Below are 57,671 nucleotides of genomic sequence, written 5' to 3' on the forward strand. Positions count from 1 at the left end.
AATAAATTTAGAGCAATAATAAAGCTAAAATTTAATATAATCCCACGAAAAAAGGAGAGCTTATGAAAATTTTTAATGCATTTTTTACTGGCATTATATTTGTTCTTGCTCCTATTTTTACGCTATTTGTTGGAATTTACAACAACTACTTTTCGTTTTATGGCATAAATGAGTATTTCAATGTGATTTTTGTGGATAACGTGCCTTTTTTGTGGCTTTTACCTGTGTTTTTTATATTTGGATATTGTTTCTTTTACGCGCCATTTAGGAAAATTTTTAGAGCCTTTTATCTGCTCTTACTTGTGCTTTGCGCACTCAGTTGGTATCCTGATTTTGGACGAAGCTTGGGCGAGGCATATTTTATGAGTAAGCCACTTGAGATGGATCTATCTTCAAATTTGCAAAGCGAGCAAAAAACAAGCGGTAAAGTCCTTTATGACGGACGAAGAGAAATTTATTTTCTAAGAAGTGACAATGATAAAGTCGTTAAAATTTCAAAGTAAAGTTTTACCTTTATTTAGTTACAATGGCATAAAAATTTAAAGGTTTAAAATGCGTATAAAACTTCCACACGTACCTTATGTCTCACATAAAATAGCAATAGATCTTTTAAACTGTGGTTTTGTAAAGTTAAACAAAGGTATTGAGCCAATCGTAGCAAAAGCAAGTGAAATTTTAACTACTGATGTTCAAAAAGAAAGAGCGCTGGACGAGCGAGTAAATGAGCTTTTAGAGAAAAACGAGGACGAGATGCAAACTATGCAAATCGACCGCAAAAATATGTTTTGGCTCGTTAAAAAGAAACTTGCTGGCGAATTTGACGTCATTTTAACTCATGAAGATAGATTTAGCAATGTCGCCCACAAGATACTTGAAGCTATCTGGAAGAGCGATTTGGTCGAGTACAACGTATCAGAAAACCGCGTGAAAAATGTCATTTATAGCTCAATAGATGAGTATCTAAAAAGTTATGAGAAGATAGAAGATAGCGTCTATGAGATGATGCAAAACTACAAACGCAAACTTATCCCTGGAACTGACGAATACGACCTGATTTTCGAGCGTTTGTATCAAGATGAGCTTAAAAAAAGAGGAATGCTTTAATGAAAGCTTATATTTACATTGAAAACGGCGTTTTTTTAGAGGCAAAAGCCTTTGGTGCTCACGGCGAGTGCGCAGGCGAGCTCGTTTTTAATACCTCTATGACTGGCTATGAAGAGATCATGAGCGATCCAAGCTATGCTGGTCAGTTTATCGTCTTTACTATGCCAGAGATCGGTATCGTTGGCATAAATGAAGATGATATGGAGAGCCTTAGAATTCATGCAAGTGGCGTCATAATGAGAAACTACAATGAAATTCCTTCAAACTACCGCTCGCAAAAATCTTTAGGCAAATTTTTCGAAGAGCAGGGTAAATTTGGCGTTTATGATGTTGATACTAGATATTTGACAAAGATGCTACGTGATGAAGGCGCTTTGATGGCCTATATCTCAACGCAGATAAGCGATAAAGACGAGCTAAAACGCAGGCTTGAGAGTAGCGGACGCATAGAAAATATAAACTACGTAAAAACAGTTAGCGCAATGGATGAGTATGAGCATAAAAAAGGCGCTTGGGATAGAAATTTAAAGTCATATAAACCGCTAAAAAGTATCGGCAAAAAGATAGCTGTTTTTGACTTTGGCGTAAAGAGAAATATCCTAAATGAGCTATGCGAAACTGGCCTTGAGGTCATCGTCGTACCACACGATACTAAGGCTGAAGTTTTGATAGATAAATTTAAAAATGGCGAGATAAACGGGGTATTTTTGTCAAATGGCCCAGGCGAGCCAAAGAATTTAAAGGCCGAAATCGCTGAGATCAAAAAGATGATAGAGGCAAAAATCCCGATATTTGGCATATGCCTTGGACATCAGCTGCTTTCAAATGCCTTTGGATACGAGACATATAAACTTAAATTTGGCCAGCACGGAGCAAACCATCCAGTCTTAAATTTAGAGACAAAAGCGATCGAGATAACAACGCAAAATCACAACTACAACGTGCCAGAGAGCATCGCTGAAGTAGCGGTTGTGACACATAGAAATTTATTTGACAATACGATTGAAGGTGTAAGGTACAAAGAATATCCGATCTTTTCAGTCCAGCACCACCCAGAAGCAAGCAGCGGTCCAAACGAGAGCAAATATATATTTAAGCAGTTTTTAGAAATTTTATAATATGCAAAACATAAGCCTTTACATGATTATCTCAGTTGCGCTTTTGAGCAGCTTTAGTCATTGTGTTGGCATGTGTAGCGGGTTTTTGAGCTTGCAGGCTCTATTTTTTAAAGGCAAAAGCAAGAGAGAAATTTTAATGCTAAGCACGCTTTATAACCTAGCTAGAATTTTTGCCTATGTGGCTTTGGGGGCTTTGTTTGGCGCTTTTGGAGCGGCTATTAGTTTTGGTATGCAAGCAAGGGGCGTGATATTTTTCATAGTTGGCTTAGTGATCGCATTTATCGGTATCGCCTTGCTTTTTAGAGGCGAGCTTTTAAAATTTATAGAGAGCGAAAAAGCACTTAAATTTATAGTAAAAATGGCAAAAACAAGCGTGCAAAAGAGAAATTTGGCAAATTTTTTACTGCTTGGCTTTTTAAATGGGCTTTTGCCTTGTGGCGTGGTCTAGCGCTTGGAGTTTTAAGTGCAAATGCAGTCGATGCGTCGCTCATAATGCTTATTTTTGGGCTTTGCACCTTACCAGCGATGTTACTAGCTAGCTTTGTTTTTGGCTTACTAAGAGAGAAATTTAAAGAGATCATGTTTAAGCTCTCAGCTTGCATAATGATCTTAAACGGACTTTATCTATCATTTTTAGGATATAGAGTAAATGTCTAGTTTAAATTTGGATGAAAATTTTCTATCAAGTAGCGAGGGTATGAGGATTGCTAAGCTTGCGATGATGGGCGAGATGATGGCAAATATAACTCACCAGTGGAAGCAGCCGCTAAATGAGCTAAGCTTAGTTTTATACAAGATGAAAAAGCTTGCAGGCAGCGAAGATGGCGAATTTATTGGCTCTTATGAGAGAGCTATGCAGATCATAAAGTATATGTCAGAAACCACTGATGAGTTTAGCTCGTTTTTAAACCCAAACACACTTTCGCAAGAATTTAGCCTAGCAGACGCAGCTAGAGCATCGATACAGATCGTAAAAGGCGTGATGAAAAAAGATGGCATTCGTATAGAGCTTGAAGTGCTAGGTGATTCTAAAATTTATGGTCATAAAAACAGGCTCATGCAAGTCATCATAAATTTACTAAATAACGCAAAAGACGCACTAAATTTACAAAAGATAGAAGAAAAAAATATAAAAATAAAGATTGATAGCGATGAAAAATTTGCTTACCTAAGCGTAGAAGATAATGGCGGTGGCATAGATAAAAATGTGATAGATGAGATATTTAAGCCATATTTTACCACCAAAGAAGACACCAAAGGTACTGGCTTAGGACTTTATATGTCAAAGCAAATAATCAATCAATTTAACGCAGAAATAACAGCGGGCAACAGCGACAATGGGGCCTATTTTTTAATAAAGTTACCACACAAAGGAGAGATAGATGAATAAAATTTTAAAGAACCTAACAGTTTTGCTTGTCGAAGATGATAGCGATAGCAAAAAGATCATGCACGATGTGCTAAGTGACAATTTTGAGAAAGTTTTTACTGCTCAAAATGGCGATGAAGGTTTGAAAAAATTTAAAAAATATAATCCGAACATGGTAATTACAGACGCTTTTATGCCAATTAGCGATGGGCTTGATATGACAAGACATATCAAGGAAATTTCTAAAGACACACCTGTCATCGTCCTAAGTGCGCATAGTGAAAAAGAGACTTTACTAAAGGCGATCGATGTTGGCGTTGATAAGTATCTTATAAAACCTATCATGGCAGACGATCTTTTAAATACATTAGAAAATGTTGCAAAAAATAAAATAGAAACATCAAATATCATCCAAGTGGCAAATGGATATAGCTTTAACAAAATTAAACGCGTGCTTATCAGAGATGGTGTTGAAATTTCGCTTACTAAAAAAGAGCTTGCTTTTATTTCACTTTTGATAAAAAGACTTGGTACGCTTGTGCTTCACGATGAGATCAAAAGCGTCGTTTGGGTTGGTGAGAGCGTTACTGAGGCAGCTATTAGGACTTTTGTTAAGCGTGTTAGAGACAAAGTTGGTAATAGCTTTATAAAAAATGTTCCTGGACTTGGTTACAAAATAGACAGAAGAATTTCTTAGTATTAAATAATTTATATTAATTAAGTTTTTTTATAGATTTCTTATCTTAGAATAACAATTCGTTAATATAAATTTAACTAGGAGGAGAATTGATGCAACCATCTCAGCTGCTACACTATGATTATAGTGTAGCAAAGCTATTTATGTTTGCCACGATACTTTTTGGTATCATAGGCATGGTTATTGGTGTAGTTATAGCCTTTCAAATGGCCTGTCCAGAGCTTAACTACATAGCTGGCGAGTATTCTATATTTGGAAGACTGCGTCCTCTTCATACTAATGGCATCATCTTTGGCTTTATGCTATCTGGCATATTTGCCACTTGGTACTACATCGGACAGCGTGTTTTAAAGGTCTCGATGAGCGAGTCGCCATTTTTGATGTTTATCGGCAAGCTTCATTTTTGGCTATATATGCTTGTTATGGTTTTGGCTGTTGTTACGCTTTTTATGGGCGAGAGCACAGCTAAGGAGTACGCTGAGCTTGAGTGGCCACTAGACATCGCAGTAGTCGTTATTTGGGTGCTTTGGGGCGTTAGTATATTTGGTCTCATCGGTATCCGCCGCGAAAAGACGCTTTATATCTCAGTTTGGTACTACATCGCTACATTTTTAGGTGTTGCGATGCTATATCTCTTTAATAATATGGAAGTTCCAACAAGACTTGTTACAGGATATGGCTCATGGCTACACTCTGTATCTATGTACGCTGGCTCAAACGACGCTTTGGTTCAGTGGTGGTACGGCCACAACGCAGTTGCGTTCGTCTTTACAGTGGCTATCATCGCTCAAATTTATTATTTCTTACCAAAAGAGAGCGGCCAGCCGATATTTTCATATAAATTATCTCTATTTTCATTCTGGGGCCTGATGTTTATCTACCTTTGGGCTGGCGGACACCACCTCATATACTCTGCTACGCCTGATTGGATGCAGACTATGGGCTCAGTCTTTTCTATCGTTTTGATCCTGCCTTCATGGGGTTCAGCGATAAACATACTTCTTACGATGAAGGGCGAGTGGGCGCAGCTTAGAGAGAGTCCGCTTATTAAATTTATGGTTCTTGCTTCGACATTTTATATGTTCTCGACACTTGAAGGACCGATACTTTCTATCAAGTCTGTAAATGCCCTGGCACACTTTACCGACTGGGTACCAGGACACGTTCACGACGGCGCTCTTGGCTGGGTTGGCTTTATGATCATGGCAGCACTTTATCATATGACGCCGCGTGTGTTTAAGCGTGAAATTTATTCAAAGTCGCTAATGGAAGCCCAGTTTTGGATACAAACAACAGGTATCGTTTTATACTTTGCATCTATGTGGATCGCTGGTATCACACAAGGTATGATGTGGAGAGCGACTGATAGCTACGGAAATTTACTCTACTCGTTTATCGATACGGTAGTTGTGCTTATCCCATACTACTATATAAGGGCTATTGGCGGACTTCTTTATCTAGTTGGCTTCTTGATGTTTGCTTATAACATCTACAAATCAACTTCTGCTAAAGCTATCTTAGCAGAGCCAAAAAGCGCTTCGCCAATGGGTGGCGGAGCAAAAGCTAGTGCGGAGGTGATGTGATGTTTGCTTGGTTAGAAAAAAATCCATTCTTTTTTGCGGTTTGTGTATTTGTCGTTATCGCTTACGCTGGCATAGTTGAAATTTTGCCAGACTTTGCAAACAGAGCTAGACCGCTTGAGGGCACAAAGCCTTACACCGTCTTAGAGCTAGCTGGTAAAAACATCTATATGCAAAATGGCTGCAATACTTGCCACTCACAGCAGATCCGTCCGTTTAAGGCAGAGACTGATAGATACGGCATGTACTCGCTAAGTGGCGAATTTGCATATGATCGTCCGCACCTTTGGGGCTCAAAAAGAACAGGCCCTGATCTTATGCGTGTGGGTAACTATAGAACGACTGACTGGCATGAAAATCATATGCTAAACCCAGCCTCAGTAGTGCCAGGCTCGATCATGCCAGCATATCCATTTTTATTTAAGAAAAATGCTGATATCGAGACTGCTTACGCTGAAGCGCTAACGGTTAAAAAGGTCTTTAATACGCCTTATGACGAAAAAGATATGCCAGCACTTGGCACGTTAGAGCAGACAAATGCTAACGTCAAGGCCGAGGCTGCAGCTATCGTTGAAAATATGAAAGATGAGCAGGTAAAAAGTGCTTTTGCAAAAGGTGAAATTCGCCAGATCGTAGCGCTGATCGCTTATCTAAATAGCCTAAAGTAGGAGCGTAAGATGGAAAACATTAGAGAGTTTCAAGCTTATGGCTATTTTTTCTTGACAGCATTTTTGGCGATCACTTTGTATGCCTACTTTTTTCATCTTTATAAGAGCGAAAAAACTGGCAGAAAAAACTACGAGAAGTACTCAAAACTAGCGCTTAACGATGAGATCGGTGGCGAAATTTTAGAGCGTAAGGCTACAAAGGAGAGCGTATGCAATGGCTAAATTTAGAAGATAATGTAAATTTACTAGCTCTTATAGGAGCGGCTCTAATCATCGTGCTTACCATCGTTGTGGCTGGCAGGTACGTGGGGCAGATGAAGGTTAAAAAAGATGAGAGTGTTGAGCTTAGCGAGCACAACTGGGACGGCATAGGTGAGTACAAAAACCCTGTCCCACTTGGCTGGGCGGTCGTCTTTTTGCTAGCGCTAGTTTGGGCGGTTTGGTACTATTTGCTAGGCTATCCTTTAAATTCTTACTCACAAATCGGCGAGTATAACAAAGAGGTCAAAGAAGCAAATGCCAAATTTGAAAAAGAGTATGCAAATCCAAGCAAAGAGACGCTTCACGCTATGGGCGAGAGCATATATCTCGTGCAGTGCTCAGCATGTCACGGCATCACAGGCGATGGAATAGGCGGCAAGGCTGCAAATTTACAAATTTGGGGCAGCGAAAAAGGCATAGTTGAGACTATACTTAATGGCTCAAAAGGGCTTGACTATCCTATGGGCGAGATGCCAGCAGGCTTAGCCGACGCTGATGGTGCAAAGGCGATCGCAGCATACGTAGCTAAAGAGATAAGCGCTATAAAAAGCACTAAAAATGAAAATTTAGTAGCAACTGGCAAAGAGCTTTACGCTGCATGTGCGTCGTGTCACGGCGAAGATGGCAAGGGTATGGATGGCATGTCAGTTGATCTTAGCAAATATGGCTCGGCTAGCTTTGTGGCTGATGTGCTAAATCGCGGCAAAAAAGGAGCGATCGGCACTATGCCTAAATTTAATGATGGCAGGCTAAACGAGATCCAGCAAAGCGCAGTTGGCGAGTACGTCATATCGCTATCAAAGGGCGAATAATGGAAAATAAAAATAGAAACATCTTTGCCTTAAACGGCATTAGCGGGTTTTTAATAGCGGTGGTGCTTTTGCTCTCTATCCTAGCGGTGCTTACATACGTTGGCATCGGCCTGCAAAAAGAGGTCGCAACCAAGCCTTACTCACTAAAAGATGCAGCTAGCATCGAGATGAAGAGCGTTGATAACGCTAAACATGTCATTGTAAAGGAGAAGTGATGCTAGGCATAATAGAAAAAGCCATTATTCTGCTAATAATCGTCGCAGGCGCCATTTGTGCCTGGTCAGTACTTACGCCAAATCACCTATTTGTAGGCTAAGTTTGAAGAAATTTGCACTCATTTTTATCATTTTGCTCTGGCAAAATTTGGCTTGGGGTGCAAATTTCGTTATCAATGATGATGGAATTTTAAGCCAAAAAGTGAGCCAAAAACTAAATGAGATAGGAGACGAGCTTTATCAAAAAAGCGGTATAAATTTAGTGGTTGGCGTATATAAAGATGGCGAGCTGGACGCGCTTTTTAAAGAGCAAAATTTAAGCTCGCCTTTTGTCTTCTTAGCGCTCATAAAAGATAAGCAAAAGGTTGAAATTTTTAGTGGTACAAACACTTCAAAGCTCTTTAACAAGGAGCAAATTTTAAGCGTAAGTCCAGAATCAGGCACAATCATCCCCATTTTAGTCTCAAAAAATGGCAAAGACGTCTATAATGCCGCCATCTTAAACGGCTACGCAGATATCGCCGAGCAGATCGCTGAGAGCTTAAATTTAAGCCTAGAAAGCAGTATTGGCAGCTCAAACAAAACGACCTTAAATTTCTTGCGAATTTTCATCTACGGCTTGATCGCATTTTTCGTTCTCATTATCTTTTATAAAAAGGTAAAAAATGGCTAAAAAGAGCTTTTGGCCTTACGGCATCGTGCTTAGTATAGTGGCTATCATCTTAGCTTGCGTCGCAACCATCGTTGTTGCGATCAACAACCCAGTCGAGATGGATAGTGCTTATATGCAAAGTCACCAAAGCGTCGATGAAAACATCACTTTTATAAAAGAGAGTGAGGCTAGATTTGATGAAAAATTTGAGCTTAAATTTGAGCCAGAATTTAAAGGCTTGCAGGGCAAATTTAAATTTCTTTTAACGCCAAAAAACGGCGAAATTTTAAGTCTTAGCTATGAAATTTTACTAACCCGCCCGCAAACAAATAAAGATAACAAAACATTAAACGCCTCATGGCAAGAAAATGATCTCGTAAGTGAGAGCGTTGGCCTAAAAGAGGGCAGGTGGCAGCTACTTTTAAGGCTTAGCGACAAGCAAGATACGAGATATTATAAATTTGATTTTAACGCTACAAAATAGACTAAATTTGTACCCAAAAGTTTTTTAGCCAAAGTCAAAACCAAATAAATTTACCCGCAAATTCGCTAAATGCCAGCTCAGAGCTCTTTAAAGCCAAAATTTAAGCCCAAACGCTTGCCAGTTTTAACGTATTCTTTAAATTTATAGATAAGAGGCGAGTATTTTTTAGTATCTAGCTTTTCGTCTTTTAACAAATTTTCATCCACAAAGATGCCAACTATCTTGCAAGTGACGATGCAAAACCACCCCTTTATCTCGCACTTTTCTACGATCGTTTTTATCTGTATCTAGCACTCTTTTATGCGCGCGCTTTGGTTTTTGGCGCTAAATTTAAGCAATATAAACCCCGCGGCACCCGAAACTACCGAACCTAGCAAGATAGCGAGCTTGTCGGTGTAGGCAAAGGCGTCCGTGTCGTTGTAGGCTAGGCCGTTAACGAAAAGGCTCATCGTAAATCCTATGCCGCAAAGCACGGCGATGCCGTAAAGCTGGATGAAATTTGACCCCTCGGGCAGCTTGGCTAGCTTAAATTTGATCGCTAAAAAGCTAAATCCAAATACTCCGATTTGCTTGCCGACGAAAAGCCCCAGCGCCGTGCCTAGCGCGACTGGAGACAAAATCTCGTCCAGCCCGACGCCTCGCAGCGAGATGCCTGCGTTTACGAAGGCAAATATCGGCAGCACGCCAAACGCCACCCAGCCGTGCAGGTCGTGCTCGATACTTTTTAGCATAGATTTGCCAGGCTCGTCTTTAAAGCTAAGCGGTATGAAAAAGGCCGCCACGACGCCCGCAAGCGTGGCGTGAACGCCTGATTTTAGCACCGCTACCCACATCACCGCGCCTACGATTAGATAGGCCGCCTTGCTCTTTACGCCGAGTCTGTTTAGTGCGAAAAGCGCGGCTAGGCAAACGCTCGCTACCGCAAGCATTTGGGCACTAAGCTCGCTCGTGTAAAATAGCGCGATAATCACGATCGCGCAAAGGTCGTCGACGATCGCTAGCGTCATGAGGAAAATTTTTAAACTAGTCGGTACGCGAGGCCCAAGTAGGCTCAAAATCCCAAGAGCAAACGCGATATCCGTCGCCGTCGGTATCGCCCAGCCGCCAAGCGCGAAGGAGTCATGTTTCGTAAAAAGATAGAAGATAACCGCTGGCACTATCAGGCCGCCTGCCGCGCCGATGGCAGGCAGCGCGATTTGCGACGGATTTTTTAGCTCGCCCTCCAAAACCTCGCGCTTTAGCTCAAGTCCGATGAGAAAGAAAAATACCGCCATCAATCCGTCGTTTACCCACAAAATCAGGGGTTTGCTTAGTCCGTATTCGCCGAAGCTTACGGTAAATTTGGTCTTTAAAAATTCGTTGTAAAAATCGCTCAAAAACGTGTTTTGACACAGTAGCGCCGCGATCGTAGCGACCATCAGCAAAATCCCGCCGCTGGCTTCGTGTTTTAAAAACTCTTTTATTCCGCCCATTTTGCTTCCTTTTTATAAATCTTGGCGATTATAGCGTATTTTTACGCTCGCATAAAATTCGGGCGAATTTGGCTATAATCAAGTCAAATTTAAAGGTAAATTTAGTAGACGCATCTCTAAAATTTGCCGTGCCGCGCTTGCGGGAGCGGGACGCTTGCGCACGGTTTTTATAGATTAAGGAGCGAAAATGAATGAAATTTTAGATATATGTAAGCGTGCAAAGGCTGTTTGCGGCGAGCTTTTGAGACTTGATAGCAGGGCTAAATTTGCATCCAAAAGTTTTTAGCCAAGGTCAAAACCAAATAAATTTACCCGTAAATTTTACTTTCTAGCCAGCCAAAACTCCAGCTCAAACCTCTTTAAAGCCAAAATTTAAGCCCAAACGCTTGCTAGTCGTGACGTATTCTTTAAATTTATAGATGAGCGGCGACCAATTTTTAGTATCTAGCTTTTCATCTTTTAACAAATTTTCATCTACAAATATGCCAACTATCTTGCAAGTAACGATGCAAAACCACTCTTTTATCTCGCACTTTTCTACGATCGTTTCTATCTGTATCTTGCACTCTTTTATGCGCACGCTTTTTGCATTTACGCCTGGCTCTTTGTGCAAATTTGCTACCTTAAATTTATCACTTTCGTAGCTGTATCCAAGGGCTCTTTTCTCCTCTGGCACATCCTCGTCGCCTGTTAGTTTTTCTATCTTTTTTATAGCTTCAAGCAAGCTCTCATCACATAAATTTAGCGTGATGTCTGAGCCATTTTGGATATTTTTATAGCCTTTGTTATCAACTCCGATGCCAAGCACCACGCTATCTCCTAGCGTCCAAGAGGATGAAAGCACGGTGATATCATCTCGCCCTTTTTGATCTTTTGTGGTGGCAAGTAGGACAGGAAAGCCGTAGTAAAAGCCAGATCTGTTTAACTCTTTATGCATTTTTGCTCCTTTTTATATTCTATCCCCCAGCACTTTAAGGCTTAAATTTTTAATGAATTTAGAAAAATTTTCAAAGCTTAGCTTAAGTGAGAAAAAGCGCTATTTTATCAGCTTTTGGCTATCATTTTTAAAAATTTAAGAGAGAAAAATGCACAATCTAAATCAACTTTTCGTCTTTACAAACTCGCGTAAGATCAGGGAATTTAACGCTGGTTTTAACGACGAGCTAATCCCAAAAAGTCTAAGCATTGCTGAGTTTTATAAAAAGGCCGTTTTTGTAAATGGCCGCTTTGAGTGCGATAGCACCTACGCTTTGGTGCTTATGAACAGAGCCTGTGCCAGCGTCAAAGAGGCAAACTCGGTGCTTAAAATCCCAACTGAGTTTTTTGAGTTTTTGAAAAACAACGACTATCTTTTTTCATTTTTTAAAGAGCTAGCTATTAGCAAAAAGAGCATTGCTGAGATAAAATTTAACGACATTTACGCTGATTTTGAGGAGCATTTAAGCATACTTGAAGCGGTTTTAAAAGAGTATGAGAGCTTGCTTGATAAAGAGGATCTTTATGATGATATAACCTTGCCAAAAATTTACTCCATAAATGAAGCCTACATCAAAAGTTTTAGTGAAATTTCACTGCACATTGATGGCATTTTAAGCGAGTTTGAGTGGGAAATTTTAGAGAAAATTTCAAAACTAACCACGCTAAAGATAATCTTTCAAACTAGCGTTTTTAATAAAAAACTAATCGAAAAGATAAGGCAAATTTCAGCCATTAGCGAGTTTGAAAACTATAAAAAATATGAGCTAAATTTAAACACAAATGAGCTAGTTTGCCTAGAAAATATCACAAAATTTGAGCCAGTTTTAGTAAGAAATTTCGCCACAAGAAGTTTGCAGTGTGCCTATGCTATGGCCAAGGCGAGCGAGTTTGTGCGTGAGGGCATAAAGCCTGAAAATATCGCAGTGATCTTGCCAGATGAGGAATTTAGTGAAATTTTAAGACTGCATGATAGCGGCAAAATTTTTAACTACGCTATGGGTGAGAGCTTTAAAAATACAAAATTTTATGAGGCGCTTTACTACATCACAAGAGCGATCAATGAAGAGGTAAGCCCAGTTTTTGATCAAAGCAAGTGTGAGAGCTACGAGGAGCTTGGCTTTATTTTAAGCGAATTTGGCGTGAGCAAGCAGCTTTTTGAGAAATTTAGGACTAGCTATTTTGAGCTGTGCGAATTTACTAAATTTAAAGAGTTGATGGATGAAATTTTAGCCCTTAGCGAAGAGAAAAAATGTGAAGAGAAGCTCGCACTTGAGCTTTTTAGGATGGAGAATTTATGCAGGTATTTTAGCTTTAGCTTAAAGCAGCTAAGTGAAATTTTCTTGCTAAATATCTCGCGCCTAAGCATCGACGACGTGGGCGGTGGAAAGATCAGCGTCATGGGTATGTTAGAGAGCCGTGGGATGAAATTTGATGGCGTCATCATAGTTGATTTTAACGACAACTTCATCCCCGCAAGAAGCGCAAATGAGATGTTTTTAAACTCAAAAGTGAGGCAAAAAGCTGGGCTTATAAGCTATGTGGAGCGTGAAAATTTGCAGAGATTTTACTACGAAAGTCTCATAAATAACGCCAAAAAAGTGGCGATAAGCTGCTGTGTAAATGAAGAGAGCATACCTTCAAGATTTTTAAAAAATTTCAAAACGATAAAAGATGAGAAATTTAGCGATGAGGCCTATTTGAAGCTATTTTTAAAGGGAGAGGCTAGCTTAAATTTAAAAGATGATGAGATCATTTTAGAGCATGATTTTTTCACAAACCCACTCTCGTTTTCGACGCTAAATTTATTTCTAACCTGCCCAAGAAAATACTACTACACAAAGATAGCTGGCATAAAGCCTGCAAAAGGCGTATCAAAAGAGCTTGGCACAAAACAAGGAAATAGCGTTCATAGCGCACTTTTTGAGTATTACACGAGTGAATTTTATAAGCAAAATAACACCTTTGATCTAGCCGTTTTTAAAGAGATGCTAGCAAAGCAAAATCTTACGCCACTTGAGTTTGAAATTTGGACGCATAAATTTAAAGAGTATGAAATTTATGAAAACGAGCGCTTAAGGGCTGGTTTTAGGGTGCTTGAGTGCGAAAAAGAGGTGCAAAGCGAGTTTTGTGGCGTGCAGATAAAGGGATTTATCGATAGGATCGATGCAAACGCAAACGGCGACGTGCTTATACTTGATTACAAAACTGGCGAGGCAAATGTAAATTCGCTCCAGCTTGCATTTTACGAAGCACTTTACGGCGGAGAGGTGCGAAGTGCCTACTATGCCCTAAAAAAAGAGCCTAGCTTAGTTAGCTCTAAAAAAAGCGTAGATGATCTAAACGGCGAGATAGAAAAGCTAAAAGGCATAAACAAAACCAAGATAAATTTTGAAAGAAAGAGCGGTGCTTGCGCATTTTGCGAATACGCTACACTTTGTAGGAGAGAGTTATGAAAAATTTTTTAGCCCTAAAAGCAAGCGCTGGAAGCGGTAAGACCTTTGCGCTAAGCGTTCGCTACATCGCTTTGGTGCTTCGAGGCGAAAATATAAACGAGATCGTCGCTCTAACTTTTACAAAAAAAGCAGCAAACGAGATGAAAGAGCGCATAATCGCAACTTTTTTGGACTTGCAAAACAAAAAGGGCGAGCTTGAAGCGGTGTGCGCGGAGCTTGATATAAGCCAAGACGAGGCGATAAAAAGGCGAGATGAGAGACTTGGTGTCTTTTTGCAAAGTGAGCTAAAAATTTATACATTTGATGCGTTTTTCTCTGGGATACTAAAGAAATTTAGCCAAAATTTAGGGCTTAGCCCTGATTACAGCGTGCAAGATAGCTTGCAAGATCTGGCGTGGAAAAAATTTGTAAAAGAGGCGAGCAAGGATAAAAAACTTCTTAGCGAGCTTGCCTTAATGATGATCATTTCAAGCCAAAAAGAGGCTAGCTTTTCGCAGACTTTGGCGAAATTTTATGAAAGCTTTGGTGGCGAGCTAAAAGATAGTGGCGCAAGCTATCCAGATGATAGCAAGGTAAGGGCGGCGCAAAGAGCGATAAATGAGCATATAGCCTTGCAAAATGGCGCTAGCGATGTGGCTAAAAAGACATTTGGCGAGCAGAATTTATTTGAGCTATTTAAGAGTAAGGTTTTTGCTAGAGAAAGCCTAGACTACCGCACTTTTAGCAAAATTTACACAAGTGAGCTTGATAGGCTCTTTTTTGAGCTAAAAGAGGCAGCAAAAAACTACATTTTAGAGGTCGAAAAGTATAGGCTAAGTGGCTTTAGCAAGCTATTAAAGCTTTATAAGGCGTCAAATTTGGGGCTAAACAAAGAGATAAATGCGCTAAGTTTTGCTGATATAAACAAGCTGGTTTTTAAGCTTTTGGTGCAAAGCTTAGACAAAGAGGCGCTTTATTTCAGGCTTGATGGCAGGATAAATCACCTCTTAGTCGATGAGTTTCAAGATACAAACGTGATCCAGTACGAGATCATCTTGCCGCTCATCGCTGAAATCGTCTCTGGATACGGACAAAACGGGCTTGGAAGCTTCTTTTACGTGGGCGATACGAAGCAGAGCATCTATAAATTTAGAGGTGGCAAAAAGGAGCTTTTTGATAAGCTTGGAGATGATTTTAGCCAGATAGATATAGAAAATTTGCCAAGCAACTACCGTAGTTTAAAGGCTTTGGTGAAATTTAATAACGCTGTTTTTGAAGAAATTTATCATAGATATGGACTTAGTTTTGAGCCACAAGAGCCAGCTAAAAAAGATGAGGCGCTAAGCTACGAGGTAAGCGGTGAGTGTGCATACTTTGAAGTAGAAAAAGATGACTACGGCTACTTGCGTGTGCTAAGTGATGAAGATATCGCAGGTGCGGTCGTTTCGCAAGCAAGTGAGCTTTTAAAAGCTGGCGTAAATGCGAGCGAGATAACCGTGCTTTGCTGGAAAAATAGCGACATTAGTCTCATCTCAGAAGTGCTTAGCAGCGAGGGGATAAAAAGCGTCAATGAAGGCACTTTGGAGCTAAAAAGAACGCCGCTTGTTGCAGCGATCATCGAGTATGCGAAATTTTGCCTATTTAAAGAAGAAATTTATGAGAAAAATGTAAAAGCGCTAGTAAATGCAAATGTCAAAAAACTAAGCATAAAACCAGAAGAGAGCGCTACAAATAGCCTATTTTACTTAGCTAAAAATTTAGGCATAAGCATGGCAGACGTTGATATCTTGAGGCTGTTTGAGCTAAGCGCGGGGTATAAAAATTTAAGTGATTTTATATTTAACCTTGAAAACTTTAGCTCTAAAATCAGTCCAAAAAGTAGCGACGGCGTGAGAGTGATGACCGTGCATAAGTCAAAGGGGCTAGAATTCGCTCACGTCATAGTTTGCGACATGATGGGCAAGGGCAGGGGAGATGACTCAAATTTCATCACCGAATACAGCGAAAAGGGCGAATGGATCGTAAAGAGTAAAATTTCAGGCAGAGAGAATTTTGATAGCGACTACGCAAGCGTTTTGGAGCAGATGAAAGAGCTTGAAAAGCAAGAAAATATCAATAAAATTTACGTTGCATTCACAAGAGCCACAAAGTCGCTCATCATCATCAAACAAGCCGTCCCAAGCGGAAGTAGCCCAAGCTTTTTTTCATTTTACACAAAAAGCGACAAGAGCGAAGCAAACGACTATCTTGATCTCAAAGAGTTTAGCTTCGGCAAAATTTTGCCTAGCAAAACTGAGCAAAAAGAGCTAAAAAAAGATGAAAAAATGCCTGAAATTTTAAAGATAGAGAGGCAAGAGGTAGAGGCAAGAGAGCAAAAGACGAGTGGGAAAAATTTAAGCGCGATATATTTTGGCCTTGCGTTTCACTATCTGCTTGAGATGAGCGAGAAATTTGACGAGAGCTCGCTTTCTGAAGCTAAAAATTTGATGCTAAATAAATTCCATAAATTTTTGCCGCTTGAAGTCCTTGAAGATGCCTTTAAAAGGGCAAAAATGCTTATAGGAGAGCCAAAATTTATAGAGAGCATAAAGGGCAAAGAAATTTACAAAGAGCAGCCATTTAAAGTAAAAAATGAGCTAAAACAGATGGATCTTTTTTGCTTTAATGAGCGTGAAATTTGTGTTATTGATTATAAAACGACAGATAAAAATATAGAAGAGAACAAAAAGCAGGTAAAAGAGTATAAAGATGCGCTTGCTAAATTTTATGAAAAACATAGTATAATCGCCGTCATTTTCTATGCACTTGAAGGCAAAATTTCATATATTGAAGTTTAAACGCTACTTAATTTAAGCTTTATCAAAGCATTCTTTAAATACAATCACAACTCAAAAATTAACTTGGCAAAGGTAAGAAAATGACAAAAATAACAAAGCCAAACGAAGTTAAGCGAGACTGGATCGTAGTTGATGCAGCTGGTAAGCGCTTTGGTAGATTGCTAACTGAGGTAGCAACTATACTTCGTGGCAAAAACAAACCATGCTTCACGCCAAATGTAGATTGTGGCGACTATGTTATCATCATAAATGCTTCTAAAGTAGAATTTACTGGTAATAACAAAGCTGAAGATAAACTTTATCACAGACACTCAGGATATTTTGGCAGCGTAAAGAGCGAGAAATTTGGCGATTTGATAGCAAATAAGCCAGAAAAACTATTTAAATTAGCTGTTCGTGGCATGCTTCCAAAGACAAAACTTGGAAGAGAGATGATAAAAAAACTAAAAGTTTATGCTGGCAGTGAGCATCCTCATACGGCACAAATAGCTAAAAAAGAAGGAAAATAATTATGGCAAAAGTTTATGCAACTGGTAAAAGAAAAACTGCCGTAGCAAAGGTTTGGATAAAGTCTGGAAGCGGTAAAATCGTAGTAAATGGTATGGATCTTAATACTTGGCTTGGTGGTCACGAGGCTATCAAGCTTAAAGTTATTCAACCACTTTTAGTAACAAAACAAGAGAGTTTAATAGACGTAGTAGCTACAACTTTAGGTGGCGGTTATTCAGCACAAGCTGAGGCTTTAAGACACGGCATTTCACGTGCTTTAGCTGATATGGATGCTGATTTTAGAGCAGCGCTTAAACCAAAAGGCTTACTAACTAGAGATTCTCGTGTTGTTGAACGTAAGAAATTTGGTAGAAGAAAGGCTAGAAGAAGCCCACAATTCTCTAAACGTTAATGGTTTTTTGCAAGTGCTTTTGCATTTGCAAAATTTAGGTTATGTAAATTGTCAGATTTACATTAAGAATTTGGTTATAATTTAAAGTTGATTTATTTTTATTTAGGTAAAATTATAGTCAACATTAAAAATCCCTATTTGAAAGGAATTCTATTATGAAAAAGATTGCTTTAGCTATGGTTGCCGCAACAGCGGTTTTTGCGTCTAACGCAGCATACAACTATGAGATCACTCCAACTATCGGTGGTGTTCATCCAGAAGGAAATCTACGTGTAAAAGACCACAATTTTGTTGGTATTAGAGCGGCTAGAAACCTTGAAGATTTTTTCTTTGATCAAGTTGAACTTGGTGTTGATTACTCTCAAAAATTAAAAGAGAGAACAGGCAACGTTGTAAGAGAGGGTAGAGCTCTTAGATACCACGCTAACCTTGTAAAAAATATCGTTGACTTTGGACCAGTTAGCCTATATGGTTTAATCGGTGCTGGTTATGAAGATGTTCCAGCTATTTTTGTTAAAAACGAAGATGGTGGTTTTGGTCAATATGGTCTTGGTTTAAGATACCAAGTAACAGATAGATTTGCTCTTAAAGCAGAGGCAAGAGACGCTATCAAATTTGAGCACGCTGATCACAACCTATTCTATTCACTAGGCTTTGGCATCGGTCTTGATTCAAAAGCAGCTCCAGTTGTAGCAGCAGCTCCAGTAGCTCCAGCAGCAGCTCCAGCACCAGTTCTTGATGATGACAACGATGGCGTGCCAAACGATATCGATCAATGCCCTAACACTCCAGCTGGTGTAGTTGTTGACGAAAGAGGATGCGAGAAAGTTATCGTTCTTAGAGACCTAGATGTTAACTTCGCATTTGATAGCTACAAAGTTGGACCAAAATATGCAGCTGAGATCAAAAAAGTAGCTGACTTTATGGGCGAACACCCAGATTATAAAGTTGTACTTGCTGGTCACACTGATAGCGTAGGTGCAGAAGCTTACAATCAAAAACTATCTGAAAAAAGAGCAAAAGCAGTGGCTGAGGTTCTTGCTGGTTACGGCGTAGAAAAAGCTAAAATTTCTACAGTTGGTTACGGCGAACTTAAACCAATCGCTACAAACAAAACTAAAGAAGGTCGCGCTCAAAACAGACGTGTTGAAGCTACTTTCAATAAATAATTTTATTATTTAAAATTACTTCTTTAGGGCTTGGCTTCGGCTGAGCCCTTTTTTATTTCTGCGGAGATTATCATGAAAAAAACTATACTTTTTGACTTAGACGGCACACTTATAGACTCTACTTCTGCTATTTTAAAAGGCTTTGATACGGCTTTTTTAGCTCACGGCAAGAAAGAACCTGATCATGATGCATTAAAATCTCTAGTAGGATATCCGCTTGAAATAATGTTTGAAAAACTCGGTGCCAAGAATAATTTAATAGGTGAATATGTAAAAGAGTATAAAGCTTGCTACGAGAAGATCTATTTAGATGAGACTGTGCTTTTACCGCATGCTATGGATGCTTTAAAAGAAGCTAGCACGTTTGCTGATGTTGGTGTTGTTACGACAAAGACATCAAAATTTTCTATCATTTTACTTGAACATTTAGGTGTTATGAAATTTATAAAAACGGTTGTCGGACGAGATGATGTCGTTAATCCAAAACCAGATCCAGAACCTATAAATTTAGCTTTGAAGAGACTAGACAAAGAAAAAGATAATGCGTTTATGGTTGGCGATACCATCATGGATCTAAAGGCTGCTAAAGCCGCTCTTATAACTGGCGTTGGCCTTACATGCGGATATGGCAAAGAGTCCGATTTAAGGCAGTTTAGCGAGCATATATTTGCAAATCCACATGAGGCTGTCGGTTTTATAAAAGAAGCTTGATAGTTAAAATTTATTAAAGCTCTTGAGCCTGACACCATTTAAACGTAAATTTATTCATAAATTTTTGTTTTAACTTATTACAAAATGCTTTGATGGACCAAAAAGAATTTTATAATTTCATATAAAGAATACCTACTACTATTTGATTAATCTAGATAATTCTTGTTTTTAGTAAATTTGTTGTTTTAGATAAATTTGTTAGCAAAATATGCCAACTAATATGCTCGTATTAGAATTTATTAGGTAGGAATTTGTAGGCATTGAAAAAGAGCCGAAATTTATAGACATAGTATTTAATCGAAACTGGCGTGGAGGCTGAGTTCGTCTATAAGATAAGCGAGGGCAGACCAAACATAGAAGATAGGCTTAAAAACGGCGATATCGCACTTGTTATAAATACAAGCGATACTAAATCAAGCGTGGATGATGGCAAAAAGATCCGCCAAAATGTACTTAGATTTAAGATCCCTTACTTCACAACTATCCGTGCAGCACTCGCAGCTGCTAAGTCACTAAGCACAGTTCAAACTGGCAAAGCACTTGAAGTAAAAAGCTTGCAAGAGTATCTAAGCGAGAGATAATAAATTTAGTGGCAGTTTTGGCTGCCACTAGCTAAATTTCACTCTGATTTTTAGCTATTTTTTAAAGCGTCAGCCACCTTTAGAGCGCTTGCAAAGGCAAAATGCAAGTTATATCCGCCAAGCATACCGGTGATATCTAAGACTTCACCTATAAAATAAAGCCCTTTTACGCTTTTGCTCTCTAAGTTTTCGTCTAAAAAATTAGTTTTTACACCACCTTTTGTAACTTCAGCCCTTTCAAAGCCAAATGTCCCAGCTGGGGCAAACTCGTAAGCAAAAAGCCTTTTTATGATACTTTTTTCATAATCACTAAATTCATAATAAGCCCTATCTTTTAAGCCAAAATTTCTTAAAAACTCCAGTACAAATCTCTTTGGCAAAGGCAAAACCGAGCTAAGCTGCTTTTTGCCATTTACTAAATTTTTCTCACTAAATTTAGGCAAAAAATTTATGCAAATTCGCCCCTTTTGCCAAAAGAGTGAGGCGTTTAGTATCGCTGGACCGCTTATGCCTCTATGTGTAAAAAGCAGGTCACCACTAAATTTATGGCTCTCGTTTTTGCCATTTATCTCCACGTCCGCGCTTAGACTAACACCGCTAAGCTCTTTAAACCAAAACTCATCTTTTTGCACGCTAAAGCCAACAAGAGCAGGGGCAGTAGGCGATAGTTCAAGGCCAAATTCGCTAGCTACCTTGTAGCCAATATCGCTTGCGCCAAGGGCTTTGTAGCTTAGTCCGCCACTTGCGATGACCAAATTTCTAGCTCTAAATTTCTCATCTCTCGTTGAAATTTCAAAAATTTCATCTACTTTTTTGGCACCAAGAACCTCTTTGTTATAAAAAATCTCTGCATTTTGCCTTTTTAAAAGCAGGCTCAAAACGCTCTTTGCACCGCTATCACAGAAAAATTGATTTTGCTTTTGCTCGCTAAATTTAAGCTCACTAAAAAATTTCAAAACCTGATCAAAGCTTAGCACTTTTAAAACTTGCTCTATAAATTTCTGCTCGCCAAGGTAGTTTTTAGCGCTTACAAAGCGGTTTGTGATGTTGCATCTGCCGCCACCGCTTGCTAAGATCTTTTTGCCAGCGCTGCTGTTTTTCTCTAAAATGGCAACCTTTTTGCCCTTTAAATTTGCCCCTAAAAAGAGCCCGCTAGCGCCAGCACCAACGATGACGACGTCGTAGATCAAAACTTTAAGCTCTCTTTTAAGGCCGCCTCGCTTGTTAGGCGGGAGTCAAATTTGATCACTTGATTTTTCTCGTTTTTGTAATAATCCACCACACCTTTTTGGCTGTTTAGAAGCTCTAAATTTAGGCTCGCTTCTGGGCTTAGGTAGATATTTTTAAAGATTCTTGGATCACTCAGGCTAAATAGCAAAACAAGCCAGATCACGCAAAGCACCACGCAGACGATGGCAAGCACTTTAAAGTCAAAGGTGTGCATGATGTATCCGCCAAACGCGCCCCCAACGAAGCTTCCAAAGTAGCCAAATGAGTTAAAGATGCCAAGAGCGGTGCCTTTTTGTGAGGATTTTACAAATTTTGTCGCGGTTGATTGCATGATTGGCTCGTGAAGGTTAAAACCTATAAAAAATATCGCGATGCCAACCACAAAGATAAATTTCGTAAAGCTAAGGGCAAAAATGGCATAGGTTAGGGCAAAAAGCAGCGTGCCGGCTATCAAGATGACCTTGCTAAGCCCCTTGCCATCGCCCAAAGCGCCAGCTAACCCCATAGCTAAAAAGCCAAGCACAGCGCCAAGCGTATAGACCTTGTAAAGCTCGCTGCTCTCATAGCCATACTCTTTTACTAAAACGATCGGGATCACTAAAAATGCGATGCTTGTGAGCATCTTTTGCATGAAAGAGGTGAAATTTATGATCATGTAGTCTTTTTGTAAAAATAGCTTGCCAAATGGCACCTTTTCGGCCTTTGCGCTCACTTTTATCTCTTTTGGCACGACGGTGTATAGTAGCACGACGCAAAGCAAGCTAAGAGCGGCGCTTAGATAAAAGAGGCTTGAAAGCCCGTAGTCCTTGGCAAGAAGCGGTCCAAGCACCATCGAAAGCGTGAAGCTAAGCCCTATAAAAGCGCCCATGATCGCCATGGCTTTTGAGCGGTTTTCTTCAGCTACAAAGTCGCTTATCATCGCTGTTGCCACTGCTCCTACAGCCCCCACACCTTGTAAAAACCTGCCAAAAAGCATCGTGTAAATTTCACTTGCTAGAGCGCAGACGATAGAGCCAACCACAAAGATCAAAAGCCCGATGGTTAGGGCTTTTTTGCGGCCGATCTTATCTGAAAGAGAGCCAAAAGGCACTTGAAATATCATCTGTGAGATCGCATAGACGCCTACTATTAGCCCAACTAAAAATTCGTTTGCGCCCTCTAAATTTAGGGCATAAAGGCTAAGCACCGGCAGGACTATAAAAAGCCCAAAAAATCTGCTAGCTACGATAAAAGATAGTGGCAAAACGCTTTTTAACATAAATTTTCCCTTATTTTTAAAAGGACTAAGTTTATCATTTTAATACTAATTTAAATTTAAAAATTTAATCTACTTTTTTGTAAAATACGCCCAAAAATCAAGGAGTTTTGCGATGAAAATCGTGCTTGCGACATCAAATTTAGACAAAGTAAAAGAGATAAAAGAGTTTTTAAAAGGCTATGAAATTTACGCACTAAGCGAGGTTGTGAAGCCGTTTGAGATCGTTGAAGATGGTAACACCTTTCAGCAAAATGCGCTCATAAAGTCAAGAGCTGTCTTTGCAAAGCTTAAAGAACAGGGGCTTGATAGTGAATTTGTCTCACTTAGCGATGATAGCGGCATCAGCGTGGATGCACTTGGTGGCGAGCCAGGGATCTACTCAGCTCGCTACTTTGACCTTGATGAAAATGGCAAAGTGCGCGGCAAAAACGCAAATGACGCAAACAATAGAGCAAAGCTAATTAGCAAGCTAAAGGCGTTAAATTTAAAGAGCTCACTAGCTCACTACACCGCCTGTATCGCCATTAGCTCAAAATTTGGAGATTACACGACGCATGGCTTTATGTACGGCGAAGCGATAAACGAGGAGCGTGGCACAAACGGCTTTGGCTACGACGCACTTTTTATCCCAAATGGCTTTAACAAGACGCTTGGCGAGCTAGATAACGAGACAAAGCTTAAAATTTCTCACCGCTCAAAGGGGCTGGAGCTTGCAAATTTCGTGCTAAAGAGCCTAAAGAAAAACTTTAGTTAAGCTCCTTTAGCCCCTTCTTTGCTCGCTCCAAAAGACCAAGCGTACGAGGGTTTTGCTCCTTGCCTTTTAAAATTTCAAATACTTCTTTGTAGTTTTTGGCAGCTTCGTCCTTTTGCTCAAGCTTTGCTAGGTCGTTAGCGACTTCTATTAACAGCTCTGATCGCACAAGCTCGTTGCCACTTAGCTCTGGCGTGATATCAAGCAAATTTAATGCTAAAATGTGCTTGTCGTAGGCTTTCGCAAAGTCATTTTTCATGTAGTAGGTGCTGCCGATGGACTTTATGCAAAGCAGCCTGTCGCGCATTGGGGTATTTGGCGTGACGTCATAAATTTTTTGAGCTTCATTAAAGTTAGCAAGCGCCTCGTCATATTTGCCTAGCGCCTTTTTTGCTGCGCCTATGTTTTGATAAGAGCGCGCTAGCAGCAGTTTGTCGCTAACGTTTGCCGCAAGCTCTAGGGCTTTTTGTGAGAGCTCTAACGCCTTTTGTGGCTCTTTATTTACCATGCAAATGCTAGCGCCATTTATGAGCGAAGTGATCGCCTGCTCAGTGTTGCCATCTTTTAAGCAGACATCAGTCGCTTGCTCGGCTAAATTTATGGCTCTCTCCAAATTTCTATCGCTTTTATAAAACTCATTCACACTCTCTTGCACCAGCTCGTCGCAGCTACTTGCAAAGAGGCAAATAGGCGCTAAAAATGGCAAAATTTTCTTCATCTTTTTACCTTTAAAATTTGGCTCATTTTACCTTTTGAAGCTAGAAATTTATATTAACTTTGCTAAAATCACTAAAATTTTAAGGAGCCAAAAATGTCAAATATCTTAATCATCGGAGCAGGCGGCGTTAGCCAAGTCGCAACCGTAAAATGTGCGATGAACTCGGATGTTTTTACAAATATCACCCTAGCAAGCCGCACAAAAAGCAAGTGCGACGCGATCGCTAAATTTATAAAAGATCGCCTTGGCGTGCAGATAAAAACCGCGCAAATCGACGCTGACGACACAGCGGCTGTGGTGGAGCTCATCAAGCAAACAAAGGCTGATTTGCTTCTAAACGTCGCGCTGCCATATCAAGACCTAACTCTTATGGACGCTTGCGTAAAGGCTGGCATACCTTACATCGACACCGCAAATTACGAGCACCCAGACACTGCAAAATTTGAGTATAAGCTTCAGTGGGCGAAGGATGGTGACTTCAAAAACGCTGGCACCATGGCACTTCTTGGCTCTGGCTTTGACCCAGGCGTGACAAACATATTTTGCGCTTATGCACAGCAAAATTTATTTGACGAGATCCACGAGATCGACATCCTTGACTGCAACGCTGGCGATCACGGATATGCTTTTGCGACAAATTTCAACCCAGAGATAAATTTACGCGAAGTTAGCGCAAATGGCCGCTACTGGGAGGCTGGCAAGTGGATCGAGACAAAGCCTATGCAGATCATGTTTAAGTGGGACTACCCAAAAGTTGGCGTCAAGGACAGCTACCTGCTCTACCACGAGGAGCTAGAAAGCTTAGTAAAAAACATCAAAGGACTAAAGAGAATTCGCTTTTTCATGACCTTTGGACAAAGCTATCTAACCCACATGAAGTGCCTAGAAAACGTGGGAATGCTCCGCATAGACGAGGTCGAGCATAACGGCGTTAAAATCGTGCCGATCCAGTTTTTAAAGACGCTTCTGCCTGACCCTGCGAGCCTTGGTCCACGCACAAAAGGTAAAACAAACATCGGCTGCGTGATACGTGGGCTAAAGGATGGCAAAGAGCGCCAAGTCTATATCTACAATGTCTGCGACCACGAGGCTTGCTACGCTGAGACCGGCGCGCAGGCTGTTAGCTACACCACAGGCGTGCCAGCGATGATCGGCTCGCTAATGGTCGCAAAAGGCATCTGGAGCGGCAAAGGCGTCTTTAACATGGAAAATTTCGACGCAAAACCTTTCATGGACGAGCTAAATAAGCAGGGATTGCCGTGGGAGATGATAGAGATGAAGCCAGGCGAGAGATACGAAGTTTAAATTTAGACTTGTCTCGTGAGTGTCTTTTGCGGAGCTTGAAATTTTCACCCTTCGACAGACTATATGTCTAGTCTCGGGATGAAAATTCCTTCGCAACCACAAAATTCATCTCACGATACTTCGTCAGAGACGTTGTGATATTTAAATTTAACAACACGCTCCGCTTAAAAATCGAATTTCGCCTCGCCTAAGCGAAAAATACTTCGCCTAAATTTGTTAAATTTAACCACTAAATTTTATCTCTCCTTTTTGGTTGCAAGCTATTTTTCACAACTCTTTTACAAATTTTCAAATATAATAAAGCCAAAATTTAAAAGGAAATTTTAGTGCTAACGATAGAAAATTTATATATTTTGATAGCGGCCCTTGCGCTTGTTTGCGTGATACTAGTAGCTTTTTTGATAAATGCAAATTTGCAGAAGGCAAAACAAAGAGAAAATTTAGAAAATTTACAAGATGAGCTAAAAGATAGCGAGCGACTAAATATCGAGCAAAGAGCAAAGCTTGAAGCAAATAACGACAAGATAAATGAGCTAGCTAAAAATTTAGACGAGTATAAAATTTCGCTCAGACAAAAAGATGAAAAAGAGGACGAGCTAGAGCGTGAGCTAAGGCATCTAAACGAGGAGCTTGGCAGCCAGACAAAGATGGCTGAGATGGCAAAGTCGCTATCTTTAAATTTGCAAAACGAGCTTGGTGCAAAAGAGGATGAGTTAAAAAGATCAAACGAGAGTGAAAACGAGCTAAAACGCGCTATCGTCGCACTAAAAAGTGAGATCGAGGCCAAAGAAAACATCCTAAGATCACAAGAAGAGAATTTAAAAAAGGTGAAAAATGAGCTAAATTTAGAGTTTGCAAACCTTGCTAATAAGATATTTGAAGAAAAAAGTGCAAATTTCTCAAAAAACAGCAAAGAGTCGCTTGAGCTCTTACTAACGCCACTTGGCGAGAAGATAATAAGCTTTGAAAAGAGGGTAAATGACGCTCACAGCGACTCGCAAAAGAGCGCAGGCGAGCTTAGTGCGCAGCTAAAAGAGGTGGTCGAGCTTGGCAAAAATATGTCAAAAGAGGCAAACTCGCTAAGCACGGCGCTAAAAGGCAGCAACAAGGTCCTTGGCAACTGGGGCGAGATGCAGCTTGAGCGAACACTGGAAGCTGCAGGGCTAGAAAAGGGCACGCACTACACTACGCAAGAGAGTTTTGATGTGAGCGGCAAAAAGCTCATACCTGACTTTGTCATAAATTTCCCAGACGACAAACAGATGATAATAGACAGCAAAGTCTCACTCCATGCCTATGAAAAGGCGGTTGCGGCGGCTGATCTAGCCCAGAGCAAACTAGCTCTTGGCGAGCATATTGCCTCAATAAAAAAGCACATCGACGAGCTAGCTAAAAAAGACTACTCATCGCTTGTTAAAAGCCCTGATTTTGTGCTGATGTTTGTGCCAGTTGAGCCGGCATTTTTGGAGGCTTTGAAATTTGATCCAAATTTGTTTAACTACGGCTATGAGAAAAAAGTGGTGCTAGTCTCGCACACGACGCTCATGCCGCTACTTCGTGTGGTGGCAAATTTATGGCGCATGGAAAATGGCAACAAAGAGGCGAAGGAAATTTTAAAAAGCGCAAATGAAATTTATGAGAAATTTTGCACCGTCGCTGAGAAGCTAAATAGGCTTGGAAACTCGGTGAGATCGGTAAATGATAACTTCAACGAGGTCGTTAAAAGCGTGAGCGGTCAAGGTGGACTTGATAGCAGGTTGGAGAAATTTAAAAAGATCGCTATAAACCCCAAAGATACGCAGATAAAAGAGCTTGAAGCAAGACCTAGAGAGATCTTGCTAGCTAGCTCGAAAGAGTAAATTTGGAGCTTTTAAATTTAGTGATGCATGTGCATATTAGTTGAGTTATCATCACTCATATTTTGCATCATCTTGTGGTGATCGTGCATTGGCATATCTGCTGGCATGTTCATCGGCATATTCATATGCATATCCATCTCACCGTTTTCAGCCTTGTAGCCAGTTATGGTAGGATCAACCATGCCAAATATCATCGCGACGTGTCCGACGATCAAGAAGAATATGAGTAGGCAAAAGTGAAGTTTTAGCTTTGCCTTTTGGCTTGCGTTTTTATAGATCAAATTTAGCTCTAAAAGTGCGATGCCAAGAAGTGGTATGACGCCGATGAGATATGAGTAGATAGCGATGACATCGGCATATCCACGCCATTTTATACTTGGATAAATTTTTGCCATAAAATAGATCACAAGAGCTGTAAAATAGACCCCAAGCACTATGCCAACAAATTTGCTAACAGCCTTAAAGCCAGCATTTTTGCCGCTATCCATGTGATACATCGTAAAAAACTCCATCGCCACTAAAAGCTCCGCAAGCCCCATAGGTATCACCATGTAGAGGATTAGATTGTAGGGTTGATCGAGCGATAAAAGCTCCATGTAGTGTGTCATTACCATTGTAAATCCTTTGTAAAAATTTAAAGAAATTTACTACCAAAGGGCTAAGATAGTTAAAAAATATCAAGAATAGTTGCGAAAATTAAGCGAATGTTAAATTTACTCCTAGCTTGGTTAAGAGCAAATTTAACCATTTTAGTCTTTAAACTCGTGTGAGATGACTGGGGAGAATTCCTCCCAGTGAAGCTTAGTTTTAAAGGTTGGCATCTTGCTTTGATAAGGCTCTTTTTTAAGCGCAGCAACCGCGACACTATCGCCTTGTGGCTTGGCTGGTGCCTCTAGGCTTAAAACGGCTCTTTCAAGCTCGATGAAGTCTTGCAAGATGAGCGCATACGAGCGGAAGAAATTTGCATTTTTATGAGCTAAAAGCAGCGAGCCAAACTCATCCATAAATAAATTTAAAGTCTCGCCAAAGAGCTTGTCGCTGATATTTTTTGCGCCGTTAAATTCGTCATTTAAAAATGTTGCCATCGCCAAAAATATAAAGCCAACATAGTCCTCACTATCTTTGCAAAGCTCCTTATCACGCCTATATGGGCTAAGCTTTAGGCAGTGTATCACCCTAAGTCTAGCCGCGCCGTTATCTCTACCCTCTTCATAAAATGAGGCGCTTAAAGGGATATTTGTAAAGCCAAAAAGAACCTCATTTTGCTCGCTTGTAAGCTCATCAAAGCTAAATTTATCTAAATTTGCAAACGCCTTTGCACTTTGCTCGCTCAAAGGATTTTGCGCTAGGTAGCTAAGCTGCTCTTTCCACCTTGCAAACCCCTCATCACTGGTGTGAAAAAAGAGTGGATACGCCAAAAATTCGTAAAAATATGACCTTGCTTTTATGATGTTTTTATCCATTTAATAAATCCTCTTTCATCGCATTTAGCTGGGCTTGCACCATGATCTTTGCCTTGCAGTCAGCGCAGCAGTAAAGTGACTTGATCTTGGCTCTGTCGTTGCCAAAACGTGGCTGCATGATCGCTGCGATCTTCTCGACCGCTTTTTTAGTCGCAAACTCTTTTCCGCACTCCACGCAGGCAAATAGCTCGTCATGCGCAAGCTCGCTATAAACGAAAAACTCAGGCTTAAGAGCGATCTTGCCGACCTCAAGTGAGATGGTGTTTTTCTCAGCGCAGCTTAACTCGCAGTAGCCGCAGGCGGTGCAAACGCTTGGGTTAAATAAAATAGAATTTGTCTTTTTATCAGCCACCAAAGCGCTTACGTTACAAGCTCCAACACAGCTAAGGCAGAGCGTACAGGTATCAGCATTTATTGTGACTTCGCCATATCTTATCATCTCGCCGCTTTTTACGACGCCAAGATCGTCACTACCTACGATAAATTCAAGCCTTTTGGCAAAAATTTCTCTCTTTGGCAGCGCGTATTCGTTTATAGAGTGCTGAGAGCCGTCTATAAATTTAGCCTTTTTTAGCGCACTCTCAAGGCTAGCCTTGTCTTTTGCGTGATATATCGCACTCTCTTTAAATTTAAGCTCATAAATTTGATTTAATATACTAATGGCGTCTTTTTCGCCCTTGCCAAGGCTCTTGCTGTATAAAATCACACTCGAGCCACTCTCTTGAAGAAGTGTCAAAAAGTGCGTTTGGCTTAAGAAGTGGGCGGCTGAGATGGCAAAAGGTAGGACATTTTCTGGTAGGCTCACGTTTAGCTCATCTAGGCTCATCTCCTCAGGCACGATAAGAGGGATCTTGCCTTTGTAAAGCTTTGCCACAGCGGCAAATGAGCTTTGTGGCATTAGTGTGTAGTCGAGCGCGCCACTAGGGCAGACGCTGATACAGTTTCCGCAGTTTGTGCAGTCGATCGCTGAAAAGATAAGATGCTTTGTCGCGTCCTCTTTTAGGATGGCAACCGTTGGACAAACCTCGGCGCAACGACCGCAAATTTCAGTCCTGCGCTCGTGATACTGACAGATTGATGAGTCGTATTGAGTAAAGCTTTTGTATCTAAATTTTGGGCTTTTTGCATTTAAAATTTCAAGCACTTTTTCATCTTTTAGCCCTGAAATTTCGTAGCAGCCGCTTTGTTTTAGCATATAGTCCCTTGCGTTTTCAACCAAGAAAAAGTCGCAATCAACCTCAAATTCGTCATTTGCTCTAAGCACCAAAACGCTTAGCTCGCCAGCTGCGCCGTATATAAATTTGACTTCAAAATGCGTAAGCTCAATGACTTTGTAGCCATTTTCTTTTAGTAAATTTGCTAGCTCTGCTCGGCCTGAGTTGCTTACAATGACGACATTTTTGCCGACCTCTTTTTCGTAATCCACATCCTTTGCCATGTCAAAGGCGCTCGCTCTTGCCTCGTAGAGTAAAAGGGTATTTTTGGCTTTTTCTAAGACGCTTGCGGTGGTATTTTTAAGGTAAAAATTTATCTCAGGTGCTACGACATTTGCCTTTAGCTTTGGAGAGTTTGAGACTAGATAGTCGCCATTTTCGTTGTTGATCTCTATCTGCTCGTTTAGCATCAAAGCATCGTCAAAATCGTTATAAAAGCCAAATTCTTTCATTGTTTCTCCTATTATCAAAAACGGGCTTATTCTAATATTAATGGGATTAATAGACTCTGAAATTTATATCCTCTTTTTTTGCTCTAAGTTTTAATTTATAATATTTTTATGTTAAAATCACGCCTTGGTAAAACTAACTTACTAGGAGCGCAAATTGAACGATTTAAGAAATATCCCACAAGTTGATAAGATCATAAAAAATGAAGTATTTTCGGGACTTGATACGAGTTTAGTCACTATGCTTGCAAGGCAAATTTTAGATGAGGTTAGGGCTAAAATTTTAAATGAAAATGCAAGTTTTAGCGGCGAAGAGATAATAAATTTGATCCTAGATGAGTATGATAAATTTAACGAAGCTAGCCTTCAAAGGGTGCTAAATTTAACCGGCGTTGCCATACATACAAACCTCGCTAGAAGCGTTATAGATAAAGAAATTTTAAGCCGTGCGACACCTGTTATCACAGGATATTCAAACTTAGAGTACAACCTAAAAACAGGCAGCCGAGGCAACAGATATGACTACGTTGGCTCTCTTGTCGCAAGGGCCTTTGGCTTTGAAGACGCCATCGTTGTAAATAACAACGCAAGCGCTGTATTTTTGGTGCTAAATACCTTTGCAAAGGGCAGAGAAGTGGTCGTTAGCAGAGGCGAGCTAGTCGAGATCGGCGGTAGTTTTAGAGTGCCAGAGGTGATGGCAAATGCAGGCTGCATCCTAAAAGAGGTCGGCACGACAAACAAAACTAGGCTAAAAGACTACGAAGAGGCAATTAATGAAAATACGGCGATGCTTGTGAAGGTTCATAGATCAAATTTTGACATTGTTGGCTTTAGCGAAGAGACTACGGCAAATGAGCTAAGCGAGCTAGCAAGCAGGCGAAATTTGATAGATTATTTTGATCTTGGCAGTGGATTTTACGGAAATTTGCCCTTTAACTTAGACAAAAACGAGCCAGATCTAAAGAATTTAAAAGATGTTTCGCTAGTTAGCTTTAGCGGCGATAAGCTGCTTGGTGCGGTGCAGTGTGGCATTATTGTCGGCAAAAAAGAGCTCATCGCAAAGCTTAGAAAAAACCAGCTTTTAAGGATGCTTCGTGTCGATAAAGTGATCATCTCGCTTTTGGCTGAGAGCATGAAAGCCTATCTAAACAAAGAATTTGAGCTAATCACAACGCAAAAACTACTTCACAAAAGCGTAAAAGAGCTTGAAAACTTGGCAAATTTTATAAATAAAAGCCTAAAAACTCCGCTTGAGATAGTGCGAACTTCTACCTTTGTAGGAGGCGGTGCTATGCCAAATAAAAAGATCCCAAGTGTGGCTTTGACATTTAGTGGTGATGCAAATTTAAATGAGCTAAAATTTAGGCAAAAAAAGGTGATCGGACGCATAGAAAATGACAAATTTATGCTAGATCTCAGGTCGCTTCTTGATGAGGACGTAGAGACGCTAATAAAAATAATAAATGAAACGGAAGAAAAATGAGTTTAATAATAGGAACAGCAGGGCATATCGACCACGGCAAAACCGCGCTTATAAAGGAGCTAAACGGCTTTGAGGGGGACAATCTTGAAGAGGAGAAAAAGCGTGGCATAACGATCGATCTAAGCTTTTCAAATTTAAGCAAAAATAGCGAAAATATCGCATTTATCGACGTGCCAGGGCATGAAAATCTCATAAAAACGATGATAAGTGGCGCGTATGGCTTTGATGCGTGCTTGTTTGTGGTGGCGGCAAATGACGGGCTTATGCCCCAAAGTTTGGAGCACCTTGAAATTTTAAATCTCCTTGGCGTGAAATCTGTGATCATGGCGCTTACAAAGTGTGATCTCGTTGATGAGGCCACCATAAATTTAAGAAAAAAAGAGATAAGAGATAAAATTTCTAAATTTAAAAACCTGCAAATTTTAGAAATTTTCGCCGTTAGCATAAAGGATAAGGCAAGCATCGATGAGCTTAGAAACTATCTCTTTACACTAAAAGCCAAAAAGCGCGATGAGGACGGCGTTTTTAGATACTACATCGATAGGGTTTTTAGCCTAAAAGGTATCGGAAATGTCGTAACTGGCACCGTTATAGAGGGAAGCGTTAGCAAAAATGAGAAGCTTTTTAACTACGACGCTGGCAAAGAGGTGCTAGTAAGAAGCGTGCAAAGTCACGATGAATTCGTAGAGCGCGCAGGTGTTAGCAGCCGTGTGGCGCTTAATCTAACAGGTATCGAGCTTAGCGAGCTAAAAAAGGGACAGCTACTTAGCAAAAAGGGCTTTTTTAGAGGATTTAGAGAGGTTGATGCGGTCGTAACTGCTAAAAGCTTGATCCACTCCCAAAACGTGACATTTTGCGTGGGCGCTAAAAACGTGCCCGCAAAGGTGCTAATCCTTAGCCAAAAAGATGATAGCTACTTTGTCACCTTTAAATTTCAAAGCGATATGTTTTTGAAATTTGACGAGGCCTTTGTTCTTATCTCAGACGCACGTGTGATAGGCGGTGGTAGGGTGCTAAACCCAGTGCTTGAGCCACTAAAAAAGGCTGGCAAAATTCTCTTTTTAGCCTCGCTTTTAAGGCATGACTTTGTAGAGGCATTTTCTATCCTAAAAGAGGCTCACAAAAATGGTTTTGGCATCATCTCTTCTTATCAAAGATTTGGTCTAAATCACGAAGAGGCCGTGGCAGTAGCCAAAAAAGTTTCAAACGTCTTTGTCGATGAAAAGGCTTTAAATATCTACGATCTAAGCGCGGTTGAGCGGATAAAATCAGCCATTAAATTTATGATAGAAAAGAATGAATTTGCTGTCTTTTCAGCTCAAAGCATCAGTCTAAAACTTGCTTGGGCTAGTCAAAATTTAGCCCAAAAAGCGCTTGATGAGCTTGAAAGTGTAAATTTAATCTCAAAAGATAGTGGCGTCTATACAAAAAAAGGCGTTGATCTTAGCAAACTAAAAGTTAGGCTTGAAGAGAAAATTTATGAAATTTTAGAAAGTGGCAAGTTAGCCCCAACAGCGCCATATAATATATATGATGATTTAGAGATAGATAGAGTTAGTGGCGACAATGCCCTTAAAAAGCTAACCGCAATGGGCAGGGTCATAAGGCTAGAGCATAACCTTTTCATCACTAGAAATTCACTAAAAATGGCACTTGATAAACTAAGAGAGATCATAAAAAATCAAGGCTTTGTAAATGTCACAAACGCCAAGGATGCGCTAAATTTAAGTAGAAAATATATAATCGCCTACCTTGAGCAGCTCGATCTTGAGAGTGACATAATGAAGCAAGGAAATGATAGGGTTTTTCGCAGTTAGTATTCATTTACAAAAAGCAAATATAATCCGCCAAATTTTTAAAAAGGATAAAAATGAAAAAAGTGATCTTAGCCTCAATCATCGCGGCAACTAGCCTAATGGCAGCAAGCGATAAGCAAATAGAGGACTTCTACTCTCAAATGGTTGATAGTAGCGTAAAAGTAAAGGTAGCTGATCGTCACAAAGTGGCAGGCGACATCGAAGCTGTCGTGGTAAAACTAAGCAAAGATGGCAACTCACAAGATGAGATCGTTTTTACAAAAGGTGACTTCATCTTCCCAGACGTGATTGATCTAAAAGAGCAAAAATCATACCTAGCTGAAGTGAAAAAAGAGGTCATCGCAAAGGGAATTTCTAAAATTTATAAAGATGAGGACAAGGCAAACATCATCGTTCTTGGTAGCGACCCTAAAAAGCCAACTATCATAATGTTTTCAGACCCAGAGTGCCCATACTGCAGAGCTGAGCTAGCAAAGATCGAGACAACTCTAAAAGATAGCAACGTAGAGATCGTCCTAACTCCAGTGCATGACATCTCATCACTTCAAAAAAGCTCACTAATCTACAAAGATGCAAAAGCTGCTAAGAGTGACAGTGATAAGGTTAAAATTTTAAGAAAATACTATGCTGAAGACTACAACGTAGATGATAAGAGCGTTAGCAAAGATGATGTCGCAAAGATCGATAGTCTTCGCAAAAAATACTTTGCAGCTGGTGTTAGATCGGTGCCATTTATCGTAAATAAAAGCGATCTAAAATAACATTTTCTAGGGAGCTCTCCCTAGAATTTCTACTACAAATAAATTTCATAAATTTAAAGTATATTTAACTATATTTTTAATAAATACTTAATATTTGTAATTAAACTTTTATATTTACTTTGCTTAACTTAGAAATATGCTAAATTTACATAGTTTAACTTTGGGCTATTAAAATGCCCTAAAATAGGCTATTTGTGATATTTTAGAAATTCTAAATATGCAAATTTTACATATTAATGAACCAAATTTCTCAAAAATTTTTGAGGCATAAGGAGGAAAAATGCAAGGATCAAGAAGAGATTTTCTTAAAAAATCTCTAAAAGTCGGTGCTGCCGGCGGAGTACTCGCAGTCTCAGCCGTAGCAAAAGTGACTAGTGATGACTTGGCTCCTGATGACAATGGCGTTGTCGTAGGCAAGTCTAACAAAAAAGAGGTGCTTTATAAAAAAAGCAAGAACTGGGAAACCTACTATAAAATAGCATACTAAGGGAGATAACCATGAGTGATGCACGTATAGGAAGACGTTCATTTTTAAAGCTAGCCGCACTAGGTGCAGGCACTACAATGGCTTTTGGACAAAATGATACGATCAGGCAGGCGAGCGCAGAGGAGATAAAAGACCCTTTCCCTGGCTCAAAAAAGGTTAGAACTATTTGTTCTATATGCTCAGCAGGCTGTGGTATCGAGGCTGAGGTACAAGATGGTGTTTGGGTTCGTCAAGATATGGCGATGTTTCACCCGATATCTCAAGGCTCACACTGCTCAAAAGGTATCGATCAGATCGACCTTACACACAGCAAGCAACGCATCAAATATCCTATGAAAAAAGTTGATGGCAAATGGCAAAGAATTTCATGGGATCAAGCTGTAAATGAGATCGGCGATAAGATGCTTCAGATCCGTAAAGAAGATGGTCCTGATAGCGTTATATTCTTAGGATCTGCGAAATTTAACAACGAGCAAGCATATTACTTTAGAAAATTTGCTGCGTTTTGGGGCACAAACAGCAACGACCACGTAGCAAGAATTTGACATAGCGCAACAGTCGCCGGTGTGGCGAATACTTGGGGTTATGGCGCGATGACAAACCACTTTGGAGATATGGCTGCAAATTCAAAATGTATATTTATAATAGGTGCAAACCCAGCTGTGGCAAATCCAGTTGGCGGTATGAAGCACACTTTGCAAGCAAAAGATAGAAACAACGCAAAGGTGATCGTAGCTGATCCAAATTTTACAAAATCAGCCGCTCATGCTGATCTATACCTAAGACAAAGATCAGGCACTGATATAGCGCTTGTTTATGGACTTATCCACATCATCTTAAAAAATGGCTGGGAAGATAAAGAATTTATAAAAAATAGAACTTACGGCATCGACGAGATAGCAAAAGAGGCTGAGCACTGGACACCAGAGGTCACATCTGACGTTACAGGCGTGCCAGTTGATAAGCTGATAGAGGCTGCAAATATCCTAGCTCACACAAAACCAGGCACAGTGGTCTGGGCTCTTGGCATCACACAGCACTCAGTTGGTAGCTCAAATACGAGAATTTTACCTATCCTTCAACTAATCCTAGGCAATATGGGCAAACCAGGTGGTGGCTGTAACATCATCCGTGGTCACGACAACGTTCAAGGCTCAACCGACATGTGTAACCTCTCAGATAGCTTGCCGATGTATTACGGACTAACTGATGCGGCTTGGAAGTACTACTGTCAAGGCTGGGGTGTTGATTATGACGAGTTTGTAAAACGCTTTGCAGTCTCAACCAAAGAGCCAAAACAAGGCGGCACACCAGTTAAAAACACTGTTTTTGAAGAGTATTACTACCACGATCCTAAAAATCCAGAGGATAGAAACTGGAGAAATGAAAAAGGCTGGTCGCTTTCAAAATGGTGGCAAGGCGTCTTAAAAGAGGAAAATACCTTTAGTAGTGGTGCGTTAAGAGTTCTTTGGGTTCAAGGAACTGGCCTTACATCTATGGCGCACCTAGCTAAAATTCAAGAAGCGGCTTCAAAACTAGATATGATCGTAGTTGCTGAGCCATTTGTAAATGAAATTTCTATCCTTTCAGATAGAAAAGATGGCGTTTATATCTTGCCAGTGGCAACTGCCTTTGAAAACGAAGGTCACCTAAACGCTACAAACCGCTCAGGTCAGTGGAGAACAAAAGTCGTTGATCCACTTTACGAGAGCAAGGGCGATCACGAAGTAATGTTTGCATTTGCTAAGAAATTTGGCTTTTACGATGAATATGTAAAAGGCATGAAGATGGCTGTCGTAGATAGAGAGCTAAAACAAGTAAAAGATGACTTTGTGTGGCCAGATGATGCGACAAACGAGATAGCAAGGGTTGGAAATTCTATCGGTTATGGCGGCAGAACTGCTGAGATGTTTAGACGTCACCAAGCAAACTGGGATAAATTTGACCCAGATACACTAATAGGTCTTGGTGGCGAAGTAAAAGGTGAGTACTACGGCAAGCCGTGGCCAGCATGGGATGAAAAACACCCTGGCACACCGATACTTTATGATATGAGCAAGTCTTATGCAGAGGGTGGCTCTGGCTTTAGAAACCGCTTTGGCTTAGAGCATAACGGCGTTAGCCAGCTAGCTAGCGAAGAGAGCACTCTTGTTGGCTCAGCTATAAAAGGCGGCTACCCACAAATCACAAAAGATAATATAGAAAAAGTCCTAGGCATCACTCTAACAGAAGAAGAGAAAGCTAAGATCGGACCTAGCTGGAGCATGGATTACAGTGGTATCATCTTAGAAAAATGCCGTGAAAAAGGCGTCGTGCCGTATGGTAACGCAAGGGCTAGAGCTATCGTTTGGGAATTTCTTGATCCTATTCCAAAACATAGAGAGCCTATCCACTCACCACGCTGGGATCTTGTCCAAAAGTATCCAACTTTTGATGATCAAGCTAGAAATTTCCGTGTTTCTACTAGATTTAAGTCAGAGCAACAAGCAAAAGACTGGTCAAAAGAGTTTCCTATCGTATTTAGCACGCAACGCGTCGTAAATTTAAGCGGTGCGGGAATGATAGAAAGAACTAGTAAATATCTATCAGCTATCACGCCTGAGATGTTTGCTAACGTTCATCCTGAGCTTGCTTTAAAATACGGCATAAAAGACCGCGATATGATGTGGATCCACAGCCCGCAAGGCACGAAGATCAAAGTAAGGTGCTATCACAGCTATATGGTCACTCCAGATAGAATTTGTATGCCTTACAACTTCGCTGGCGTTATGCAAGGTGTCGATCTCTCAGCTCGCTACCCAGAGGGCACTAAGCCTTATGTTATCGGCGAGAGCTTTAACACAGTTACTAACTACGGATTTGACCCTGTTACTCAAATTTCAGAATTTAACGCAGGTCTTTGCCGCATAGAAAAAGCTGAAGAGAATACCTTTAAAACATCGTTTTATCACGAGTATGGCGAGAGAGACGCCTTAGGTAAAGAGTAAGGAGAGAAAAATGGCAAGAATGAAATTTTTTGTAGATACTAATAGATGTATCAGCTGCTATGGATGTCAAGTCGCTTGCTCTTCTGCTCACGAGCTTCCAGTTGGAATTTATAGAAGAAAGGTTATCACACTTCACGATGGTATCGAGGGCAAAGAGGTTTCAACTACTATCGCGTGCCAGCACTGCACCGACGCGCCTTGCGAGCAAGTTTGTCCGGTTGATTGCTTCTACATTAGAGCTGATGGCATCGTGCTTCACGATAAAAACAAGTGCATAGGCTGTGGATACTGTTTATATGCTTGTCCATTTGGTGCGCCGCAGTTCCCTAAAGACGGGGCATTTGGCGTAAAAGGCGTAATGGATAAATGCACTATGTGTGCAGGCGGTCCAGAGCCAACTAACTCACACGAGGAGAGAGAGCTTTACGGTCAAAACAGAATGGCTGAGGGCAAAGTGCCTATGTGTGCGGCCATCTGTGCTACAAACGCGCTTTTAGTTGGCGACGCTGCTGAGGTTTCAAATGTATATCGTAAACGCGTTATGCTAAGAAATACTGGACTAAACGTATAACACTAAGGAGGGCACTTGCTCTCCTTTTAAATTTATAAAATTTAAATTATCTTTATGATTTTTATAATCTAAAATTTCATCAATAATTTTTCTTATCTATTGAAATTAGCAAAAATATATAACTTTTTTATCTCGATATGAAATTTTACTCTGATCCTCTAAAGCCCTAAATTTACGTAAAGTTGATTATTAGATTGTAAAAAATATTATTTATGCTTTCAATTTACATTCTTTTATGATAATCGTTTTTATTTTAATCAAAGTAAAGTCTTGGTAATATCTCACTTTAAAATAATTTCACAGGTGGTTTAATTAATGAATAAATTTTTTAAATTTATGCTTATCATGCTACTGCCTATCTGGCTTGTGGCAAAAAATGACGACTACACACAAGTCGCAGCTCAGATAAAAGAGTCATTACAAAAAGTAATAACAGAGTATAGAGCTGGCAATGTCGAGCAAGCAGTTAGCGATACTCAAAATGCTTATTTTGGTCTATTTGAAGATGTCGAAGCTGGCATCAGAATAAATTTAGGTCAGAGAAAAGCTTACTCTATGGAGAAGCAGTTTGGTGAGATCAGAAAGGCGATAAAAGCTGGCGAAGCACCAGATGATGTGCAAAAAAGAATAGATCAGATAAATAGCGAAATCGCTGAAGTTCTGCCAGTTATCTTAAATGGACATAAGCTTGTTGGTGAGTACTCAGACAGCCCAGCACAAGCTGCTGTAAGTGGCTATGACACTTCTAAATTTATCCCTGAGTGGAAGGTGGCATTTGAAAATTTATCAGCTACTCTAGATAAAGCTATAGCAAGCTACGAGGGCGATAAACAAGATGATGCTAAAAATTCTATCCAAGATGCTAAATTTAATGATTATAGAAACACTCAACTTGAAATCGCCGTTCGCCAATATATAGAAAATGGCAAAAGCATAGATGCTGACATCCAAAGAAAGATGGGTGAAGCGATCAGTGGCATCACTAATGGCATAACAAAAGATGATTTTAAAACAAAGCTAGAAGAGATCAAAAAACTAGCTTATGATGCCGTTGCAAAACTTCCAGCTGAAACAGTAAAACTAGCAAAAGTTGATATGAGCAGTGCAGCATCTAGCGATAGCAGCGAAGATAGTGGCACAGACTACACTCAAACTGTTAAAAACATAAATGACAAAATTCAAGCAGCCATCGCGCTTTACAAAGGTGGCAATAGCGCTAAAGCTATGGGCGATATCCAAGACATCTACTTTGATGAGTTTGAAGGTAGCGGCATGGAGAACAAAGTAGGTGCGATAGATGTAAATTTAAAAACAGCTATCGAAGCTACATTTGGTAATCTTGTGGCCCTTATGAAATCAGGTGCAGACGAAAAAACACTTGAAGAGAGTGCAAGCAAGATGTCATCTCAGCTAGCAGCCGCACTTGAGAAAACTAGCGGTTCAAGCTCACCTTGGACGCTATTTATCTGGGCTCTAACTATCATCTTAAGAGAGGGTTTTGAAGCTCTTATCATCGTTGCAGCCGTCGTTGCATATCTTGTAAAAACTGGCAATGCAAAATCTATGGGCAAGGTCGTATATAGCTCAGTTGGCGTAGCTGTCATCTTAAGCTTTGTCATGGCTTGGATAATGAACGTCATCTTTGGCGAGGCAGCAGGTCAAAAAAGAGAGCTTATGGAAGGCATCACGATGCTTGTTGCAGTGGGACTTCTATTTTACGTTGGCTTCTGGCTTCTTTCAAATGCTGGCGCTAAAAAATGGAACGACTACATCAAATCACACGTATCTGAGTCTATCTCAAGTGGCTCAAGCACAGCGCTTTGGTGGACTGTATTTTTAGCAGTATTTAGAGAGGGCGCTGAGACAGTGTTATTTTATCAAGCGCTTATCTTTGACGCAAAAGACTCAGCTGGCTACTCAATGATCGCAGCTGGCTTTGTTGTAGGTCTTATAGTTCTTTTAATAGTCTATTTCTTATTTAAAATTTTCGCTGTTAAAATTCCTATTAAACCATTTTTTATATTTACATCAGCGATCATCTTTTATATGTCGATCGTCTTTGTTGGCAAGGGCGTTGGTGAGCTAGTTGAGGGCAAAATTTTCATCCCAACTATCATAAAAGGACTAAATTTTCCTGACTGGATGAGAGACTGGCTAGGACTTATGCCATATTACGAGAGCTTAGTACCTCAAATCATTATGGTGCTTGCCCTAATTATAGGCATCGTTATCATGAAATCAAAACAAAATAAAAACTAATCTTAATTTAAAGGAGAGGATATGAATAAAATTCTTAGTTCAGCTCTAGCACTTAGCCTAGCAGCTAGTTTTGCACTTGCTGGAGAGCACCCAATCGGCGAGCCTGTAGAGGCTAATGGCATGGAGATAGCTGCAGTTTATCTTGAGCCAATCGACATGGAGCCAAAAGGCGTTGATCTAGCTCCAAGCTTGGCTGATCTTCACTTAGAGGCTGACATCCACGCTATAAAAGGCAACAAAAACGGCTTTGGCGAAGGCGAGTGGATCCCATACCTAAAGATCAACTATGAGCTAAAAAACCTTGATAATGGTAAAACTAAAAAAGGTACATTTATGCCAATGGTTGCAAGCGATGGTCCACACTACGGTGCTAACGTAAAAATGGATACAGGCGTAGGTAACTATGAGCTTAAATTCCACATCGACAATCCAGAAAAACAAGGCTTTGGTCGCCACGCTGACAAAGAGACTGGTGTTGGTAAATGGTTTGAGCCTTTTACAACAACTTATAAATTTCAATGGACAGGTGGTCCTGTTAAATAATCACTTTGGGGCGTTCTCGCCCCTTTTTAAAAATTCTCATAGGGTTTAGTTATGTCAATTTACTTCTATCAGGTCTTTTTAGCCCTCCTTGGATTTACGCTTTTTGCTGCCTTAAATAACAATGGCAAAAGTTTAAAAACGATCTTTTTACCATCATTTCTTGGCGTTGTTGCTGGTGTGCTTATCTTTAAAGCTGCTCGTCATGCGCTTGTTGATGACCAGTTTAAAATTTTCATAGATTCAGTGACACTGGTTTTTCTACTAATTAGCATTTTATGGATATTTTTCGAGCTTAAGATAGCAAAAATCGTAACATTTTTTATTTTAGGCATCGGCTTTGGCTTTGGTTATAGCTCAAGTAGTGCATTGTTCCCACTTTTCGGCGGCGAGCTGCTTGACACACTTTCAGTTATAAGCTTCTTTTTGATGATCTTTGCGATGATCTTGATGCTGTTTTTATTTTTCTTCATTTCAAATTTAAAATCTAGCATCCCATCATCAGTAGCTAAAATTTTAGCTCTTATCACACTAATATTTTTACTAGTTGATAGAAGCTCACAAACTGCACTTGAGCTTTTACGTGCAGGCGCTTTAAAGATAAGTAGCGAGCTAAATTCTCAAATTTTATCTATCAGCGCAAAAGGTATCTACGTCACAGAATTTAGTGCCTATTTTTACATAGTTGTGATCCTACTTTTATGCATCATAGCACTTTGCTTTATGCCAAAAAGTATCGATAAGAGCACATTTGGCTCTATTAAATATCGCTTTACAAAAGCTATTAGAGAAAATGTCTTTGACAATGCAAAATTTGCATTTTGCAGTGTTTTAATAGCGCTTGGCTTCTCACTTTATTTTGATCTTTACGCATCTCGCCCACCTCAAATTTCAGAGCCACTCTTGGTTGAGCCAGTGGGAGATAAATTTATATTTGATGTTGATATGTTAAAAGATAACGAACTTCACAGATTTGCCTACATCACAGATGAGGGCAAACAGATAAGATTTTTCTTGCTAAACCGCTTTAGCGACCGCCCATCTCCAGTCATCGTCTTTGACTCGTGCATGATTTGCGGCGATATGGGCTACATAAAAAGAGGAAATGATCTTATTTGTATCTCTTGTAATGTTAGAATTTTCTTGCCGTCAGTTGGTAAAGAGGGCGGTTGTAACCCGATCCCTATGGCATTTACCTTCGATGGTAAAAATATCATAGTGGATTATAAAACGATCGTCGCAGGAGCAAACTACTTTAGCAAGGTCGTTGAAAAGATGGTGCTTGATCCTGTAAGCCACAAAAAGGTGAGCAATCTTGATTCAAGATCATATTTATACTATGGACGCACATATTTCTTTGAGAGCAACGAAACTCAGGCGAAATTTGAAGCAAATCCAGAAAAATATGTAGAAACAAATGGAACGTTAAAATGAAAAATATGCAACTAAGAATGATAAAAAGCTCGATCACTGGCTCAAAGGTGCAAAAGACGATGGCGTTTATCACTATCTTGCTAGCTGCTCTTTTGATAGCTTGCATGCTAAATATCACGCTAAAAATCGGCGATCAAGTGGCAAGCGAGCTTAGAGGATATGGCTCAAATATCGTCGTTTTACCACGCGGTGAGAGCCTAAGCATCGAGATCGAGGGTAAAAATTTTACCCCACTAAAATCACAAAATTTACTCCCAGAAGCTGATATCTACAAGATAAAAGAGATCTTTTGGAGAAATAATATCGTCGCCTTTGCTCCGTTTTTAGAGACAAAGGTAAAAGACGCTAAAGGCGATGAGTTTAGCTTTGAGGGGACATATTTTGATAAAAATATCGGACTAAAAGATGAGCCAGAATTTAGCACAGGCGTTAAGAGCTTGTATGGATTTTGGGGTGTTGAGGGCGCTTGGCCAAAAGATGAGAGCATGGATGAAATTTTAGTAGGAGATGAGCTTGCAAAGGCTAAAAATTTAAAAGTTGGCGACAAACTTAGCCTTGCTGGCAAAAACGGCACAAAAGAGGTTAGCGTGGTTGGCATCTTAAAAGGGGCAAGCGACGAGGCACATAAGCTAATAGGCTCACTTAAACTTGCTGGCGATCTCTCAGGGCATCCTGGCTCATATACAAAAGCTGAGGTCTCAGCCATGACAATCCCAGAAAATGACCTATCGCTAAAAGCAAGAAGAAATTTAGACAACCTTGATAGCGCAGAGTACGACAAATGGTACTGCTCAGCCTATGCAGGCTCGATCGCATTTCAGATAGAAGAAAATTTACCAAACGTTAGCGCAAAAGCTAGCCTTCAAGTAAGTGATGCTGAGAGTAATATCGTAAAGAAAATTCAAAGCCTAATGGGTATCGTTAGTATCATCGCTCTTGTGGTCTCAGCCATCGGTATAACATCGCTAATGACAAGTGAAATTTACCGCCGTAAAAAAGAGATCGGCCTTTTAAAAGCCATAGGCGCAAGTAACTTTGAAATTTACGCCCTTTTTGCTAGCGAAAGCCTTGTGGTTGCCTTTTTTGCTGGTATCACTGGAGCATTTTTAGGATACGCGCTAAGCTACGTGATGTCTTATATCATCTTCTCTCACGGCATAGGCATAGCATGGATCGTGCTGCCAATTAGCGTGGCATTTGCCTTGCTTATCTCAGTCGTTGGCTCGCTAATGCCAATGAGAAACGTCATAAATTTACTACCTGCGGAGGTGCTATATGACCGCAAATAGCAAATTCTTTTACAACCTGATCTACAAAAGCCTAAAAAATGGCTCATCAAGGGTTATGGTCATCGTGATCTCGATCTTGCTTGGAGCGTGCGTGTGTGCGGCATTTGTTAATGTCTATCTGGATATCGACTCAAAGGTCTCACGCGAGCTAAAAACTTATGGTGCAAATATGATCTTTGGTCCAAAAGATATGGCAACAAGTGATGATATGAGCGAAAAAACCTATAATGAAATGATCGCTAAAGTGCCAAAAGACAAGCTTCTTGGCGAGAGCGGTTATCTCTTTGCTCAGGCAAATATCGGTCCGACAAATGCCATCGTCATGGGGACAAAATTTAGCAATCTAAAAAAGGTTAAGCCGTTTTTAGATGTTAGAGATGGAACTATGATAAATGTCGATTTTGACGATAAAAACGTGCTAATAGGCGTCGATCTTGCTCGTCAAGCTGGCTTTAAAGCAGGCGATGATATAGAAATTCGTGCCATTGGCTCAAATGAGAGCATAAATGTAAAGATAAAAGGCGTAGTGGCAAGTGGCGATAAAGAGGACGCTCTTTTGATCACGTCGCTATCTTTGGCTCAAAAAATTTCAAACAAAGCTGGCAAGATAAACTACGCTGAAGCTGTTGTGCTTGGAAATTTTGACGAGATAACATCGCTTGCAAAAACTATAAGCAACGATGAAATAGTCGCAAAACCAGTGGCAAAGGTCTCAAAGTCTGAGGGCTATATCTTAGAGAAGATCAAACTTTTAATGGCGCTTGTCAGCCTTGTCATCTTGCTCATTACTTCAATGTGCGTAAATACAACGCTTAGTGCTATCTTGCTCTCTCGATCACGTGAGATCGCACTTCTTAGAGCCATAGGCGCAAGCAAAAAAGATGTGCTAAGGCTGTTTGGCTTTGAAACATTTGTGACAGCGCTCATCTCAGCGTTAGTTGGAGCGTTTTTAGGTTATCTACTAGCTCAAATTTTAGGTTATGCGATATTTGATTCTAGTATTGATTTTAGAATTCTAAGCATCCCAGTAGCTGTGGTCATATCACTTCTTTTTGCAGCGATCGCAGCGTTTTACCCGATTAAGCGGGCACTTAATAACAAAATGGCAGATACACTAAGAGGAGAATGATATGCAAAATGCACTAGAACTTAAAAATATTTGTAAAATTTTTGGCGATGTAAAAGCACTTGATGATATAAGTTTTGAGGTTAAAAAGGGCGAGTGGGTCAGCGTCATGGGACCAAGCGGTAGTGGTAAGAGTACGCTTGTAAATATCCTTTCTCTAATGGATACTCCAAGTAGTGGCGTATATATGCTTGGCGGCGATGATGCGAGCAACCTAAATGCCGATGATACGCTTAAATTTAGACGTGAAAAGATCGGACTTGTCTTTCAGCAGTTTCACCTCGTGCCATATCTTAGCGCGCTTGAAAACGTGATGATAGCGCAGTATTATCACAGCTCAGTTGATGAAGAGGATGCTAAAAAAGCCCTTGAGGCAGTTGGCCTCTCTCACAGGCTAACACACAGACCAAGTCAGCTAAGTGGCGGCGAGCAACAACGTCTTTGTATCGCGCGCTCACTCATAAACGACCCTGAAATTTTAATAGCAGATGAGCCAACTGGTAACCTTGACGAGGCAAATGAGAGGATCATACTTGATCTTTTTTGCAAGCTAAGAAAAGAGGGTAAGACGATACTTCTAGTCACTCACAACCCAGATCTAGGCGAGTATGGCGATAAGATCGTCTATCTAAGACACGGCAAGCTAGAGAAAATTCGCACTATTGAAAATCCAAAGGTGCCAAATGCGATATAAAATTTTACTTTTATGTCTAGTCTCAGCCCTAGTTTTGGGCTGCGTCAAGCAGTATGAGAAGCACCACATCACTCTAAATGACTCAAGTGGCATCGATACGCAGTTTTTCCCTACCGAAAAGCGCCTAAAGATCGGCGATAAGCCATATATGCTATTTTTCTTTGGCACGGACTGTGGCGTGTGCAAGGCCGCGATCCCTGATCTAAACGCACTTGAAAAAGAGTATGGCAAAGAGGTTCAGTTCATTGGCATTTTAGGGCCTAGCAAGGGCTTTGATAAGGATATCAAAATCTTAAAAGAGCACAACATCACCTTTAAAACTACAAGCGACAAGGTCTCGGTGGATTACTTCAGCAAGGCAGTTGGTGGCGTTATGGGCGTGCCAGTTATCTATTTTTTTGATAAAGATGGTAAGATGCGATCAAAATTTATCGGTCTTACACCAAAAAGTGTGCTTGAAGGTGCTATAAGATCGCTCTTATAGGAGTGAAGATGAGAAATTTCTTTTTATTTGTTCTAGCGGTATTTTTTGTCGGATGTGCTAGCAGCACGCCAAATATCTCGGTAAAAACGAGTGATCCGATATTTTTTACGCTTGGTGAAGCAAACAAAAGCGTCTATGTAAATTTTAAAAATAGCGCGACCGGACAAGATGTAAATGCTGAAATTTTAAGCGAATTTGCAAAGGCTGGCTTTAGAAATGAGCCAAATATCAAAAATGCCGACTTCATCATCCTTGGCGACGTGCAAAGCTTTTCTAGGACAACCAAAAGAGATCCTAGATTTTCAATGGGCATGGGATATGGCTTTGGCAGACCAAGTTTTGGCTTTGGTTACTCGATGTTTTTCCCGTTTGATTATGATGACTATGATGACGACTTTAGCACAAACAGCTATGCTTACTACATGCAAGTAAGCGTGCTAGTGCGCCCAAAAGATGGCGGTGAGAAAGCGACAAATATCTCTCTCATGCAAGCTGGCAATGTCTATTCGCCAAGCTACATCTGGCCATTTTTCAAAGAGCGCCTAGCAAAACAGATCGTTAGCTTTTTTTATAACGTCTCACAAAGGTAGAGAAATTTAGCAAAATTTAAAAGGAGTTAAGATGCTAGTTGATGGAAGCTACGAAATTTTATCTTGTGATGATGTGGAGCTTGGCATCAAAAGAAGCTCTGCTTTATCTTTTTATGCCTGTTATGACGATGTCAAGGAGGCAAAAGCTCTTTTAGTTATCATCTCTGGTTTTGGAGAGGACTCTGACTCTGGATATAGAACTCATCTCATGCGAACCATGGTAGAGAACTATGATGTGGCGTGTATTAGTGTGGATTATCACTGCATAGGCAACCGCCCACAGCTTGGGGCAAGATTTGGACTTGATGATATAGACCGCGCGATACTAATAAGAGAATTGGCAAAGATTGGTATAACTTTACCTATTGATTTAAAAATAGTTGATAACTATGATAAAACCTGCGTTTTACTTAGAAGTCTTAACGAGGAGGTCACTATTAGAAAAGAGAGCGGGGTCTTGCCAGATGATTTTATTTTAGATATCAGTATGACTATGTTGCCAACAAAAAATGAATATCAAAATTTTGGCGTTATGCAAGCAATGGACGTGCTAAATGCCGTGCTTTATACAAAAAAATATATAAATAATGCCAAATTTGAGCATCTACCAGTGATAATGGTAGGCAGCTCACATGGTGGATATCTGGCACATATGTGCGCTAAGATAGCTCCATGGCTAGTTGATGGGGTGATAGATAATAGCTCTTACGCTATATTTTTATGGAAACTTATTGGTTTTGGCAAGGAGATTGATTTTACTAGGTTTTTTGGCTGTGGCACTGGAAATTTATATGAAAATTTAAATCTTTACTTCTGCGATAAAACTTATTGGACTCTTAATGATAAATCACCATATTATTTTAGTGATGCAAGAGAAGAGATAAGAAACATCCTAAATTTAGATCATTTAACTGTTCAAAGCAGCCATAAAAAGCCAATTTATGTAAGTTATCACTGCATTAATGATACAGAAGTAGCTCCCGCAAAGGATAAAACCGAGCTTTACGAGGCTCTTAAGAAGCTAAATTTTGACGCGACGCTTCATATGATAAAAGACGAGAGCGAGGTTGATGGGAAATTTATAAAGTCTCTAACTCACGGCATGGGGATGTCTTATAAACTGCTTTTGCAAAGAGAGCTTCCTGGCGTTATGAAGAAAATTTTGTCTAAAAAAGATAAAAAAGATGAGATCAATGAAAAATGCATAGAGTATAAGTGTGGTGATTTGCTTTATAAATTTAGTGAAGTCTCAGATCAGATAAGGCTTGAAGTTACCAATATTTAAATTTTAGAGCCATTTTTATCTAAAGCTAGGCTTTTAAAGGCCTAGCTTTAAATTTTCTAATTATCTATCATAAAATCATAAAATTCGTTGTTATATCCGACGTTTCCTACCTTGCTGTATTGTATAAGAGCTGCTTTTATGTTGTCAATTTGCTGATACATAAAGCCAAGGGCGGCTCTGTTTTCAACAGCACTTGGATCATTTAGCTTTGTAAGCTCCAAAAGTGCAATCGCATTTGTTATTTTATTTGCTCCAGTGGCTGCTACACTCGCTAAAAAGAGCGTGCCAGCATCATTTATCTTAAACTCGTCTATGACTTCATTATAAAGCTTATAGCTCTCATCAAAGTCGTTTGTAAAGATATCCACGTAGGCTAGAGTTTGGATCAAATTTATATTTTTTGGAGCCTCTTTTAGCTGGGCTCTTAGCTTGTCACGCTCCCTTGTTAGCAGGCCTGAGATCTGAAGTAGCTTGATGTATTGCTTTTTGATGATGTCAGCGCCATGGTAGAAGGCATTTGAGTCGAGATTTTTATCGATGAAGTAAATTTGTATCGCTTTTGCATACTCTTTGACGTTTTGATCTTTGTTTTTAGAGATGAAATTTAAGATATTTGCGATGATGTCGTTTGGCAAGATTTTCATAAGCTCATCAGCCTTTTTTGACATTAGCTCGTCGTTGTTTGAAATTTTAGCGATGATGATATCAAAGGCTAAATTTAACGTCGTAGGCTCTTTTGGCTCTTCAAGCCACCTTATCATCGCGCTTTGGTTGCCGCTTATCAGGCTTAAAAGTGAGGCATATAAATTTACAGGTTTTAGGCTCTTGTCGTTTTCTAAATTTTCTCCGATCTCTTCAACTAGTTTTGGGTTTAAATTTCTATTTATATCCATGCAGATCGCCCCAAAGATGCCAGAGAGGTGGTTATTTACATCTTGATGGTAGCTTGCTATAAAGTGCTTTGCAGCAAGGCTAAAATTCCCAAGCTGAGCGTAGCTAAGAGCTAGGTTATACTGCAAGATAGAGTGGTTTGGATAGGCCTTAGCAAGCTCTTCAAAGTCCTTGTTTGCCTCTTTTAAGCGGTAGTTAAGTGCCTTTGCGATGGCTTCGCTAAGTTTGGCATTGACCTTTGAGGCGGCGGCACTTTGGCTAAGGTAGTCATTTGCCGCTGAGGTGTCATCTAAAAAGACGCTAACTCCGCCTTTTCTTATCTGCTCGATGCTCTGTTTTGCGTCAAAGACCTTGTAAGGTGCGAAGTAAAAGAGCGTTTCGTAGCGTCTTGTTCTATCAAAAAACATATCGTCGCTAAAGTGCGCCTGAGCTAGGCTAACGTCAAAAAGATCTGGCTTTAGGATGGTCTTTATCTTGTAAATTTTACTTGGCATCGAGGCGTTGTAGTCATAAACGTCTTTGATAAATGCCGCCGCGTCGCCATAATCAGCCGTTTTTAGATCGATCAGTGCCTCAGTCATCTTGATAAGATCGATATTTGGCGTATTTTTAGAAGCCTTTGTTAGATAGTCCCTTGCTTTGTCGTATTTGCCAAGTCTTGCGTAGAGCTGTGCTAGCGTAAAGTCAGCCTTAAACGCCTTTTGCCCCTCAAGCTTAGCTATGGCTCTCTCATCATCTCCAAGAAGCGATAAAATTTTAGCGCTCAAGTAAGCATACTCGCCCTTGTAGTCATCTGTGCTAGGGTGTGAGAGTGCTTGCAGCGCCTCGTAATAATTACCCTTGTAATAATTAACCAGCGCATAGTAGTAGCTGTAAAGTGGCGAGCTGTTTTCATACTGCAAAAAGGAGTCCGCAAGCCCTATGTAGTAGTTGAAATTTTTGGTGTTATTTAGCTCAAGCGAGCAAACAGCGGCGTTTATGGCGCTAACTGCGGTGTTTTCGCGGTCGGTTATCGCCTTGTTAAACGAGATGATCGCCTCGTCACATTTTTCTTGTTTCATCTGCGAAACGCCGAGGTTGTAGTTTGAAAGTGACTGGTTATAAACAGCTATGTTTTCATAAATTTTTAACGCTTCAAATTTATTGCCACGCTCATAGAGCTGGTTAGCCTTGTTTATCATCTCATCGATCTTTGAAGCGCCAAAATTTTGCGTTTGGTAGTTGTTTTCTATATTTTTTACGATAGCTGTAGTGTCTATCTCCTCTTTTTTATCTTTTTTTAGCAAGACGATTAATAAAACAACTATCAAGATTACAAGCACCAAAGCAGCCGCACCGATGATGATAAAGAGCTTTTTCTTGCTCTTTTTTACAGGTATTGGCTCTGGGATGCTCTCATCTTGCAGCACGCCCTCACTTGCGATGCTCTCAAGCGAGACGATCTCTTCAGGAGCCTCTGTCTTTGCCTCTTCAGGCGCTTGCTCTGCTTGCTCGCCAGGTGGTTTTAGAACTACAACCTCTTCATCAGCCACTACATATACCTTTTAAGAACTTCTGGAATTTCGATAGTTCCATCAGCTTTTTGGTAGTTTTCCATTATCGCTATTAGCGTCCTGCCAACTGCCAGACTTGAGCCATTTAGGGTATTTACAAGCATATTTTTCTTGCCATCTTTAAAGCGAATTTTCGCTCTTCTTGCTTGAAAGTCACGAGTGTTAGAGATAGAGCTTATCTCGCGGTATTTGCCCTGACCTGGTAGCCAAACCTCAAGATCGACCGTCTTTGCTGCGCTAAAGCCTAGATCGCCGCTGCAAAGAAGCATGTGGCGGTGAGGCAAACCAAGGCTAGTTAGCAAGTCACTCGCGCAAGATATCATCTCAGCAAGCACACCCTCGCTTTGATCAGGCTTTGTGATGCTTACAAGCTCAACTTTTTCAAACTGGTGCTGGCGGATCATACCTCTTGTGTCACGTCCTGCTGAGCCTGCCTCTTGGCGGAAGCATGCTGAGTAGCAAGTCATCTTTATAGGTAGCTGCTCTGCTTCAATGATCGTGTCATTGTATAAATTTGTCACAGGCACTTCGCTAGTTGGGATGAGGTAGAGATCCCCGTCGCGCACCTTATAAAGATCCTCTTCAAATTTAGGCAGCTGACCGGTGCCAAAAAGCGTGTTTGAGCTTACTAGATAAGGGACATTTACAAGCTCAAAGCCACGCGCGCTGTTAAAGTCGATCATGTAATTAACAAGCGCTCTACTTAGCCTTGCTCCCATGCCGCGAAGCACGGTAAAGCGAGATCCTGAGAGCTTTGCACCTCTTTCAAAGTCAAGCCAGCCAAGGCTCTCGCCTAGCTCCCAGTGCTCCTTTGGCGTAAAGTCAAATTTAGTTGGCTCTAGTACTGTTTTTATGCAGACGTTATCGTCTTCATCTTTACCAAATGGCACATCATCGTCAGTGATATTTGGCACGCTAAATGAAATTTGCTCAAGCTTTTCTTCGCATTTTTTAACAATCTCATCAGCGTCAGCAAGGGCAGCTTTGTTTAAATTTAGCTCACTCTTAAGCTCGCTCACATCCTCGCCAGCTCTTGCTTTTACGCCAAGCTCTTTGCTCTTTGCGTTTTGGATCGCTTGGAAATTTTCAAGCGCTTTGCGCTTTTGCTTTAGCTCGTTAAAAGTGTGCAAAAGCTCGTCTAGCAAGCTGGCTTTAACATTTTTGCCCTCTAGCTTTTTTATGAATTCATCGTAGTTTGTCTCAAGTAGTTTTAAATTTATCATTATCCTCTCCTTAAACCATAAACATAACTTTTGCAAGCAAAACTATCGCCACCGCAAGCGTAAGCGCGATAGGGTGGATGTTGCCAAGTGGACTAGGGCGCTTAAATATAAATTTGCAGCTCAAATTTACTATCACCGCAGCCACGATCACCATCGCTAAGCAAAATTTGATCATAAAAGCGATCTGTAAATTTGTTTCAAAGTAGCCTCCAGCCTTGCTGCCGACCCAGTTGCTCATCATCATGCCACCAGTTAGAACTAAAAGTAGCAGACAAATAGGCATGATCCTAACAGCTACTGAGCCGATGGCTTGCTTTGCCTTTTGCGCAAGCTCTGGTGGCATCTTTTTGCTCGCCGCTCTTAATATGATCACATCAAAAAATAGGTAGCCAACAAATATGATCGCACAAAAAAGGTGGATTATCTGTGCGTATGGATATAAATTTTGCATTTTTTTCCTTATCTGTAAATTCCAATTGCTTCACGCACTTTTTCTATCGTTTCGTGAGCTATATTTTGAGCTTTTTTAGCGCCTAGATCTAAAATTTTAGCCACCTCGTCAGGATTATTTTGATAGTGCTCAAATTTCTCTCTTGCCTCTTTGAAATATTCCCAAACAAGCTCGTTTAGATAGGCTTTAAAGTGTCCGTGACCCTCGCCGCCTCGCTCATATCTAGCCTGCAAGTCGCGCTGTCCGCTCTCATCTAAGAAAAGCTTTGCGATGTTATAGACGTTGCAGTTTTGCCACTGCTTTGGCTCTTCAAGTGGCGTGCCATCAGTCACGATGCTAGAAATTTGCTTTTTAAGCGTCTTGGCGTCCGCAAAGATATCGATCGTATTGCCGTAGCTTTTGCTCATCTTTTCGCCGTTTGTGCCAGGCACGGTAGCGACGTTTTCATCGATCTTTGCTTCAGGCAGAGTGAAAATCTCGCCATGTTCGTTGTTAAATTTGATCGCGATATCACGCGCGATCTCTACGTGTTGGATCTGATCTTTGCCCACAGGCACGACCTGCGCGTTATAAAGCAAGATATCAGCCGCCATCAAAACTGGATAGCTAAAGAGTCCGTGGTGCGAGCTAAGGCCCTTTGCGACCTTGTCTTTGTAGCTGTGCGCGCGCTCAAGTAGGCCCATAGGCGTGTGCTGGCTTAGCACCCAGTAAAGCTCAAGCACCTCTTTAACGTCGCTTTGCACCCAGAAAATGCTCTTATTTGGGTCGATCCCAAGCGCCAAAAAGGCACAAGCAGCGTCAAAGGTGTTTTGTTTTAGCGCCTTTGCCTCGCTAAGACTAGTCATCGCATGGTAGTTTGCTATAAACATAAACATTTTGTTTTTTTCTTGCATATCAACCATCTGCTTTATCGAGGCAAAATAGTTGCCTAAATGCAGCTTTCCGCTTGGTTGGAGGCCGGTTAATACTCTCATCTTATCCTTTCAAATTTCAGCTTTTTCTCGTGAGTGCTTTTGATAGAGTTTTGAAATTTTAAGCTTTCGGCAGACTAAGTGTCTAGCCTCGGCTTAAAATTTCTTCACAACTCTCGTCGCTTTAGCGTTGCGAACAAGTGAAGCAAAAATTCATCTCACGATACTTCGACAAAACGTTTAAATTTTAACATCACGTTAGACTTTTTAGTCTAGCTTGATCTTAAAATTTATCTCGCAGGCTAAATGCCTAGTCTTGATTAAAATTTGACTGCATAATATTTGTTGCTTTAGCGCTTTATCAAAGTGAAGCAAAATTTATCTCAAAATTTCTAACTACAAAACGTCAAATTTAGCCCAAAAACAAATTTCAACACCACACTAGACATCCATCTAGCCTGATCTTGAAATTTATCATTGCAAGCAGCCCACGCCACTTTGCAACTAAACTTTTAAAAGTATCCTTATCTCTTTTACGATCTGCTTTGGGGTCTTACCCTCTACTTCAATGATATAATCAGCCTTTTTCTCATAGAGCTTCTCTCGCTCCAGATGCAGCGCTTCAGCCTTTTTTAGGTCGCTTAAAAGTGGGCGTTTGGCGATCTTTTTCTCGCTATTTTTGCTATTTTTCAGCCTTTGCATTATCGCTTCAAAGCTTGCTTTTAGATAGATCACGGTGCCTATTTTGTTTAAATTTTTAACCTTTGCAAAGCCCCCACCTGTCGAGATGATCGCATTTTTGACATTTGTAGCTAGAAATTTAGCTAGATCCTTTTCAAGTTGCCTAAAATGTTCTTCGCCAAATTCATCAAAGATAGCCTTTATCTTCATATTTTGCGAGCTCTCTAGCAAGTCGTCGCAGTCAAGATTCATCGTCTTTAGCGCCTTGCTTAGCGCCCTTGCAGTCGTGCCCTTACCAACGCCCATAAACCCTATCAAAACGATATTATTGTTCTTTGTCTTCATCACTCTCTCCACGTTTTTTAGGGATTAGCACGATAGGCACGCCAGCTAGGCTAAAGCTCTCTCTAAGCTTGTTTGTTAGGTAGCGTTTGTAGCTAAAGTGCAGGCATTTTGGGCGGTTCATTATGAGCGCTATCATGATAGGTGCTGTTTTAAACTGCACTGCGTAGTAAATTTTCACGACCCTGCCTTTGTCGCGTGGCAGTGGGTGCGCTTTGGTCGCTTCGCTGATCACTTCATTTAGCTTTGAAGTTTGAATTTTTTGGGTGTAGTTTTTGTAAATTTCAACTATGAGCGGGTAAATTTTATGCACTCTTTTGCCACCAAGTGCTGAAACGCTGATGATCGGCGCATATGAGAGAAATTTAAACCTATCTTTTATCTCTTTGCAAAGCTCGTCAAATTCCTCACTGCTTTTGTCCCATTTGTTTAGCACGATGATGACGCCAAGCTCAAATTTAGAGGCGATGCCAGCGATACGCTCATCAAGCTCGGTTAGCGGCTCAGAGCTATCAAGCACGAGTAGTGCGACGTCTGTCTCTTCTAAAATTTTCTCAGTTCTATTTAGTGCGTATCTCTCGATACCCTCGATCTTACCGCGCTTTCTGATACCGGCAGTATCGACAAACTCAAAAACCCTGCCATCATGCTCGTAAATTTCATTGACTGGATCGATCGTAGTGCCTGCTACGTCGCTAACGACGGCACGGCTCTCTTTTACAAGGGCATTTAGAAGTGAGCTTTTGCCGACATTTACACGGCCTATGATGCCAACTCTTATGTTTTTGCTCTCGTAGTCTATCTCGTCGCTTAGCTCGCCCTCGTCGTTATAGTTTTCTAAAAAATCATCAAAATCTTCGCTCAAATCGGCCTTTATCTGCACTTTATCTTCTAAGTGTTTTGCCAGCCAGATGCTAAGCTCATCAACGCCAGTGTTGTGGCTTACTGAAATGCCAAATGAGTTTTTTGCGCCAAAACTTACAAATTCCCACTCTCTTTGCTCGTCTTTTTTGCTGTCGATTTTATTTATGACTAGAGCGATTGGTAAATTTAGCTTGCTAAGCTCGTAAAAAATGGCTCTATCCTCGTCATCTGGCATCATTTTGCCATCGACCATGTAGAGGATAACGTCTGAGTTTTTAGCCTCTGCTAAGGTCTTTGCTTTTACGTTTTTAAAAAGCTCGCTGCTATCATCAAGCCCGCCGCTGTCGATTAATATACACTCTTTGCCCTCAACTTCGATCTTAGCTTTGTTTGTATCTCTTGTGGTGCCGCTAACGTCGCTTGTTATGGCGATGCGTCTTCTTGCTAAGCGGTTAAAAAGTGAGCTTTTGCCGACATTTGGCTTGCCTACTAATATTACTTTTTGCAAATTTTGTCCTTTTTATGATGGCTGATTATACAAATTTTTCTCTTATATAAAGTATAAAATTACGCTTAAAGGCGCCGAAATAAAAGAAAAAATCAACCAAAATTTAAGCCATTTTTTATTAAAATGAGTGCTTTAAATTTAGAGGTTTTGCGATGTTAAAAAGGTTTTATATTTCACATCTTGGCATTTTTTATATGCTCTTTGCTTGCTTTATGTTTGCCGTGACTGGCGCATTTGCAAAGTATCTGAGTAAAGATATGCCTTCTATAGAAGTTGTTTTTTTTAGAAATTTGATCGGACTTTTCATCGTCATCTACGCCATCTATAAATTTCCATTTAAACAAACTGGTGGGCACTTTTTCTTGCTGATGTTTCGCGGTTTTGTGGGTACGGTGGCACTTTTTGCATTTTTTTATAACGTCGCACACGTAAATTTAGCCACAGCCTTTACCTTTCAAAAGACAAATCCAATATTTACAGCCATTCTAGCAGCTATTGTTTTTAAGGAGCGTCTAAGCTCGCTTGGCTGGTTTGCTGTTTTTTTAGGATTTGGCGGAATTTTGCTTGTTATCCAGCCAAATTTAGGTATCAATAAAACCGATATCATCGGCATTTGGAGCGGCCTTGGAGCGGCTATTGCCTACACGAGTGTTAAGGAGCTAAACAAGAGCTACGGCACAAATATCATCGTGCTAAGCTTCATGCTTTGGGGCTCGTTTTTGCCGCTTATTTGCATGGGGATGGCTGAGTTTTTTACATATGAGCCTCTTGATTTTTTATTTTCTAAATTTACTATGCCAAGCTGGCACAACGTCGTTTTTATCTTGCTAATGGGGCTTAGTGGCTACTATTTTCAGGCGTTTATGACAAAGGCATTTGCGGTTGGCAAAAAAGCTGGCGTCATCGCTGCGGTTAGCTATGCTGACGTCATTTTTACGCTTATCATTGGCTATTTTATGGGTGATGCGTTGCCAAATCACTTGGCACTCGCAGGTATCGTGCTTGTCGTGGTGAGTGGAATTTTAGTTGTTAAAGAAAAATAAAGGAGAAAAAATGATCTTAATCGCTGGACCTTGCGTGATAGAGAGCAAGGAGCTTGTTTTTGAAGTGGCAAAAAGGCTAGTTAAATTTAATGAAAATCCAAAGCTTGACTTTTACTTTAAGTCTAGCTTTGATAAGGCAAATCGCACGAGCATTAGCTCATTTCGTGGCCCTGGGTTAGAGAAGGGTTGTGAAATTTTAGCTGAGGTGAAAAAAGAATTTGGCTTTAAAATTTTAACCGATATCCATGAGAGCTATCAAGCTCAACCAGTTGGCGAAGTGGCTGATGTGCTGCAGATCCCTGCATTTTTGTGCCGCCAAACTGACCTACTAGTAGCGGCTGCAAAGACAAAAGCAGTCGTAAATATCAAAAAAGGGCAGTTTTTAGCGGCGTCTGCTATGAAACACTCTGTTAAAAAGGTGCTTGAAACAAGGGGTGTGAGTGGCGACGGATACGATGTCGCAAAGGCAAATGGCGTCTGGCTAACCGAGCGTGGAAGCACCTTTGGATATGGAAATTTAGTTGTTGATATGAGAAATTTGGTGATGATGAGAGAATTTGCGCCAGTCATCTTTGACGCTACCCACAGTGTGCAGATGCCAAGCGCACTTGGCGAAAAGAGCGGCGGCGATGCTAGGTTTGTGCCGCATCTTGCAAGAGCGGCAGCTAGCGTTGGGGTGGATGGATTTTTCTACGAGACGCATATAAATCCTTGCGAGGCGCTTTGTGACGGGCCAAATATGCTAAATTTAGACGAGCTTGAAAAAGTCGTAAATGACACGCTAAAGATAGAGGAAATTTTAAAATTTTAAACCAAGGAGAGAGTTATGAGAAGGATTTTTGCACTACTTTTAGGAGTGTTGTTTTTAGTAGGTTGCGGCTCATCTCAGCCAAAATTGCCACCGCTTGCTGGCAAGTATAAATTTGAGGGCATTAGCTACACTCATGTGCAGCGCCATGAGCCGACAAAATTTCTCTACCAAAGCCCAAAAATGGTCGAGAAAAAGTACAATGAGCAAATTTTAGAGGGGCTTAGGATGGCAAATTTGCTAGATCCAAATTCTAGCGATGAGCTAAAGATAAAGATAACTCATCGCAGGGGATTTGTAG

The 57,671-nt window shown here is 40.4% G+C and carries 54 protein-coding genes and 3 pseudogenes (1 of these 57 only partly in view); 42 read left to right on the forward strand and 15 right to left on the reverse strand.

Going from position 1 to position 57,671, the window contains the following annotated elements; all coding sequences use genetic code 11:
- The first annotated feature begins 62 nt into the window (after positions 1-62).
- The 13 genes and pseudogenes from FZ945_RS04030 to FZ945_RS04090 all read left to right on the forward strand — a co-directional run bounded on the left by FZ945_RS04030 (position 63) and on the right by FZ945_RS04090 (position 8,960).
- On the forward strand, positions 63-503 hold the full coding sequence (locus FZ945_RS04030; protein WP_002939255.1) for a hypothetical protein: 441 nt from the start codon (positions 63-65) through the stop codon (positions 501-503).
- 49 nt (positions 504-552) lie between these two features.
- Entirely contained in the window at positions 553-1,104 is a 552-nt protein-coding gene (locus FZ945_RS04035) for a DUF507 family protein (protein ID WP_002939254.1), read from the forward strand.
- The gene (gene carA / locus FZ945_RS04040) at positions 1,104-2,222 is read left to right on the forward strand and encodes a glutamine-hydrolyzing carbamoyl-phosphate synthase small subunit (protein ID WP_148802630.1); all 1,119 of its coding nucleotides are present in this window, start codon (positions 1,104-1,106) and stop codon (positions 2,220-2,222) included. Before FZ945_RS04035 ends, carA begins: the two co-directional genes overlap by 1 nt.
- 70 nt (positions 2,223-2,292) lie before the next feature.
- Positions 2,293-2,879 (forward strand): annotated as a pseudogene (locus tag FZ945_RS04045) (sulfite exporter TauE/SafE family protein).
- The gene (locus FZ945_RS04050) at positions 2,872-3,612 is read left to right on the forward strand and encodes a sensor histidine kinase (protein ID WP_148802633.1); all 741 of its coding nucleotides are present in this window, start codon (positions 2,872-2,874) and stop codon (positions 3,610-3,612) included. The pseudogene FZ945_RS04045 and the gene FZ945_RS04050 overlap by 8 nt, the downstream one beginning before the upstream one ends.
- On the forward strand, positions 3,605-4,288 hold the full coding sequence (locus FZ945_RS04055) for a response regulator transcription factor (protein ID WP_103569451.1): 684 nt from the start codon (positions 3,605-3,607) through the stop codon (positions 4,286-4,288). The genes FZ945_RS04050 and FZ945_RS04055 overlap by 8 nt, the downstream gene beginning before the upstream one ends.
- A gap of 92 nt (positions 4,289-4,380) precedes the next feature.
- Complete coding sequence (ccoN, locus tag FZ945_RS04060) at positions 4,381-5,871, forward strand: cytochrome-c oxidase, cbb3-type subunit I (RefSeq protein ID WP_148802635.1); 1,491 nt, start codon at positions 4,381-4,383, stop codon at positions 5,869-5,871.
- Entirely contained in the window at positions 5,871-6,536 is a 666-nt protein-coding gene (gene ccoO / locus FZ945_RS04065; RefSeq protein WP_148802638.1) for a cytochrome-c oxidase, cbb3-type subunit II, read from the forward strand. Before ccoN ends, ccoO begins: the two co-directional genes overlap by 1 nt.
- A gap of 9 nt (positions 6,537-6,545) precedes the next feature.
- Complete coding sequence (locus FZ945_RS04070; RefSeq protein ID WP_148802641.1) at positions 6,546-6,758, forward strand: cytochrome c oxidase, cbb3-type, CcoQ subunit; 213 nt, start codon at positions 6,546-6,548, stop codon at positions 6,756-6,758.
- Positions 6,746-7,609 carry a cbb3-type cytochrome c oxidase N-terminal domain-containing protein gene (locus tag FZ945_RS04075; RefSeq protein ID WP_087582960.1) on the forward strand — a complete coding sequence of 288 codons (864 nt, stop codon included), beginning with the start codon at positions 6,746-6,748 and terminating at the stop codon, positions 7,607-7,609. The genes FZ945_RS04070 and FZ945_RS04075 overlap by 13 nt, the downstream gene beginning before the upstream one ends.
- Complete coding sequence (locus tag FZ945_RS04080) at positions 7,609-7,824, forward strand: DUF4006 family protein (RefSeq protein WP_103634443.1); 216 nt, start codon at positions 7,609-7,611, stop codon at positions 7,822-7,824. The genes FZ945_RS04075 and FZ945_RS04080 overlap by 1 nt, the downstream gene beginning before the upstream one ends.
- A gap of 103 nt (positions 7,825-7,927) precedes the next feature.
- On the forward strand, positions 7,928-8,497 hold the full coding sequence (locus tag FZ945_RS04085; protein WP_148802643.1) for a hypothetical protein: 570 nt from the start codon (positions 7,928-7,930) through the stop codon (positions 8,495-8,497).
- Positions 8,490-8,960, forward strand: coding sequence for a FixH family protein (locus FZ945_RS04090; RefSeq protein WP_148802646.1), 471 nt, complete (start codon positions 8,490-8,492; stop codon positions 8,958-8,960). The genes FZ945_RS04085 and FZ945_RS04090 overlap by 8 nt, the downstream gene beginning before the upstream one ends.
- A gap of 77 nt (positions 8,961-9,037) precedes the next feature.
- On the opposite strand, the gene FZ945_RS10110 is transcribed toward FZ945_RS04090, so the two are convergent.
- The 3 genes from FZ945_RS10110 to FZ945_RS04105 all read right to left on the reverse strand — a co-directional run bounded on the left by FZ945_RS10110 (position 9,038) and on the right by FZ945_RS04105 (position 11,369).
- Positions 9,038-9,166, reverse strand: a complete 129-nt coding sequence (locus FZ945_RS10110) for a hypothetical protein (RefSeq protein ID WP_262367152.1) — start codon at positions 9,164-9,166, stop codon at positions 9,038-9,040.
- 81 nt (positions 9,167-9,247) lie between these two features.
- A complete protein-coding gene (gene nhaA, locus FZ945_RS04095) occupies positions 9,248-10,432 on the reverse strand; it encodes a Na+/H+ antiporter NhaA (RefSeq protein WP_148802648.1) in 1,185 nt (394 codons plus the stop codon).
- Between the two features lie 349 nt (positions 10,433-10,781).
- Entirely contained in the window at positions 10,782-11,369 is a 588-nt protein-coding gene (locus FZ945_RS04105) for a flavin reductase (RefSeq protein ID WP_148802651.1), read from the reverse strand.
- A 148-nt stretch (positions 11,370-11,517) separates the two neighbouring features.
- Here FZ945_RS04105 and FZ945_RS04110 point away from each other — a divergent pair, with 148 nt between their 5' ends.
- The 7 genes and pseudogenes from FZ945_RS04110 to FZ945_RS04140 form a co-directional block, all read left to right on the forward strand.
- Positions 11,518-13,863, forward strand: a complete 2,346-nt coding sequence (locus FZ945_RS04110) for a PD-(D/E)XK nuclease family protein (protein WP_148802654.1) — start codon at positions 11,518-11,520, stop codon at positions 13,861-13,863.
- On the forward strand, positions 13,860-16,679 hold the full coding sequence (locus FZ945_RS04115; protein ID WP_148802657.1) for a RecB-like helicase: 2,820 nt from the start codon (positions 13,860-13,862) through the stop codon (positions 16,677-16,679). The genes FZ945_RS04110 and FZ945_RS04115 overlap by 4 nt, the downstream gene beginning before the upstream one ends.
- Before the next feature lie 80 nt (positions 16,680-16,759).
- The gene (rplM, locus tag FZ945_RS04120; RefSeq protein WP_002939292.1) at positions 16,760-17,188 is read left to right on the forward strand and encodes a 50S ribosomal protein L13; all 429 of its coding nucleotides are present in this window, start codon (positions 16,760-16,762) and stop codon (positions 17,186-17,188) included.
- Positions 17,189-17,190: 2 nt separating this feature from the next.
- Complete coding sequence (gene rpsI / locus FZ945_RS04125) at positions 17,191-17,580, forward strand: 30S ribosomal protein S9 (protein ID WP_002939337.1); 390 nt, start codon at positions 17,191-17,193, stop codon at positions 17,578-17,580.
- A gap of 155 nt (positions 17,581-17,735) precedes the next feature.
- On the forward strand, positions 17,736-18,749 hold the full coding sequence (locus tag FZ945_RS04130; protein ID WP_148802660.1) for an OmpA family protein: 1,014 nt from the start codon (positions 17,736-17,738) through the stop codon (positions 18,747-18,749).
- A gap of 72 nt (positions 18,750-18,821) precedes the next feature.
- Positions 18,822-19,460: an HAD family hydrolase gene (locus FZ945_RS04135; RefSeq protein WP_103650286.1), complete on the forward strand. Its 639-nt coding sequence runs from the start codon at positions 18,822-18,824 to the stop codon at positions 19,458-19,460.
- 299 nt (positions 19,461-19,759) lie between these two features.
- Positions 19,760-20,041, forward strand: a pseudogene (locus tag FZ945_RS04140) (hypothetical protein); the annotation flags it as partial.
- Between the two features lie 50 nt (positions 20,042-20,091).
- Here FZ945_RS04140 and FZ945_RS04145 read toward each other — a convergent pair.
- Both FZ945_RS04145 and FZ945_RS04150 read right to left on the reverse strand, forming a co-directional pair.
- Positions 20,092-21,231, reverse strand: a complete 1,140-nt coding sequence (locus FZ945_RS04145; RefSeq protein ID WP_148802663.1) for a BaiN/RdsA family NAD(P)/FAD-dependent oxidoreductase — start codon at positions 21,229-21,231, stop codon at positions 20,092-20,094.
- On the reverse strand, positions 21,228-22,529 hold the full coding sequence (locus FZ945_RS04150; RefSeq protein WP_148802665.1) for an MFS transporter: 1,302 nt from the start codon (positions 22,527-22,529) through the stop codon (positions 21,228-21,230). Before FZ945_RS04150 ends, FZ945_RS04145 begins: the two co-directional genes overlap by 4 nt.
- A 112-nt stretch (positions 22,530-22,641) precedes the next feature.
- Between FZ945_RS04150 and FZ945_RS04155 the strand changes: the two genes are divergently transcribed.
- Positions 22,642-23,283 carry a non-canonical purine NTP pyrophosphatase gene (locus tag FZ945_RS04155; RefSeq protein WP_148802668.1) on the forward strand — a complete coding sequence of 214 codons (642 nt, stop codon included), beginning with the start codon at positions 22,642-22,644 and terminating at the stop codon, positions 23,281-23,283.
- Here FZ945_RS04155 and FZ945_RS04160 read toward each other — a convergent pair.
- Positions 23,276-23,998, reverse strand: coding sequence for a tetratricopeptide repeat protein (locus tag FZ945_RS04160; protein ID WP_148802671.1), 723 nt, complete (start codon positions 23,996-23,998; stop codon positions 23,276-23,278). The two genes, FZ945_RS04155 and FZ945_RS04160, sit on opposite strands and share 8 nt — an antisense overlap.
- 93 nt (positions 23,999-24,091) lie before the next feature.
- On the opposite strand from FZ945_RS04160, the gene FZ945_RS04165 reads away from it, so the two are divergent.
- Positions 24,092-25,303: a saccharopine dehydrogenase family protein gene (locus FZ945_RS04165; protein ID WP_148802674.1), complete on the forward strand. Its 1,212-nt coding sequence runs from the start codon at positions 24,092-24,094 to the stop codon at positions 25,301-25,303.
- Positions 25,304-25,629: 326 nt separating this feature from the next.
- Entirely contained in the window at positions 25,630-27,162 is a 1,533-nt protein-coding gene (locus FZ945_RS04170; protein WP_148802677.1) for a DNA recombination protein RmuC, read from the forward strand.
- 17 nt (positions 27,163-27,179) lie between these two features.
- On the opposite strand, the gene FZ945_RS04175 is transcribed toward FZ945_RS04170, so the two are convergent.
- From FZ945_RS04175 to FZ945_RS04185, 3 genes are all read right to left on the reverse strand, one after another.
- The gene (locus FZ945_RS04175; RefSeq protein WP_148802680.1) at positions 27,180-27,776 is read right to left on the reverse strand and encodes a DUF6803 family protein; all 597 of its coding nucleotides are present in this window, start codon (positions 27,774-27,776) and stop codon (positions 27,180-27,182) included.
- A 135-nt stretch (positions 27,777-27,911) separates the two neighbouring features.
- On the reverse strand, positions 27,912-28,625 hold the full coding sequence (locus FZ945_RS04180; RefSeq protein WP_148802682.1) for a TorD/DmsD family molecular chaperone: 714 nt from the start codon (positions 28,623-28,625) through the stop codon (positions 27,912-27,914).
- The gene (locus FZ945_RS04185) at positions 28,618-30,291 is read right to left on the reverse strand and encodes a 4Fe-4S binding protein (protein WP_148802685.1); all 1,674 of its coding nucleotides are present in this window, start codon (positions 30,289-30,291) and stop codon (positions 28,618-28,620) included. Before FZ945_RS04185 ends, FZ945_RS04180 begins: the two co-directional genes overlap by 8 nt.
- 154 nt (positions 30,292-30,445) lie before the next feature.
- On the opposite strand from FZ945_RS04185, the gene selA reads away from it, so the two are divergent.
- The 16 genes and pseudogenes from selA (at position 30,446) to FZ945_RS04265 (ending at position 48,095) form a co-directional block, all read left to right on the forward strand.
- Positions 30,446-31,771, forward strand: a complete 1,326-nt coding sequence (gene selA, locus FZ945_RS04190; RefSeq protein WP_148802688.1) for an L-seryl-tRNA(Sec) selenium transferase — start codon at positions 30,446-30,448, stop codon at positions 31,769-31,771.
- Entirely contained in the window at positions 31,768-33,588 is a 1,821-nt protein-coding gene (gene selB, locus FZ945_RS04195; protein ID WP_148802692.1) for a selenocysteine-specific translation elongation factor, read from the forward strand. Before selA ends, selB begins: the two co-directional genes overlap by 4 nt.
- A gap of 53 nt (positions 33,589-33,641) precedes the next feature.
- Positions 33,642-34,349 (forward strand): thioredoxin domain-containing protein, encoded by a 708-nt coding sequence (locus tag FZ945_RS04200; protein WP_148802695.1) that lies wholly within the window; start codon positions 33,642-33,644, stop codon positions 34,347-34,349.
- A gap of 280 nt (positions 34,350-34,629) precedes the next feature.
- Positions 34,630-34,836, forward strand: a complete 207-nt coding sequence (locus FZ945_RS04205) for a twin-arginine translocation signal domain-containing protein (RefSeq protein WP_009294906.1) — start codon at positions 34,630-34,632, stop codon at positions 34,834-34,836.
- 77 nt (positions 34,837-34,913) lie between these two features.
- A pseudogene (locus FZ945_RS10515) lies at positions 34,914-35,108 on the forward strand (hypothetical protein); the annotation flags it as partial.
- A gap of 60 nt (positions 35,109-35,168) precedes the next feature.
- Positions 35,169-37,823 (forward strand): formate dehydrogenase subunit alpha, encoded by a 2,655-nt coding sequence (locus FZ945_RS04215; protein ID WP_508610025.1) that lies wholly within the window; start codon positions 35,169-35,171, stop codon positions 37,821-37,823.
- Positions 37,824-37,833: 10 nt separating this feature from the next.
- On the forward strand, positions 37,834-38,394 hold the full coding sequence (fdh3B, locus tag FZ945_RS04220) for a formate dehydrogenase FDH3 subunit beta (protein WP_103597256.1): 561 nt from the start codon (positions 37,834-37,836) through the stop codon (positions 38,392-38,394).
- A 315-nt stretch (positions 38,395-38,709) separates the two neighbouring features.
- Positions 38,710-40,653, forward strand: a complete 1,944-nt coding sequence (locus FZ945_RS04225) for an FTR1 family protein (RefSeq protein ID WP_148802698.1) — start codon at positions 38,710-38,712, stop codon at positions 40,651-40,653.
- Positions 40,654-40,674: 21 nt separating this feature from the next.
- Positions 40,675-41,196 carry an iron transporter gene (locus tag FZ945_RS04230; protein WP_148802701.1) on the forward strand — a complete coding sequence of 174 codons (522 nt, stop codon included), beginning with the start codon at positions 40,675-40,677 and terminating at the stop codon, positions 41,194-41,196.
- Between the two features lie 51 nt (positions 41,197-41,247).
- The gene (locus tag FZ945_RS04235; RefSeq protein ID WP_148802704.1) at positions 41,248-42,627 is read left to right on the forward strand and encodes a Fe-S-containing protein; all 1,380 of its coding nucleotides are present in this window, start codon (positions 41,248-41,250) and stop codon (positions 42,625-42,627) included.
- Positions 42,624-43,916 carry an ABC transporter permease gene (locus FZ945_RS04240; RefSeq protein ID WP_021084560.1) on the forward strand — a complete coding sequence of 431 codons (1,293 nt, stop codon included), beginning with the start codon at positions 42,624-42,626 and terminating at the stop codon, positions 43,914-43,916. The genes FZ945_RS04235 and FZ945_RS04240 overlap by 4 nt, the downstream gene beginning before the upstream one ends.
- Positions 43,903-45,045, forward strand: coding sequence for an ABC transporter permease (locus FZ945_RS04245; RefSeq protein WP_148802707.1), 1,143 nt, complete (start codon positions 43,903-43,905; stop codon positions 45,043-45,045). Before FZ945_RS04240 ends, FZ945_RS04245 begins: the two co-directional genes overlap by 14 nt.
- A gap of 1 nt (position 45,046) precedes the next feature.
- Positions 45,047-45,736: an ABC transporter ATP-binding protein gene (locus FZ945_RS04250; protein ID WP_004317741.1), complete on the forward strand. Its 690-nt coding sequence runs from the start codon at positions 45,047-45,049 to the stop codon at positions 45,734-45,736.
- On the forward strand, positions 45,726-46,220 hold the full coding sequence (locus FZ945_RS04255) for a TlpA family protein disulfide reductase (protein ID WP_148802710.1): 495 nt from the start codon (positions 45,726-45,728) through the stop codon (positions 46,218-46,220). The genes FZ945_RS04250 and FZ945_RS04255 overlap by 11 nt, the downstream gene beginning before the upstream one ends.
- Positions 46,221-46,228: 8 nt before the next feature.
- Positions 46,229-46,810 carry a hypothetical protein gene (locus FZ945_RS04260; protein WP_009294895.1) on the forward strand — a complete coding sequence of 194 codons (582 nt, stop codon included), beginning with the start codon at positions 46,229-46,231 and terminating at the stop codon, positions 46,808-46,810.
- A gap of 31 nt (positions 46,811-46,841) precedes the next feature.
- Positions 46,842-48,095, forward strand: coding sequence for a DUF2920 family protein (locus FZ945_RS04265; protein ID WP_148802713.1), 1,254 nt, complete (start codon positions 46,842-46,844; stop codon positions 48,093-48,095).
- A gap of 56 nt (positions 48,096-48,151) precedes the next feature.
- On the opposite strand, the gene FZ945_RS04270 is transcribed toward FZ945_RS04265, so the two are convergent.
- The 6 genes from FZ945_RS04270 to der form a co-directional block, all read right to left on the reverse strand.
- Complete coding sequence (locus FZ945_RS04270; protein WP_148802716.1) at positions 48,152-50,518, reverse strand: tetratricopeptide repeat protein; 2,367 nt, start codon at positions 50,516-50,518, stop codon at positions 48,152-48,154.
- Complete coding sequence (gene serS, locus FZ945_RS04275) at positions 50,518-51,762, reverse strand: serine--tRNA ligase (protein WP_148802719.1); 1,245 nt, start codon at positions 51,760-51,762, stop codon at positions 50,518-50,520. Before serS ends, FZ945_RS04270 begins: the two co-directional genes overlap by 1 nt.
- A 10-nt stretch (positions 51,763-51,772) precedes the next feature.
- Positions 51,773-52,213 (reverse strand): copper resistance protein CopD, encoded by a 441-nt coding sequence (locus tag FZ945_RS04280; protein WP_103614580.1) that lies wholly within the window; start codon positions 52,211-52,213, stop codon positions 51,773-51,775.
- An 8-nt stretch (positions 52,214-52,221) separates the two neighbouring features.
- A complete protein-coding gene (gene trpS / locus FZ945_RS04285; protein WP_148802722.1) occupies positions 52,222-53,187 on the reverse strand; it encodes a tryptophan--tRNA ligase in 966 nt (321 codons plus the stop codon).
- A 441-nt stretch (positions 53,188-53,628) separates the two neighbouring features.
- Complete coding sequence (locus FZ945_RS04290; protein WP_148802725.1) at positions 53,629-54,150, reverse strand: shikimate kinase; 522 nt, start codon at positions 54,148-54,150, stop codon at positions 53,629-53,631.
- Positions 54,131-55,519, reverse strand: a complete 1,389-nt coding sequence (gene der, locus FZ945_RS04295) for a ribosome biogenesis GTPase Der (protein ID WP_148802728.1) — start codon at positions 55,517-55,519, stop codon at positions 54,131-54,133. The genes FZ945_RS04290 and der overlap by 20 nt, the downstream gene beginning before the upstream one ends.
- Before the next feature lie 152 nt (positions 55,520-55,671).
- Between der and FZ945_RS04300 the strand changes: the two genes are divergently transcribed.
- The 3 genes in view from FZ945_RS04300 to FZ945_RS04310 are tightly spaced (at most 15 nt apart) and all read left to right on the forward strand, a layout consistent with a single transcriptional unit that may run on beyond the window.
- Positions 55,672-56,562, forward strand: a complete 891-nt coding sequence (locus FZ945_RS04300) for a DMT family transporter (RefSeq protein WP_021086097.1) — start codon at positions 55,672-55,674, stop codon at positions 56,560-56,562.
- 10 nt (positions 56,563-56,572) lie between these two features.
- Positions 56,573-57,373 (forward strand): 3-deoxy-8-phosphooctulonate synthase, encoded by an 801-nt coding sequence (gene kdsA, locus FZ945_RS04305; protein ID WP_148802730.1) that lies wholly within the window; start codon positions 56,573-56,575, stop codon positions 57,371-57,373.
- Between the two features lie 15 nt (positions 57,374-57,388).
- Positions 57,389-57,671, forward strand: the 5' portion of a protein-coding gene (locus tag FZ945_RS04310; RefSeq protein WP_148802733.1) for a hypothetical protein. Its footprint extends 236 nt past the window's final position; the window shows 283 of its 519 coding nt (coding positions 1-283); the start codon lies at positions 57,389-57,391; the stop codon falls past the right edge of the window.

The organism is Campylobacter concisus (genome assembly GCF_902460535.1).
Lineage (GTDB): Bacteria > Campylobacterota > Campylobacteria > Campylobacterales > Campylobacteraceae > Campylobacter_A > Campylobacter_A concisus_AS.

Excerpts from the sequence above, each read along its gene's own strand:
- FZ945_RS04030 (WP_002939255.1), top strand. The coding sequence starts at position 63 with ATGAAAATTTTTAATGCATTTTTTACTGGCATTATATTTGTTCTTGCT.
- FZ945_RS04035 (WP_002939254.1), top strand. The coding sequence starts at position 553 with ATGCGTATAAAACTTCCACACGTACCTTATGTCTCACATAAAATAGCA.
- carA (WP_148802630.1), top strand. The coding sequence starts at position 1,104 with ATGAAAGCTTATATTTACATTGAAAACGGCGTTTTTTTAGAGGCAAAA.
- FZ945_RS04050 (WP_148802633.1), top strand. The coding sequence starts at position 2,872 with ATGTCTAGTTTAAATTTGGATGAAAATTTTCTATCAAGTAGCGAGGGT.
- FZ945_RS04055 (WP_103569451.1), top strand. The coding sequence starts at position 3,605 with ATGAATAAAATTTTAAAGAACCTAACAGTTTTGCTTGTCGAAGATGAT.
- ccoN (WP_148802635.1), top strand. The coding sequence starts at position 4,381 with ATGCAACCATCTCAGCTGCTACACTATGATTATAGTGTAGCAAAGCTA.
- ccoO (WP_148802638.1), top strand. The coding sequence starts at position 5,871 with ATGTTTGCTTGGTTAGAAAAAAATCCATTCTTTTTTGCGGTTTGTGTA.
- FZ945_RS04070 (WP_148802641.1), top strand. The coding sequence starts at position 6,546 with ATGGAAAACATTAGAGAGTTTCAAGCTTATGGCTATTTTTTCTTGACA.
- FZ945_RS04075 (WP_087582960.1), top strand. The coding sequence starts at position 6,746 with ATGCAATGGCTAAATTTAGAAGATAATGTAAATTTACTAGCTCTTATA.
- FZ945_RS04080 (WP_103634443.1), top strand. The coding sequence starts at position 7,609 with ATGGAAAATAAAAATAGAAACATCTTTGCCTTAAACGGCATTAGCGGG.
- FZ945_RS04090 (WP_148802646.1), top strand. The coding sequence starts at position 8,490 with ATGGCTAAAAAGAGCTTTTGGCCTTACGGCATCGTGCTTAGTATAGTG.
- nhaA (WP_148802648.1), bottom strand. The coding sequence starts at position 10,432 with ATGGGCGGAATAAAAGAGTTTTTAAAACACGAAGCCAGCGGCGGGATT.
- FZ945_RS04105 (WP_148802651.1), bottom strand. The coding sequence starts at position 11,369 with ATGCATAAAGAGTTAAACAGATCTGGCTTTTACTACGGCTTTCCTGTC.
- FZ945_RS04110 (WP_148802654.1), top strand. The coding sequence starts at position 11,518 with ATGCACAATCTAAATCAACTTTTCGTCTTTACAAACTCGCGTAAGATC.
- FZ945_RS04115 (WP_148802657.1), top strand. The coding sequence starts at position 13,860 with ATGAAAAATTTTTTAGCCCTAAAAGCAAGCGCTGGAAGCGGTAAGACC.
- rplM (WP_002939292.1), top strand. The coding sequence starts at position 16,760 with ATGACAAAAATAACAAAGCCAAACGAAGTTAAGCGAGACTGGATCGTA.
- rpsI (WP_002939337.1), top strand. The coding sequence starts at position 17,191 with ATGGCAAAAGTTTATGCAACTGGTAAAAGAAAAACTGCCGTAGCAAAG.
- FZ945_RS04130 (WP_148802660.1), top strand. The coding sequence starts at position 17,736 with ATGAAAAAGATTGCTTTAGCTATGGTTGCCGCAACAGCGGTTTTTGCG.
- FZ945_RS04135 (WP_103650286.1), top strand. The coding sequence starts at position 18,822 with ATGAAAAAAACTATACTTTTTGACTTAGACGGCACACTTATAGACTCT.
- FZ945_RS04150 (WP_148802665.1), bottom strand. The coding sequence starts at position 22,529 with ATGTTAAAAAGCGTTTTGCCACTATCTTTTATCGTAGCTAGCAGATTT.
- FZ945_RS04155 (WP_148802668.1), top strand. The coding sequence starts at position 22,642 with ATGAAAATCGTGCTTGCGACATCAAATTTAGACAAAGTAAAAGAGATA.
- FZ945_RS04160 (WP_148802671.1), bottom strand. The coding sequence starts at position 23,998 with ATGAAGAAAATTTTGCCATTTTTAGCGCCTATTTGCCTCTTTGCAAGT.
- FZ945_RS04165 (WP_148802674.1), top strand. The coding sequence starts at position 24,092 with ATGTCAAATATCTTAATCATCGGAGCAGGCGGCGTTAGCCAAGTCGCA.
- FZ945_RS04175 (WP_148802680.1), bottom strand. The coding sequence starts at position 27,776 with ATGGTAATGACACACTACATGGAGCTTTTATCGCTCGATCAACCCTAC.
- FZ945_RS04180 (WP_148802682.1), bottom strand. The coding sequence starts at position 28,625 with ATGGATAAAAACATCATAAAAGCAAGGTCATATTTTTACGAATTTTTG.
- FZ945_RS04185 (WP_148802685.1), bottom strand. The coding sequence starts at position 30,291 with ATGAAAGAATTTGGCTTTTATAACGATTTTGACGATGCTTTGATGCTA.
- selB (WP_148802692.1), top strand. The coding sequence starts at position 31,768 with ATGAGTTTAATAATAGGAACAGCAGGGCATATCGACCACGGCAAAACC.
- FZ945_RS04200 (WP_148802695.1), top strand. The coding sequence starts at position 33,642 with ATGAAAAAAGTGATCTTAGCCTCAATCATCGCGGCAACTAGCCTAATG.
- FZ945_RS04205 (WP_009294906.1), top strand. The coding sequence starts at position 34,630 with ATGCAAGGATCAAGAAGAGATTTTCTTAAAAAATCTCTAAAAGTCGGT.
- fdh3B (WP_103597256.1), top strand. The coding sequence starts at position 37,834 with ATGGCAAGAATGAAATTTTTTGTAGATACTAATAGATGTATCAGCTGC.
- FZ945_RS04225 (WP_148802698.1), top strand. The coding sequence starts at position 38,710 with ATGAATAAATTTTTTAAATTTATGCTTATCATGCTACTGCCTATCTGG.
- FZ945_RS04230 (WP_148802701.1), top strand. The coding sequence starts at position 40,675 with ATGAATAAAATTCTTAGTTCAGCTCTAGCACTTAGCCTAGCAGCTAGT.
- FZ945_RS04235 (WP_148802704.1), top strand. The coding sequence starts at position 41,248 with ATGTCAATTTACTTCTATCAGGTCTTTTTAGCCCTCCTTGGATTTACG.
- FZ945_RS04240 (WP_021084560.1), top strand. The coding sequence starts at position 42,624 with ATGAAAAATATGCAACTAAGAATGATAAAAAGCTCGATCACTGGCTCA.
- FZ945_RS04245 (WP_148802707.1), top strand. The coding sequence starts at position 43,903 with ATGACCGCAAATAGCAAATTCTTTTACAACCTGATCTACAAAAGCCTA.
- FZ945_RS04250 (WP_004317741.1), top strand. The coding sequence starts at position 45,047 with ATGCAAAATGCACTAGAACTTAAAAATATTTGTAAAATTTTTGGCGAT.
- FZ945_RS04255 (WP_148802710.1), top strand. The coding sequence starts at position 45,726 with ATGCGATATAAAATTTTACTTTTATGTCTAGTCTCAGCCCTAGTTTTG.
- FZ945_RS04260 (WP_009294895.1), top strand. The coding sequence starts at position 46,229 with ATGAGAAATTTCTTTTTATTTGTTCTAGCGGTATTTTTTGTCGGATGT.
- FZ945_RS04265 (WP_148802713.1), top strand. The coding sequence starts at position 46,842 with ATGCTAGTTGATGGAAGCTACGAAATTTTATCTTGTGATGATGTGGAG.
- serS (WP_148802719.1), bottom strand. The coding sequence starts at position 51,762 with ATGATAAATTTAAAACTACTTGAGACAAACTACGATGAATTCATAAAA.
- FZ945_RS04280 (WP_103614580.1), bottom strand. The coding sequence starts at position 52,213 with ATGCAAAATTTATATCCATACGCACAGATAATCCACCTTTTTTGTGCG.
- trpS (WP_148802722.1), bottom strand. The coding sequence starts at position 53,187 with ATGAGAGTATTAACCGGCCTCCAACCAAGCGGAAAGCTGCATTTAGGC.
- FZ945_RS04290 (WP_148802725.1), bottom strand. The coding sequence starts at position 54,150 with ATGAAGACAAAGAACAATAATATCGTTTTGATAGGGTTTATGGGCGTT.
- FZ945_RS04300 (WP_021086097.1), top strand. The coding sequence starts at position 55,672 with ATGTTAAAAAGGTTTTATATTTCACATCTTGGCATTTTTTATATGCTC.
- kdsA (WP_148802730.1), top strand. The coding sequence starts at position 56,573 with ATGATCTTAATCGCTGGACCTTGCGTGATAGAGAGCAAGGAGCTTGTT.